Origin of the sequence: Methylobacterium platani, from assembly GCF_001653715.1 — a bacterium.
Lineage (GTDB): Bacteria > Pseudomonadota > Alphaproteobacteria > Rhizobiales > Beijerinckiaceae > Methylobacterium > Methylobacterium platani.
The window spans coordinates 55,055-109,419 of the sequence record NZ_LWHQ01000022.1 but is presented as its reverse complement, the minus strand read 5'-3'; the positions used below and the strand labels follow the sequence as shown (position 1 = coordinate 109,419).

56 protein-coding genes and 1 riboswitch (2 of these 57 running past the window's edge) are annotated in these 54,365 nt (G+C 72.1%); of the genes, 29 read left to right on the top strand and 27 right to left on the bottom strand.

The window, feature by feature from the left end; translation table 11 throughout:
• Window positions 1-799, bottom strand: partial view of a pyruvate, water dikinase regulatory protein gene (locus tag A5481_RS13080; protein WP_048432059.1) — the 5' portion only. Its footprint begins 32 nt before the window's first position; the window shows 799 of its 831 coding nt (coding positions 1-799); the start codon lies at window positions 797-799; its stop codon lies beyond the left edge, outside the window.
• 639 nt (window positions 800-1,438) lie between these two features.
• On the opposite strand from A5481_RS13080, the gene hemE reads away from it, so the two are divergent.
• The 4 genes from hemE (at window position 1,439) to A5481_RS13060 (ending at window position 4,791) form a co-directional block, all read left to right on the top strand.
• Entirely contained in the window at window positions 1,439-2,527 is a 1,089-nt protein-coding gene (hemE, locus tag A5481_RS13075; protein WP_048432060.1) for a uroporphyrinogen decarboxylase, read from the top strand.
• Between the two features lie 133 nt (window positions 2,528-2,660).
• On the top strand, window positions 2,661-3,083 hold the full coding sequence (gene hemJ / locus A5481_RS35210; RefSeq protein ID WP_425339719.1) for a protoporphyrinogen oxidase HemJ: 423 nt from the start codon (window positions 2,661-2,663) through the stop codon (window positions 3,081-3,083).
• A gap of 69 nt (window positions 3,084-3,152) precedes the next feature.
• Entirely contained in the window at window positions 3,153-4,016 is an 864-nt protein-coding gene (locus A5481_RS13065; protein ID WP_048432066.1) for an alpha/beta fold hydrolase, read from the top strand.
• Window positions 4,017-4,020: 4 nt separating this feature from the next.
• Window positions 4,021-4,791 carry an acid phosphatase gene (locus A5481_RS13060; protein WP_048432061.1) on the top strand — a complete coding sequence of 257 codons (771 nt, stop codon included), beginning with the start codon at window positions 4,021-4,023 and terminating at the stop codon, window positions 4,789-4,791.
• Window positions 4,792-4,919: 128 nt separating this feature from the next.
• On the opposite strand, the gene A5481_RS13055 is transcribed toward A5481_RS13060, so the two are convergent.
• Both A5481_RS13055 and A5481_RS13050 read right to left on the bottom strand, forming a co-directional pair.
• On the bottom strand, window positions 4,920-5,660 hold the full coding sequence (locus A5481_RS13055; RefSeq protein WP_048432062.1) for a TerC family protein: 741 nt from the start codon (window positions 5,658-5,660) through the stop codon (window positions 4,920-4,922).
• A gap of 15 nt (window positions 5,661-5,675) precedes the next feature.
• The gene (locus tag A5481_RS13050) at window positions 5,676-6,605 is read right to left on the bottom strand and encodes a lipid kinase (RefSeq protein WP_048432063.1); all 930 of its coding nucleotides are present in this window, start codon (window positions 6,603-6,605) and stop codon (window positions 5,676-5,678) included.
• Between the two features lie 396 nt (window positions 6,606-7,001).
• Between A5481_RS13050 and A5481_RS13045 the strand changes: the two genes are divergently transcribed.
• Window positions 7,002-7,808 (top strand): hypothetical protein, encoded by an 807-nt coding sequence (locus A5481_RS13045; protein WP_064503982.1) that lies wholly within the window; start codon window positions 7,002-7,004, stop codon window positions 7,806-7,808.
• A gap of 149 nt (window positions 7,809-7,957) precedes the next feature.
• Window positions 7,958-9,103: a thermonuclease family protein gene (locus A5481_RS13040; protein ID WP_053082544.1), complete on the top strand. Its 1,146-nt coding sequence runs from the start codon at window positions 7,958-7,960 to the stop codon at window positions 9,101-9,103.
• A gap of 37 nt (window positions 9,104-9,140) precedes the next feature.
• On the opposite strand, the gene A5481_RS13035 is transcribed toward A5481_RS13040, so the two are convergent.
• A complete protein-coding gene (locus tag A5481_RS13035; protein ID WP_048436305.1) occupies window positions 9,141-11,942 on the bottom strand; it encodes a phosphoenolpyruvate carboxylase in 2,802 nt (933 codons plus the stop codon).
• 367 nt (window positions 11,943-12,309) lie between these two features.
• Between A5481_RS13035 and A5481_RS13030 the strand changes: the two genes are divergently transcribed.
• From A5481_RS13030 to A5481_RS13015, 4 genes are all read left to right on the top strand, one after another.
• Window positions 12,310-12,531, top strand: a complete 222-nt coding sequence (locus A5481_RS13030) for a hypothetical protein (RefSeq protein WP_048436306.1) — start codon at window positions 12,310-12,312, stop codon at window positions 12,529-12,531.
• 119 nt (window positions 12,532-12,650) lie between these two features.
• Entirely contained in the window at window positions 12,651-13,007 is a 357-nt protein-coding gene (locus A5481_RS13025; RefSeq protein ID WP_156312043.1) for a hypothetical protein, read from the top strand.
• Complete coding sequence (locus A5481_RS13020) at window positions 13,004-13,681, top strand: hypothetical protein (RefSeq protein ID WP_048436308.1); 678 nt, start codon at window positions 13,004-13,006, stop codon at window positions 13,679-13,681. The genes A5481_RS13025 and A5481_RS13020 overlap by 4 nt, the downstream gene beginning before the upstream one ends.
• An 82-nt stretch (window positions 13,682-13,763) precedes the next feature.
• A complete protein-coding gene (locus A5481_RS13015) occupies window positions 13,764-14,024 on the top strand; it encodes a hypothetical protein (RefSeq protein WP_048436309.1) in 261 nt (86 codons plus the stop codon).
• A gap of 75 nt (window positions 14,025-14,099) precedes the next feature.
• Here the strand turns inward: A5481_RS13015 and A5481_RS13010 are convergent, their stop codons facing one another.
• Both A5481_RS13010 and A5481_RS13005 read right to left on the bottom strand, forming a co-directional pair.
• Window positions 14,100-14,375: a hypothetical protein gene (locus A5481_RS13010; RefSeq protein WP_048436310.1), complete on the bottom strand. Its 276-nt coding sequence runs from the start codon at window positions 14,373-14,375 to the stop codon at window positions 14,100-14,102.
• 6 nt (window positions 14,376-14,381) lie between these two features.
• Window positions 14,382-14,675 carry a hypothetical protein gene (locus A5481_RS13005; RefSeq protein WP_048436311.1) on the bottom strand — a complete coding sequence of 98 codons (294 nt, stop codon included), beginning with the start codon at window positions 14,673-14,675 and terminating at the stop codon, window positions 14,382-14,384.
• A 361-nt stretch (window positions 14,676-15,036) separates the two neighbouring features.
• Between A5481_RS13005 and A5481_RS13000 the strand changes: the two genes are divergently transcribed.
• The 4 genes from A5481_RS13000 (at window position 15,037) to A5481_RS12985 (ending at window position 17,999) form a co-directional block, all read left to right on the top strand.
• Window positions 15,037-15,780 carry a Crp/Fnr family transcriptional regulator gene (locus A5481_RS13000; protein WP_048436312.1) on the top strand — a complete coding sequence of 248 codons (744 nt, stop codon included), beginning with the start codon at window positions 15,037-15,039 and terminating at the stop codon, window positions 15,778-15,780.
• Window positions 15,770-16,777, top strand: coding sequence for a PAS domain-containing protein (locus A5481_RS12995; RefSeq protein WP_082173420.1), 1,008 nt, complete (start codon window positions 15,770-15,772; stop codon window positions 16,775-16,777). Before A5481_RS13000 ends, A5481_RS12995 begins: the two co-directional genes overlap by 11 nt.
• A 188-nt stretch (window positions 16,778-16,965) precedes the next feature.
• Window positions 16,966-17,682 carry an AzlC family ABC transporter permease gene (locus A5481_RS12990; RefSeq protein WP_048436313.1) on the top strand — a complete coding sequence of 239 codons (717 nt, stop codon included), beginning with the start codon at window positions 16,966-16,968 and terminating at the stop codon, window positions 17,680-17,682.
• Complete coding sequence (locus A5481_RS12985) at window positions 17,679-17,999, top strand: AzlD family protein (protein ID WP_053082543.1); 321 nt, start codon at window positions 17,679-17,681, stop codon at window positions 17,997-17,999. Before A5481_RS12990 ends, A5481_RS12985 begins: the two co-directional genes overlap by 4 nt.
• A gap of 14 nt (window positions 18,000-18,013) precedes the next feature.
• Here the strand turns inward: A5481_RS12985 and A5481_RS12980 are convergent, their stop codons facing one another.
• The 4 genes from A5481_RS12980 to A5481_RS12965 all read right to left on the bottom strand — a co-directional run bounded on the left by A5481_RS12980 (window position 18,014) and on the right by A5481_RS12965 (window position 20,940).
• Window positions 18,014-18,457, bottom strand: a complete 444-nt coding sequence (locus A5481_RS12980; RefSeq protein ID WP_048436324.1) for an arsenate-mycothiol transferase ArsC — start codon at window positions 18,455-18,457, stop codon at window positions 18,014-18,016.
• A 106-nt stretch (window positions 18,458-18,563) separates the two neighbouring features.
• On the bottom strand, window positions 18,564-19,052 hold the full coding sequence (locus tag A5481_RS12975; RefSeq protein WP_048436314.1) for a UPF0262 family protein: 489 nt from the start codon (window positions 19,050-19,052) through the stop codon (window positions 18,564-18,566).
• Window positions 19,053-19,147: 95 nt separating this feature from the next.
• Complete coding sequence (hisD, locus tag A5481_RS12970) at window positions 19,148-20,437, bottom strand: histidinol dehydrogenase (RefSeq protein ID WP_048436315.1); 1,290 nt, start codon at window positions 20,435-20,437, stop codon at window positions 19,148-19,150.
• A gap of 53 nt (window positions 20,438-20,490) precedes the next feature.
• Window positions 20,491-20,940 carry a DUF2948 family protein gene (locus tag A5481_RS12965; protein WP_048436325.1) on the bottom strand — a complete coding sequence of 150 codons (450 nt, stop codon included), beginning with the start codon at window positions 20,938-20,940 and terminating at the stop codon, window positions 20,491-20,493.
• Between the two features lie 287 nt (window positions 20,941-21,227).
• Here A5481_RS12965 and A5481_RS12960 point away from each other — a divergent pair, with 287 nt between their 5' ends.
• Window positions 21,228-21,536: a hypothetical protein gene (locus A5481_RS12960; protein WP_156312044.1), complete on the top strand. Its 309-nt coding sequence runs from the start codon at window positions 21,228-21,230 to the stop codon at window positions 21,534-21,536.
• A 60-nt stretch (window positions 21,537-21,596) separates the two neighbouring features.
• On the opposite strand, the gene A5481_RS12955 is transcribed toward A5481_RS12960, so the two are convergent.
• Entirely contained in the window at window positions 21,597-22,448 is an 852-nt protein-coding gene (locus A5481_RS12955) for a LysR substrate-binding domain-containing protein (RefSeq protein ID WP_082173424.1), read from the bottom strand.
• Between the two features lie 143 nt (window positions 22,449-22,591).
• Between A5481_RS12955 and A5481_RS12950 the strand changes: the two genes are divergently transcribed.
• Window positions 22,592-23,626 (top strand): bile acid:sodium symporter family protein, encoded by a 1,035-nt coding sequence (locus A5481_RS12950; protein ID WP_048436316.1) that lies wholly within the window; start codon window positions 22,592-22,594, stop codon window positions 23,624-23,626.
• 246 nt (window positions 23,627-23,872) lie between these two features.
• On the top strand, window positions 23,873-25,108 hold the full coding sequence (locus tag A5481_RS12945) for an O-antigen ligase family protein (protein WP_048436317.1): 1,236 nt from the start codon (window positions 23,873-23,875) through the stop codon (window positions 25,106-25,108).
• A 7-nt stretch (window positions 25,109-25,115) separates the two neighbouring features.
• Here the strand turns inward: A5481_RS12945 and A5481_RS12940 are convergent, their stop codons facing one another.
• A complete protein-coding gene (locus tag A5481_RS12940; RefSeq protein ID WP_048436318.1) occupies window positions 25,116-25,559 on the bottom strand; it encodes a helix-turn-helix domain-containing protein in 444 nt (147 codons plus the stop codon).
• An 11-nt stretch (window positions 25,560-25,570) separates the two neighbouring features.
• Window positions 25,571-25,867, bottom strand: a complete 297-nt coding sequence (locus A5481_RS12935; RefSeq protein WP_048436319.1) for a DUF4258 domain-containing protein — start codon at window positions 25,865-25,867, stop codon at window positions 25,571-25,573.
• A gap of 188 nt (window positions 25,868-26,055) precedes the next feature.
• Here A5481_RS12935 and hisS point away from each other — a divergent pair, with 188 nt between their 5' ends.
• The 6 genes from hisS to A5481_RS12905 all read left to right on the top strand — a co-directional run bounded on the left by hisS (window position 26,056) and on the right by A5481_RS12905 (window position 30,907).
• Window positions 26,056-27,591: a histidine--tRNA ligase gene (hisS, locus tag A5481_RS12930; protein WP_048436320.1), complete on the top strand. Its 1,536-nt coding sequence runs from the start codon at window positions 26,056-26,058 to the stop codon at window positions 27,589-27,591.
• Window positions 27,592-27,829: 238 nt separating this feature from the next.
• Window positions 27,830-28,960: an ATP phosphoribosyltransferase regulatory subunit gene (locus tag A5481_RS12925; RefSeq protein ID WP_048436874.1), complete on the top strand. Its 1,131-nt coding sequence runs from the start codon at window positions 27,830-27,832 to the stop codon at window positions 28,958-28,960.
• An 8-nt stretch (window positions 28,961-28,968) separates the two neighbouring features.
• Window positions 28,969-29,961 carry an ATP phosphoribosyltransferase gene (gene hisG / locus A5481_RS12920; protein WP_048436878.1) on the top strand — a complete coding sequence of 331 codons (993 nt, stop codon included), beginning with the start codon at window positions 28,969-28,971 and terminating at the stop codon, window positions 29,959-29,961.
• A 60-nt stretch (window positions 29,962-30,021) separates the two neighbouring features.
• A complete protein-coding gene (locus A5481_RS12915) occupies window positions 30,022-30,270 on the top strand; it encodes a hypothetical protein (RefSeq protein WP_048436873.1) in 249 nt (82 codons plus the stop codon).
• A gap of 134 nt (window positions 30,271-30,404) precedes the next feature.
• Window positions 30,405-30,629, top strand: a complete 225-nt coding sequence (locus A5481_RS12910) for a hypothetical protein (protein WP_048436872.1) — start codon at window positions 30,405-30,407, stop codon at window positions 30,627-30,629.
• Entirely contained in the window at window positions 30,626-30,907 is a 282-nt protein-coding gene (locus tag A5481_RS12905; RefSeq protein WP_048436871.1) for a type II toxin-antitoxin system RelE/ParE family toxin, read from the top strand. Before A5481_RS12910 ends, A5481_RS12905 begins: the two co-directional genes overlap by 4 nt.
• A gap of 31 nt (window positions 30,908-30,938) precedes the next feature.
• Here the strand turns inward: A5481_RS12905 and hemA are convergent, their stop codons facing one another.
• The gene (gene hemA, locus A5481_RS12900) at window positions 30,939-32,222 is read right to left on the bottom strand and encodes a 5-aminolevulinate synthase (protein ID WP_048436870.1); all 1,284 of its coding nucleotides are present in this window, start codon (window positions 32,220-32,222) and stop codon (window positions 30,939-30,941) included.
• A gap of 541 nt (window positions 32,223-32,763) precedes the next feature.
• Here hemA and murA point away from each other — a divergent pair.
• Together murA and A5481_RS12890 are read left to right on the top strand one after the other, a co-directional pair.
• Window positions 32,764-34,053: a UDP-N-acetylglucosamine 1-carboxyvinyltransferase gene (gene murA / locus A5481_RS12895; RefSeq protein WP_048436869.1), complete on the top strand. Its 1,290-nt coding sequence runs from the start codon at window positions 32,764-32,766 to the stop codon at window positions 34,051-34,053.
• A gap of 193 nt (window positions 34,054-34,246) precedes the next feature.
• Window positions 34,247-35,083: a class I SAM-dependent methyltransferase gene (locus A5481_RS12890; protein ID WP_048436868.1), complete on the top strand. Its 837-nt coding sequence runs from the start codon at window positions 34,247-34,249 to the stop codon at window positions 35,081-35,083.
• A gap of 76 nt (window positions 35,084-35,159) precedes the next feature.
• Here A5481_RS12890 and cyoD read toward each other — a convergent pair whose 3' ends face one another.
• The 7 genes from cyoD to A5481_RS12855 all read right to left on the bottom strand — a co-directional run bounded on the left by cyoD (window position 35,160) and on the right by A5481_RS12855 (window position 44,115).
• Entirely contained in the window at window positions 35,160-35,606 is a 447-nt protein-coding gene (gene cyoD / locus A5481_RS12885) for a cytochrome o ubiquinol oxidase subunit IV (protein WP_064503981.1), read from the bottom strand.
• Window positions 35,603-36,313, bottom strand: a complete 711-nt coding sequence (locus A5481_RS12880; protein WP_082173544.1) for a cytochrome (ubi)quinol oxidase subunit III — start codon at window positions 36,311-36,313, stop codon at window positions 35,603-35,605. The genes cyoD and A5481_RS12880 overlap by 4 nt, the downstream gene beginning before the upstream one ends.
• A complete protein-coding gene (cyoB, locus tag A5481_RS12875; RefSeq protein WP_048436867.1) occupies window positions 36,310-38,313 on the bottom strand; it encodes a cytochrome o ubiquinol oxidase subunit I in 2,004 nt (667 codons plus the stop codon). The genes A5481_RS12880 and cyoB overlap by 4 nt, the downstream gene beginning before the upstream one ends.
• A gap of 2 nt (window positions 38,314-38,315) precedes the next feature.
• Window positions 38,316-39,218 (bottom strand): ubiquinol oxidase subunit II, encoded by a 903-nt coding sequence (gene cyoA / locus A5481_RS12870; protein ID WP_245239161.1) that lies wholly within the window; start codon window positions 39,216-39,218, stop codon window positions 38,316-38,318.
• Between the two features lie 276 nt (window positions 39,219-39,494).
• On the bottom strand, window positions 39,495-42,914 hold the full coding sequence (locus tag A5481_RS12865; RefSeq protein ID WP_048436866.1) for an acyl-[ACP]--phospholipid O-acyltransferase: 3,420 nt from the start codon (window positions 42,912-42,914) through the stop codon (window positions 39,495-39,497).
• A 153-nt stretch (window positions 42,915-43,067) separates the two neighbouring features.
• A complete protein-coding gene (locus A5481_RS12860) occupies window positions 43,068-43,340 on the bottom strand; it encodes a YiaA/YiaB family inner membrane protein (RefSeq protein ID WP_048436865.1) in 273 nt (90 codons plus the stop codon).
• 40 nt (window positions 43,341-43,380) lie between these two features.
• On the bottom strand, window positions 43,381-44,115 hold the full coding sequence (locus A5481_RS12855; protein WP_048436864.1) for a PspA/IM30 family protein: 735 nt from the start codon (window positions 44,113-44,115) through the stop codon (window positions 43,381-43,383).
• A 125-nt stretch (window positions 44,116-44,240) separates the two neighbouring features.
• Between A5481_RS12855 and A5481_RS12850 the strand changes: the two genes are divergently transcribed.
• On the top strand, window positions 44,241-44,864 hold the full coding sequence (locus tag A5481_RS12850; RefSeq protein WP_048436863.1) for a TetR/AcrR family transcriptional regulator: 624 nt from the start codon (window positions 44,241-44,243) through the stop codon (window positions 44,862-44,864).
• Window positions 44,865-44,928: 64 nt separating this feature from the next.
• Here A5481_RS12850 and A5481_RS32405 read toward each other — a convergent pair whose 3' ends face one another.
• The 5 genes from A5481_RS32405 to A5481_RS12835 all read right to left on the bottom strand — a co-directional run bounded on the left by A5481_RS32405 (window position 44,929) and on the right by A5481_RS12835 (window position 50,086).
• On the bottom strand, window positions 44,929-45,369 hold the full coding sequence (locus A5481_RS32405; RefSeq protein WP_082173538.1) for a type II toxin-antitoxin system MqsA family antitoxin: 441 nt from the start codon (window positions 45,367-45,369) through the stop codon (window positions 44,929-44,931).
• Window positions 45,362-45,676 carry a type II toxin-antitoxin system MqsR family toxin gene (locus tag A5481_RS32400; protein ID WP_082173536.1) on the bottom strand — a complete coding sequence of 105 codons (315 nt, stop codon included), beginning with the start codon at window positions 45,674-45,676 and terminating at the stop codon, window positions 45,362-45,364. Before A5481_RS32400 ends, A5481_RS32405 begins: the two co-directional genes overlap by 8 nt.
• 95 nt (window positions 45,677-45,771) lie before the next feature.
• The gene (locus A5481_RS12845) at window positions 45,772-46,458 is read right to left on the bottom strand and encodes an SDR family oxidoreductase (protein WP_048436862.1); all 687 of its coding nucleotides are present in this window, start codon (window positions 46,456-46,458) and stop codon (window positions 45,772-45,774) included.
• 91 nt (window positions 46,459-46,549) lie between these two features.
• Entirely contained in the window at window positions 46,550-49,240 is a 2,691-nt protein-coding gene (locus A5481_RS12840) for an ATP-binding protein (RefSeq protein ID WP_064503980.1), read from the bottom strand.
• 252 nt (window positions 49,241-49,492) lie between these two features.
• A complete protein-coding gene (locus tag A5481_RS12835; RefSeq protein ID WP_048431964.1) occupies window positions 49,493-50,086 on the bottom strand; it encodes a MarR family winged helix-turn-helix transcriptional regulator in 594 nt (197 codons plus the stop codon).
• Window positions 50,087-50,294: 208 nt separating this feature from the next.
• Between A5481_RS12835 and A5481_RS12830 the strand changes: the two genes are divergently transcribed.
• From A5481_RS12830 to A5481_RS12820, 3 genes are all read left to right on the top strand, one after another.
• The gene (locus A5481_RS12830; RefSeq protein ID WP_048431966.1) at window positions 50,295-51,098 is read left to right on the top strand and encodes a creatininase family protein; all 804 of its coding nucleotides are present in this window, start codon (window positions 50,295-50,297) and stop codon (window positions 51,096-51,098) included.
• Window positions 51,099-51,174: 76 nt separating this feature from the next.
• A complete protein-coding gene (locus tag A5481_RS12825; protein ID WP_048431963.1) occupies window positions 51,175-52,137 on the top strand; it encodes a CobW family GTP-binding protein in 963 nt (320 codons plus the stop codon).
• Between the two features lie 108 nt (window positions 52,138-52,245).
• Window positions 52,246-52,350, top strand: a riboswitch (glycine riboswitch).
• A gap of 131 nt (window positions 52,351-52,481) precedes the next feature.
• Window positions 52,482-53,759: a D-amino acid dehydrogenase gene (locus A5481_RS12820; protein WP_048431962.1), complete on the top strand. Its 1,278-nt coding sequence runs from the start codon at window positions 52,482-52,484 to the stop codon at window positions 53,757-53,759.
• Between the two features lie 39 nt (window positions 53,760-53,798).
• Here the strand turns inward: A5481_RS12820 and A5481_RS12815 are convergent, their stop codons facing one another.
• Window positions 53,799-54,365, bottom strand: partial view of a helix-hairpin-helix domain-containing protein gene (locus A5481_RS12815; protein ID WP_064503979.1) — the 3' portion only. 72 nt of this gene lie beyond the right edge of the window; 567 of the gene's 639 nt are visible here — the last part of the coding sequence; the start codon falls outside the window, past its right edge — the gene reads right to left on this strand; it ends in the stop codon at window positions 53,799-53,801.

Below are 54,365 nucleotides of genomic sequence, written 5' to 3'. Positions count from 1 at the left end.
GGTGGAGGTCGACGATCGCCGCCGCCGTCTCCTCGATCGAGCGCCGGGTGACGTCGATCACCGGCCAGCGGTTGCGGGCGAAGAGCCGGCGCGAGGTCGCGATCTCGTTCGCCACCGCATCGCGGTCGACGTAGGAGGAGGAATCGTCGGCCTTGAGGCTGAGCAGGCGGTTCTGGCGGATCTGGACGATCCGCTCCGGCGAGGCGATCAGCCCGACGATGAGCGGCTGGCGCAGGGTCTCCAGCACCGCCGGCGGCGGCACGCCGGGGATCAGCGGGATGTTGGTGGTCTTCAGGCCGCGATTGGCGAGGTAGATCGCCGTCGGCGTCTTCGAGGTGCGGCTCACCCCGAGCAGGATCACGTCCGCCTCGTTGAGGTCCGGCGGCAGGTTGCCGTCGTCGTGGGCGAGCGTGAAGTTCATCGCGTCGATGCGCTTGAAGTACTCCGCGTTCAGCATGTGCTGGGCGCCCGGCCGGGCGGTGGAGTGGGTGCCGAGATAGGATTGCAGCAGCCGGTGCACCGGCTCGAGCACCGAGAGCAGCGGCGAGCCGGTGGCCCGGCAGGCCTCCTCCAGCCGCTCGGTCAGCTCGCGCCCGACCAGGGTATAGAGCACGATGCCGGGGGCCTGCTCGATCTCGTTGATCACCCGTTCGAGCTGGGTGCCCGAGCGCACGAGGGGATAGACGTGCTCGATCGCCGACACCCCCTCGTACTGCGCCGCCGCGGCGCGGCCGACATTGATCAGGGTCTCGCCGGTGGAATCCGACACGAGGTGGAGGTGGAAGTAGCTGCGGACCACGCGGGCTCCCCGGGTTCGCCGCGGGTGCGGCGGACTCTCGCGCATTTTCCGACGCGGCGGAGACCGGTTCGTCGAGGGAAAATGCAGCACGATCAAGGACCTGGAGCTGCACCCGAGGCCAGGGCGATCGGGCGCGTCTCCAGGTCGATTCCGGCGCCCGGTGCGTCGTCCACCGATCGGCCGCGCGGAGTCGATGAGTGTGGATAATGCGCCGCGGAGGCGAGGTCCAGGCGGGAGGCCTGTGGGTTAACGGCTCGACGGCTCAACAGGCCTGCCGTTAACACTCGTGGCGGGCCGCCCGTGGGAGAATCCGGGACGTGGGACGCCTGAGTCGAGGCCGGCAGGGGCCAAGCCCCTCCTGACTCTCGCGATCCTTCGACAATGGAGCAAATCTGTTAAAGGCCTCTTAACGCACCGGCGGTGGGGACGGCCTGTGGACGGGCCTGGGGCCCCGCGATGCCTGCCCCCAATAGAAAAAACAGATTCCTAGAATCTCTCTTTTCTTTTCAGAGGCCTGGCTGGGGATGGGCATCGCCGGGGGTCGCGACGACGCGCCGGGCTGGCGCCGAGGGGCGGTTCTCGGCATAGGGAAACGGGCCGCCGGCGTGGCGGAATCGGGTTTTCGGGGGGGACGAGAGAATGGGCGGGACCGCGGGAGCCGGACGGGGAGCCGCTGAGCGGCCGATCCTGCGGGTGCTGGCCGGCGAGGCGCTGTCGCCGCCGCCGGCCTGGATGATGCGCCAGGCCGGGCGCTACCTCCCGGAATACCGGGCCGTGCGGGCCGAGGCGGGCTCCTTCCTCGACCTCTGCTACAACCCCGACTTCGCCACCGAGGTCACCCTCCAGCCGATCCGCCGCTTCGGCTTCGAGGCGTCGATCCTGTTCTCCGACATCCTGGTCGTGCCCCACGCGCTCGGCCAGGACGTGCGCTTCGTGGAAGGGGAGGGGCCCCGCCTCGACCCGATGGCCGGCCGGCCCGAATTCGACCGGCTGATCGAGGCCGGCGACCCGCGGATCATGCGACACCTGGCGCCCGTGTTCGAGACCGTCGGCCGCCTGCGGGCGGAGCTGCCGGCCGAGACGACGCTGCTCGGCTTCTGCGGCGCGCCCTGGACGGTGGCGAGCTACATGATCGGCGGGCGCGGCACGCCGGATCTTGCGCCGGCCCGCGCCCTCGCCGCCCGCGACCCCGCTCTCCTCGACGCCTTGATCGACCGGCTGGTCGCGGTCTCGATCGAGTACCTGGTGCGCCAGTTCGAGGCCGGCGCCGACGCGGTGCAGATCTTCGAGAGCCATGCCGGCAGCCTGCCGGACGTGCCGGCCGGCGAGACCGGCGACGCGCTGGCGCGCTGGAGCCTCGAACCGATCGCCCGGATGGTGTCGGGCATCCGTGCCCGGGTGCCGGGCGCCAAGATCATCGTCTTCGCCCGCGGCTCCGGGCTCGAGGGACATGCCCGCGTCGCCGCCGAGACCGGTGCCGACGCGGTCGGGGTCGACTGGGCGGTGGATCTGAAGGCGCTCCGCGCCCGCCTGCCGGCCTCGGTGGTCACGCAGGGCAACCTCCACCCCGAGACCCTGATCGCCGGCGGCGCGGCGCTCGACGCCGCCGTGGACGCGATCCTGGAGGCGACCGCCGGCACGCCCCACATCTTCAACCTCGGCCACGGCATCACCCCGCAGACGCCGATCGCGCATGTCGAGCGGATGCTGGCGCGGCTGCGGGGGTGAGGGGAGGGGGCCACCACAACAACCCTCCCCCTCTGCGGGGGAGGGTTCAGGGGCGGTGTCCGTCGCTCCCGCACCGCGCAACCTGCTGTCAGATTTCGAAAAACCTCACATCTCCACGAGGAACCATCCCACCGTGTATCTCTGGATCAAGGCCGCCCACATCATCTCGCTCATCGCCTGGATGGCGGCGATGCTCTACCTGCCGCGGCTGTTCGTCTACCACGCCGCGCTGCCGGCGGGCTCGCTCCAGGGCGAGACCTTCAAGGTGATGGAGCGGCGCCTCGCCAAGGCGATCATGCTGCCGGGCATGATCGCCACCTGGATCTTCGGTATCGCGCTCGTGGTGATGAGCGGCGCCTATACCCAGGGCTGGCTGCACGCCAAGGTCGCCCTGGTGCTGGCGATGAGCGGCATCCACGGCTGGTTGTCGCGGATGGTCAAGGACTTCGCCGCCGACCGGAACACCTGCAGCCCCAAATTCTACCGGGTGCTCAACGAGGTGCCGACGGTGCTGATGATCCTCATCGTGATCCTGGTGGTGGTGAAGCCGTTCTGAGGGACACGGGCCCGCCTCGCGGGACAGTCGGTTCGAGGAAATGGCATGAAACGAGATGGCATGGCCGGCATCGAGACCCAGACCCTCTCCCTCGTCCTGGCCGGGCGTTCCCTGACCCTGCCGGCCGACCGGATCGGCGAAGGCGCGCCGGCCCTGCTGCTGCCGGCCCTGTCCTCGATCTCGACCCGCGAGGAGATGCGGCCCCTGGCGATGCGGCTTTCCGCCCGCCACCGCTGCCTGGTGCCGGACTGGCCGGGCTTCGGCGCGCAACCCCGCGCCCGGGTGCCGCTCGCGCCCGACATGCTCCACGCCTTCCTCGACGCGCTCGTGGCGCGGGAGCCCGGCCCCTACGCGCTCGGGGTCGCGGCGGGCCACGCCGCCGGCTACCTCGTCGCCGCGGCGGCGCGCCACCCCGGCGCCTTCGCCCGGCTGGTCCTGGTGGCGCCGACCTGGCGCGGCCCGCTGCCGACGGCGATGGGCGAGGAGCGCCGGCCGCTCTTCGGGCGCCTGCGCCGCGCGGTCGAGGCGCCAGGCATCGGCACCCTGCTCTACCGGCTGAACGTCAGCACGCCGGTCGTCTCCCGGATGATGCGGGCCCACGTCTATGCCGATCCGGCGCGGGTCACCCCGGCCCTCCTCGCCGACAAGCAGCGGGTGACGCACCAGCCCCGCGCCCGCTTCGGTACCGCCGCCTTCGTCACCGGCGGGCTCGACCCGGTCCGGACCCGCGAGGCGTTCCACGCCCTGTTCGGCCCCGGCCTGCCGCCGGTCACGGTGCTGCGCCCGAAAGGCGCACCGCGCCGCTCCGGCGCCGAGATGACGGCGCTCGCCGAGACCGGCCGGGTCCGGAGCGTCGAGATCCCGGGGGCGCTCGCCGCCCACGAGGAGTACCCCGAGGCGGTCGCGGCCGCGATCCTCGCCGCCGAGGTGTGAGGCGATGCGGGCGCTCCTCGCCGCGGCGCTCGCCCTCTGCGCCTCCGTTTCCTGGGTTGCAGCCGAGGCGGCCCGCCCGGCGCCCCGTCCCTACCTGGCGGACGGCGTCCTCGACGTCCCCGCCCTGCTGCCGCCGCCGCCGATGCCGGGCAGCGCCGCGCACGCGGCCGATGCGGCGAGCTACGCGGCGACCCGGGCGCTCGCCGGCACGCCGCGCTGGCAGCGCGCCGCCGCCGACGTGCCCTCGGGCGTCCCCCGGCTCCTCGACGGCTTCTCCTGCGCCGCCGGCCGGCGCCTCGATCCCGCCCGCCTGCCGGCCCTCGCCGACCTCCTCGCCCGCACCCGCCGCGACGTGGTGGCGGTAGTGCGCGACGCCAAGCTGCGTTTCGCGCGGGCGCGGCCGCATCTCGGCAACGACGCGCCGCTCTGCGTCCCGCGCAGCGAGGCGCTCGACCGGAGCTTCGCCTACCCGTCCGGCCACGCCACAGAGGGCTGGACCTTCGGCCTCGTCCTCGCCGCCCTGCTGCCGGAGCGCGCCGGGCCGATCCTGCGCCGCGCCCGGATCTACGGCGAGAGCCGGATCGTCTGCGGGGTCCACTGGGCGAGCGACGTCGAGGCGGGCCGGCTCACCGGCAGCGCCCTGTTCGCGGCCCTGGTGGGCGATGCCGCGTTCCGGGCCGACCTCGAGCGGGCCCGGGCCGAGATCGCCGGAGCCGCGGAGGCGCCCGATCCGGCGGCCTGTGCGGCGGAGGAGGCGGCAAGCTCCTTGCCGTGACGCCCCTTTCCCGGACGACTGGAGCATCGGCGGACGGAGATCCGGGACCGGGAGAGGATCGTCGAACGAGAACGGCGCCCGACCGCATCGCGATCGGGCGCCGCCTCGAAGCCTCGGGACGACTCCCGTCAGGCCGACTTGCGCTTGGCCTGCCGCGCCCGCCGCCCGAGAATGTTGAGCGCCTCGACGCCGGCCGAGAAGGCCATGGCGGTGTAGACGTAGCCCTTCGGCACGTGGGCCCCGAAGCCCTCCGCGATCAGCGTCATGCCGATCATGATGAGGAAGCCCAGCGCCAGCATCACCACCGTCGGGTTGGCGGCGATGAAGCGCGACAGCGGATCGGCGGCCACCAGCATCACGGTCACCGCGGCGACGACCGCAATCACCATGATCGGCACGTGCTCGGTCATGCCGACCGCCGTGATGATGCTGTCGATCGAGAACACCAGGTCGAGGATCAGGATCTGGCCGATCGCCGCGGCGAAGCCGAGGGAGGCAGCCCCGCCGGTCGTCTCCTGCGGGCCGGGATCGAGGCTGTGGTGGATCTCCTTGGTGGCCTTCCAGAGCAGGAACAGGCCGCCGGCGATCAGGATCATGTCGCGCCAGGACAGCCCCTTGCCGAAGATCTCGAACACCGGCTGGGTCAGGTGGACGATGTAGGCGACGGTGCCGAGCAGCGCGAGGCGCAGGATCAGCGCGAGCCCGATGCCGATGCGCCGGGCGCGCGACTGCTGCCCGGCCGGCAGCTTGTTGGTGATGATCGAGATGAAGATCAGGTTGTCGATGCCGAGCACGACCTCCATCACGACGAGGGTCGCGAGGGCGGCCCAGGCCGTCGGGTCGGCGGCGAGCTGGATGAGCGAATCCACGGCGGGCGGTCCTCTCTACGGGAAGATCGAGGGGCGGCCCGCCGGCGATGCCGGCGCGGGGAGATCGGGGGCGTGGACCTGCACGGCCTGTCGCAGCACCCGGACATGGGCGGGGGTGTAGGTGGTCAATTCGCCGTCGGTGTTGACCGGGCGCGGCTTCTTGGTGCGCAGGATCACCTCGGTGGTCTGGAAGGCGCGCACGTCGGCGGCCTTGCCCTGCGTGCCCCGGCGCAGGGCCGGCAGCAGGGCGAGGAGCCGCCACCAATGGGCGACCTCCAGGCTGTAGAAGTTGAGCAGCCCGTCATCGACGGTGGCGTTCTCCTCCACCGTCATGCCGCCGCCGTAGTGGCGGCCGTTGCCGACCGAGACCTGGATGGTGCGCACCGTCTCCACCGTGCCGTCGTGCTCGATGTAGACCGTGAACGGCCGCGCCCGCCGCAGCAGCCGGAACGCCGCGACGCCGTATCCGATCGTGCCGAGGCGGCGCTTGAGGTCGGCCGTCAGCTCGCCGGCGAGATCGGCCGAGAAGCCGATGCTGGCGACGTTGAAGAAGTAGTGGCCGTTGACGCAGCCGAGGTCGATCGGCCGGGCCGGCACGGTCGCGATCACCTCGGCCGCCTCCAGCGGATCGGCCGGCAGGCCGAGGCTGCGGGCGAGGTCGTTGGCGGTGCCGAGCGGGAGGATGCCGAGCGGCAGCTGCGCCTCGGCGAGCGCCTGGGCCGCGGCGTTGAGGGTGCCGTCGCCGCCGCCCAGGATCACCATGTCGCAGGTGGCCGCGTGGGCGTGGATCAGCGCCTTGCAGTCGCTCTCCTCCGGCGGCGGATCGACCGGCTCGATGCCGCCGCGGCGCAGCACGCCCTTCACGGCCTCGAGATCGAGCCCGCCGTTGCGGGCCTTTTTGTTGACGACGAGCAGGGCTCGCCGCGGGGCGTCAGCGCCGGACATCGGCGCCTCCCGCGACGGGACGGGGATGGATGAGGGGAATGACGCGCAAGGCTGCGGGCCCTCCAGTGCGATCGTGCCGCGTCAGCACAAAGGCAGAGAAGGGGTCCGACATCGCGGTCGACGCCTCGAACCGCCAGAGGGGCCCGGACCCGGGGAGCCCTTGAGGTGGGGTCGCGGCCGCGCTTGGCAAGGGGGCCTTTCCGCAAGGACCCCCTCGTCTTGTCGTCGTCAAGAACGTCCGTGGGTCGCCGGCGCCGGGGATGTGCGGAGCGTGGGTAGCGGGGAGGGCCGGCGCGCCCCGGCGCATCCGCAATGGAACCGTAACCGCAGCGACGAACGTTCACCTCCCTGATCATGATCCTCGCCTGATCGCGCCCTTCCCCCGGTGCCGCCCCCATGTTCTCCTCCCGGCCCTCCTTCTCCCGCATGTCGGCCGCCCTCGTCGGGCTCGGCTTGAGCGCCCTCCTCTCGCCGGCCGCCATCCCGGCCGCCTGGGCGCAGGGCTGGGTCGACCCGCCCGCCCGCGGCGCCGAGGCCCCCGCCGCGCCCAAGGCGGCGCCCAGGGTCGCGCCGACGCCGGCGTTCCGGGCCGAGGCCCCGGCCTCCCCGAAGGCCCAGGGCGGGCTGCGCACGCCGCATCGGGTCGCCGAGGAGACCCGCCGGCCGGCCCGCAGCGGGATCCACGCGGCGACGGAGGCCCGCCGCGCCGCGCGGCTCGCCCGCACCGAGCGGCCGCTGCCGGTCTCGATCCCGGCGCGCCCGCCGGTCGCGGTCTCGGACGGGCAGATGCGCGACTGGGCGGTGGCGTCGCAGCGCCTCGCCCGCGACTACCTGGCATCGATCTCGGGACCGAACGGCGAGACCCTGGCGGCGGCGCCGGGCTTCTACGGCAGCCAGGTCGTGTTCCACGGCCGGACGATGAGCGTCGCCAGCCTGATGTCCGAGAAGCGCCGCTTCGTGCAGCGCTGGCCCGAACGGCGCTACCGGCCGCGGCCGGATTCCCTGCGCACCGCCTGCAGCGCAGGCCTCGCCCTCTGCCGGGTCCAGGCCGTCGTCGACTTCTCCGCCTCCAGCCCCGACCGCGGCGTGCGCTCGCAGGGCACCGTCGACCTGGAACTGGCGGTCAGCCTCGCGGGCGGCCGGCCGGTGATCGTCTCCGAGAACAGCCGGGTGGTGCGCCGCGAGGCGGTGGCGAGCCGCTGAGCCGCCTCGCCGACGAGAGCGGATCCGGACGCGGCGCCCGCGGCGGTGTGACAGGGCGCCGATCGGCCCCTAGATGAGTGGGACGAGGGCTCGCCGCCGGGGCGGGCGGCTCGGGGGCCCCGGCCGGGGCGATGGGATACGATGCGGACATGACCTCGCGTGAGCAGTTGCAGGCGCTGATCCGGGCGGAGATCGACCGGCAGCGCCCCGTCGCGGTGGCCCGTCGCACCCTCGAGCTCCTGGCGGAATCCGCGACCCGCCGCCACGATGCGGCCCCGGGCTACCAGATCGTCGACCGGGACGGGCGCCCGCGCACCCGGACGGTCGCCGGCGAGGCGCAGCCGTTCACCCTGGCCGACCTCGTCGACGAGCTGCGCCGCCAGCACCCGACCCTGTTCCAGCCGCCCGCCGCCCCGAGCCAGGTGCCGGAGACGCCCCGGGACTGGATCGTGGTCAAGCCCGCGGCCGCGCCCGCCGCGCCGCCGCCTCCCGACCGGACCTCGCGCCTGCGGGACGCGCTCGGCGACGTCGCCGCCCGCCTGCGCCGCCCGGAGCGGCGGGCGGAGCCCGAGCCGATCCCTCCGGCCGTCGCGCCGTCCGGGCCGACGGGCGAGGGGCTGAAGCCCGGCCTCGCCCGGCCGCAGCCGGTGGCCGGCCGGAGCGTGCCGCGCCGCCCGCTCTACGCCGCCCTCGGGGCGCTCGTCGTGCTGGGCCTCGGCTACGCCGCCTTGCGCGAGCGCACGCCGACGCGCGAGGCCGCGGTGGTCGCGCAGGCGGCCCCTCCAGAGACCGGCAAGGAGACTGGCAAGCCGGCGGAGACCCGCCCGCCCGAGGCGAGACCCGCCGAGAAGGTACCGGCCGAGGCGAAGGCCGGTGCCGGCGACGCCCGGCCGCCCGCGGCCAGATCCGCGGACGCCAGGCCCGCCGACGCGAAGCGCGAGCCGGGCGAGACCGGGGCCCTGGTGCCGGACGCGGCCGGTCCGCTCGCCGGCGTCGCCGAGGTGCTCGACACCGCGACCCTGCGCCTCGGCGGACGGACCCTGCGCCTCTCCGGGGTCGAATCGGCCCGGGGCGCGCAGGCGAGCGACCTCTCCGGCTACCTCGCCGGCCGCCCGGTGAACTGCCAGCCCAATCCGGGGCGGACCGCCTGGATCTGCACCGTCGACGGCCACGACCTCTCGGAGGTGGTGCTCTACAACGGCGGCGGCCGCGCGACGCCCGAGGCGACGCCGGACCTGGTCGAGGCCGAGCGCCACGCCCGGGCCGGCAAGCTCGGGATCTGGGCCAAGCCTTAGGCTGGTTTCCTCGGCCGCGGTGCCGAAGCCCGCTCGCTCACCCGAACGCCCCGACCTCGTGCTGGATCATGCCGCTGATCTCGCGCACGAGGCCGAACAGGCGGCGGATCGGGGCGAACAGGGTGCGGTGCTCGGCCTCGTAGGTGCCCGCGCCGCGCGGCCCCGCCGGCTCGCCGAAATTGAGGCCGAGCGTCGGGTCGGGCGTCACCGGGAAGATGTCGTCGAGGAGCTTCAGGCAGCTCTCGACGTCGAGGCGCAGCAGGCGCTCGATCAGGGCCTCGCGGGTGATGCCGTTCTGCGGCCGGAAGCCCGGGATGTGCACCGCCAGGAACCAGATCCGGTGGATCAGCGCCAGCCGCAGCGCGTGCAGGAGCGCGAGCCGCGGCGTCATGCCGGGCAGGTCGGGGGCGACCGTCTGCAGCATCAGGTGGTCGCGGGTGAGCCGGCCGAACAGGCGGCGCAGGTGGGGCGCCAGGTTGAGCCGGTCGAGGGCGGCGGCGACCGCGACGATCTCCTCGCGCCGTCCGTCCCGGGTCGCGCGCCGCGCCCGCTCGAGCCAGACCGAGGGGTCGAGGGTGTCGATATAGGCGCGCAGCACGTCGAGGTCGCCGACGGCGGTGGCCTCCTGCACCAGCCGGAAGGCGCGGGCGAAGCGCTCGGAGCGCTCGCGCATCTCGACGAACAGGTCGGGCGCCCGGCCCGCCGCCCGCCCGACCCCGTGCAGGGAGTTCGCCAGGAAGCCGAGCTGCTGCAGGATCGCGTTGTTGGGGATCGCCCGCATCTGGCGCGGATGGGTGATGGCGACCGGGCCGCCGGCATCGGATTGCCGCGCCACCGGTCGCGAGCCGGTGCGGTCGATGAGGTTGGGCCCGAAGGTGCCGAGGAGCGCGGCGTAGCCGGGATCGTCGACCAGGGTCTCCATGTCCTGGCGCACGCCGGTGAAGAACTCGGTGGCGAAGTCGGCTTCCGCGTAGATCGGGTCGGGGGCGGGCTGGAGCCGGCTGTAGACGTGCTCGGCGATGCGCGCCACCGTGGCCTCGGCCAGGGTCGGCGTGCCGAACAGCAGGTAGCCGTCGCTGCCCTGGAAGCTCGATTCGAGGCTGGTGCGGATCCCCGCCTCGCGGTTGCGCCGCCGCGCGTGGTCGGGGGCGAGGTAGGCCAGCCGGTCGGCGAGGCTGGTCGGGTGGGCGCCCCGCCCGATCGACTCGCCGTGGGTGTCGAAGATCACGAGCTCGATGTCGGTGAGGTCGTGAGCGGCCATCAGCTCGGTGAGCCGGAAGCGCAGGCGCTCGATCCAGAAGGTCGCGGCGAGCTGGCCGACATAGCGTCCGGAATCCGAGTAGCCGAACTGCACCACCAGCCGCCCGACCCGCTTGAGGTAGGCGCGCCAGGAGGCTGAGCGCAGCGCGTCCTCGATCACGTGCACGCCCTGCTCGAGGGCGGACGCCGTCTCGAACAGGGGCGTGATCTCGACCCGGTCGCCGATGCCGAAATGCTGCGCCAGCCAGAGCGCGGCGAGCAGCGTGTAGCCGGTCTCGGTCTCGGCGATCAGGAAGCGGACCGGATGGGTGCCGTCGACGTGCTTGAGGATCTGGGCGATCGTCATCATCAGCCGGGCGGCCGAGGCTCGCTCGGCGGCGAGCGCCCCGAAATCCACCGGCACCGCCGCGACGGCGTCGAGGAGCGCGTTGATCGAGGCGAGGTGCGAGCGGCGCTGGGCCGGATCGGTCGGGTCGCCGTCCTGGTCGAGTTCGCGGCGCACCGCGTTGTGGACCTGGCTGGCGTTGAGCCGGAAATGCGGCAGGCCGTTCTGGAGCCCGTGCGCCGCGACGCCGGCCCGCAAGATGCAGAGCGCGAGCCGCGCCTCGTCGTCGGCGGCCTCCGTCACCGCCCGGTCGAGGAGGGCGAGGAGCGGGCCGGCCTCGGTCTGGGCCCGGTCGCGCTCGATGATGAGCGCGAGCGCGAAGCGGTGCACCGCCTCGAGGGCCGGCTGCTCGCCGAGCTTCGGCGCCACCGCGAGCTGGCGCAGGACCGCCGCCCGCGCCTCCGCGGCGAGCCGGCGGGCGGGGTCGGAGGCGGGATCGTCGGGAAGCTGCGCTAGGACCCGGTCGAGCTGGGTGCGCTTCGATTCGAGCCGGTAGCGCAGGGTGTCCCACCAGCCGATATCGGTGCGCCCGTCGGTGTCGCAGCCGACCCAGGAGGCCAGCACCACGGGCTTCGGCACCAGCTCGCTCCAGCGATCGGGCCAGCGCTCGCGGGCGGCGCGCAGCAGGGCCTCGTTCAGCCCGTCGAGGGCGGCGCGGCCGTGCTGGACCGCGTGCCGGGCCTGATCGAACTCGTCGTTGAGGGTGATGACCGGGTCGGCCCGGGCGGAGAGCGCGGCGGCCTCCGCGATCGGCGCCTGCCGCGCCGCCGGATCGGCCTCGGAGGCGGCCCGGGCGAGGAGCCGGGCCACCGCCTTCGGCATGCCGAAGGTCGGATGGGCGGTGAACACCGCGGCGAAGCGCGTGCGCTCGACCCGGGCGCGGGCGGCCTCGAACGGCGTCTCGGCGTCGCCGAGGGCGGACCCGGCGACGGCCGCGGTCGCCTCGCGCGACCCCGCCTCGGTCCCGAGGCCGAGATAGGCCCGGAGCCGCGCCGCCCGGGCCTCCAGCGCCTGGGCGCGCAGGCGCACGAACAGGTCCGCGAGGTCGTCCTCGCCGATCTCGCCGCGGTCGAAGCGGCGGCTGATCGCCAGCGCCACGGTGAGGACGGGGTTGCGGAACGGATCCTGGCTCGCCTGGTGGCGTGCCTCCCCGACCAGCCCGAGCAGGTCCCGCTCGAGCGTGTCGGGACCCATCTGCCGGCCGGGCCCGTCGCGGTCGGGCTCGGGTCGGCCGGGATTCTGCCCGTCGGCACCGTGAGCGCCGGAACCTTGCATCCTGTCCATCGGGTCGCCTCGTCCTGTGCCCGGATCACCGTCCGGATCGCGTGGCGCGCGGGGCCCGCGCCTCGGGTCCCGCGCCTCGGGGTCCGAGAGGCAAGGAGCGTTCCGCGACCCGGCCCCGCTTTACCCTGCGCGACCCCCGGATGGCGAGCCGTCGTTGCGGCTCCCGCGACACAGCCCGGGACGGAGTCGCGACGGCCGGCGCCCGGGCAATGGTTAAGATTTCGTCAACGGGCCAGAGTGCCGGTTCCGAGGACGCCGATTCGAGGAGCCACGCGCCATGATGTCGATCGGAGCCGCCCTGAGCGCGGCCACCACCCGCGTCGGACGCCCCCTGCCCGTCGGGCTCGCCGGAGCGCGCGCGGTCGCGCCGCAAAACGGCGAGGCTCGAGACGTCGCGGCCCGTGACGGCGAGGAGGCTGCCCGCTTCCGGCCGGAGGACGGCGCCCTCCTGGTCGCGATCGAGGCGGGACTGCGCGAGGCGGGCTACCTCGACGCCTGACCTCCCGCCGCACCGGGGCGCCGCGGAAGTCCCGGCGTACCCCGCATGCGGGCCCGTCGCCGCGCGACCGGACACGCCGCCGGAAATGCTCTAAGGCTGGCGTCACGATGGAGATGATCGTGATTCTGGCTGCCGCGGCAGCCCTGGTATTCGCGGGCCTGGTGCTCGCGTTCGGGCACGGCCGTGCCCGCCGCCCGCCCCTGCGGCTCCCGCACGAGCAGGAGCTGGAGGATCGCGGCGACGAGCTGTTTCGCGATTTCGACCAGGACCTCGCCGGCGTGCTCGAGGAGGCGGCCCGCGCGCCCGAGCCGCGCCGCGCCGCGCCCGAGCGGCTGGAGGCGCCCCGCTTCCGGCCGTACGGTCCCATGACCATCGATCACGATCCGGCGGAGCCCGGCCTCCCCGAGCCGATGCGGGACGCGCCCGGGCACCGGGCCGGATCCCCCACCCCCGAGCGCGACGGAGAGTCCCGGTGAAGCGTGCCGCCGTGCTGGCCGCCAGTCTGATCGTTCCCGTCGCCCTGCCCTCGCCGGCCCGCGCCGCGCCCGAGGCGGCGCCCGCCTGCGCGGCGCCGCAGGCGGCCGCGTTCGCCGGGGGGAAGGGCTTCCGCCTCTGGGTCACCCGGCAGGGGACGATGAGCGTGACCAATCCGCTGCGGCCGCTCTCGCCCGAGACGGTGCAGGTGCTGCAGGTCGTGATCCGCAACAAGATCGCGACCGCCTACGGCCCGGACCTGTCCGGCCTGCGCCGCGGCCCCTCGCCGGCGGCCCTCGAGGCACAGAACGCCGCGACGATCCGGTGGGCCGACGGCCCGGAGGGCCTGCCGCCGACCCTGCGCATCCTGGCCGACGATGGCGGCCAGGTTCTGGCAGAGCTGCGGTTCGAGGCCTGCGGCGACGCCCCGAAGGTGGCGGAGCCCAAGGTGGCGGGACCCAGGCCGCCGAAGCCCGTTCCCACCGCCCGCAAGGGCAAGCCGAAGCCGGATGCGGCGGCGCAAGCGACCGATCCGGCGGCGGATCCCGCGGCCGAGCCCGCCGCCACGACGCCGCCGCGTGCGCAGAAGCCGAAGCGCGAGCGGGCCGCCGCGCCCGCCGATGCGCCGTCCCGGACCCCCGGCGGCCTGGTGCTGCCGCAGGGTGCGATTCCCTGATTTTCCTCGAAACACCGCGGCTGCTGCGGCGTTCGCCCGATCGGGCGGCCCGCTCGCGCCCCGATCTCGGAGACGTCTCGCGATGTACGATTCCTGGCTGCGCCTCGGCCTCGACACCGTTCGCCTCGGCATGGAGGCGCAGACGGTCGTCGCCCTGCGGCTGGCCAAGCTCTCGCTCGGCGGCGCCGCGGCCCAGGTCGAGGCGCAGCGCATGGTGACCGAGAAGGTCGAGGCCGCGGCGGAGGCCGTGATGACGCTCGCCACCGGCGGCACGCCCGAGCGCGTGGTGAGCGACTACCGCCGGAAGGTGCGGGCCAATGCCCGGCGCCTCAGCCGCGGCTGAAGGCGGAGGTCCGCCGCCTGCGGGTCGGCCCCGCGGGCCGTGACCGGCGACGGGCGACCGTCACCGGGAGGCGGCTCACTTGCGGGCCGCCATCATGTCGTGGGTCAGCACCGTCAGCTTGCCGATCAGGCTGGTGATGTCGCCGTGGGTGCAGGACCATTGCGTGCCGATCGCCCCGCCGTCGGAGGAGACCGACACCACCGCGACGGAGCGCAGCTTGCCCTCGCGGGCGAGGCGCAGCTGCTCCTGCAGCACCTCGATCATCGAGGCGGTGTTCTCGTCGACGGGGGCGACGGTCACGGCCTGCGGAAAGGCGATCAGGCGGGTGGTTTCGGCGGCGGTTTCGCTCATGGGACTCTACGAACGCTCGAGGATGGCGGAGGTGCGGAAGCGGCGCGCGGCCGCGGTTCCGGGCGTCTGGTCGTGTCGGGGCGTCCGCGACGGACCGGTCGTCGCGGCGCCCGAGGTTCCGGACCGGTCGAGCCGCTCCAGGAGGCCGGCGAGATCCGCCGGCAGCGCCTCGGCCAGGCAGCCGTCGAAGGCCGCCTGAAGGCCCGGCGCCAAGACGGCGGCGAGAGGCTCCGCGCCGTGGACCGACCGGAAGGCCGGCGGCAGGATGGCGGGTGCCGGCCCGCCGGGTCGATCGTGCATCGCCCGTGACATCATCGCAGCCTCAGCGTCTGGAGCGCCCCCACGGCCAAAACTGCCCATCCGGACGCGGATCACAATCCCCGGTCTGTGGCCGAGCTTCCACTTCCAAACCTGATGTTGTTCGACCGCAACACTTCCGGGGACCCCTCGGCCGGTGCGATCCGGCCCGGAAACGACCCGGATCGACGTCGTCGCAACGAGGTTCGACGCACCGCATCCCCGGACGGCCCACGGGTCACCGTTGACATTGCAACGGTAAATTCTCAAAAGTTTACAGGCCACCGATCATAATTAACTTTTGATACTATATTGATGAACACAAATGTGTTATTTCACATGAAGGGTCGTATGGCAGGACGCTTTGGCTGAGTTTCTCATTCGCAAACTCGAGCATTTCACGAGCCTGTCCTCCGAGGATAAGCACGCGCTGGATCAGGCGGCTCGCCAGCGCACGCGCCGCATCCGGTCCCGGGACGACATCGTCCACGAAGGCGACGTGCCCCAGGGCGTGAACCTGATCGTCGACGGCTGGGCCTGCCGCTACAAGACCCTCGAGGACGGCCGGCGCCAGATCATCGCCTACCTGCTGCCCGGCGACCTGTGCGACCACAACGTCTCGGTCCTGCGCGAGATGGATCACTCGATCGGCACCGTGACGGCCGTGACCCTGGCCGAGATCCCCGCCGAGACCATGCGCCAGCTCACTTCCGGGCCCGCCCGCCTGTCGCAGGCCCTGTGCTGGGAATCCATGGTGGCGGCGGCGATCCAGCGCGAATGGACCGTGAATATCGGCCAGCGCACCGCCTTCGAGCGGCTGGGCCACCTGCTGTGCGAGCTCTACGTGCGGCTGCGCACGGTCGGGCTCGTCCAGGGCAATACCTGCGAGCTGCCGCTGACCCAGGCCGAGATCGCCGACACGATCGGGCTGTCGGTGGTGCACGTGAACCGCACGCTCCAGGAGCTGCGCAGCGTCGGCCTCATCTCGCTACGTGGCCGCGAGCTCACCATCCACCGGCTCGACGCGCTGCAGCGGGCCGTCCAGTTCAACCCGAACTACCTGCATCTGGGCCGCGAAGGGCGGCACCTCGACTCCAATGAGGCGTGAGGCCGGCAGGTCGGAGACGGAACGGGGGGAGACCGGAGCGGCGGAGGAGCCCGATTTTCGCCGCATGATCGAGAGCATCCCGCACCTGGTCTGGCAGTCGAACCCGCTCGGCGACTGGATCTGGGCCAGCCGGCAATGGGCCGCCTTCACCGGGCAGGGCCCGGGCCGCAGCCGCGGCTACGGCTGGCTCGACGCCATCCATCCGGAGGACCGCGAGCGCACGCGCGAGGCCTGGCAGCAGGCCGCCCGGCAGGGCCGCCTCTCGATCGAGCACCGCCTGTGCCGGCGCGATGCGGACGGGGAGGCCTACGTCTGGTTCTCGACCCGGGCGGAGCCCCGGCGCGACGGCGACGGCCGGCCGACGGCCTGGTTCGGAACCTCGACCGACATTCATGCCCTGCACGCGATCCGCGAGGAGCAGGCGCGCCTCGTCCATGAATTGCAGCGGCGGACCCGCAACAACCTCGCGGTGATCCGCGGCATCGTGCGCCGCGTCGCCGACGGCGCGAGCGGCGAGGACGTGGCCTCCCACATCGACGACCGGCTGGCCGCCCTGGCCCGCATCCAGGCCAGCATCACCCGCGAGCCCCTGGCCGGCGTCGCCCTGGACGTCCTGATCCGGAACGAGCTCTCCGCCCACGCCCTGCCGGAACCGAGCGAGTTCGCCGGTCCGCCGCTGCGGCTGCCGGCCGAGATGGCCGAGAAGCTCGGGCTCGTCCTGCACGAGCTGGCCCTCGGTGCCGCGCTCGACGGTCACGACCGCATCGCGGTGACCTGGAGCGCGGCGGCGACGCACCTCACCGTGACGTGGCGCGAAGGGGCGCGTCCCGGTGCCCGTCCCGTCATCGACGCAACGCCGCAGGGCGGCATGCAGGGTGGCGCCCTGCGCGGCGAGATGCTGGAGCGGATGCTCGCCTACGACCTGCGCGCGACCACCACCGTCGCCGAGACCGGCCGCGAGCGCCGCATCGTCATCGCGCTGCCGCTGCCCGGATGAGCCGGGGCGAGACGCTGTTTCACGTGGAAACGTGGCACGATTCGTCGGATTGAGACTTCGTCAACCCTGAGCGTGGCCGGAGCGGACCCGGATTTCGCAACCCTGGGTCGGCAGGCCCGCGGATTGACGCCCGCCGGAGAGGGCGGCACCTGACGGATCCCCCGCCGCACCATGCGATTCCCGCCCCCATGTCCCATGCCTCCGCCGCGCCCTTCACCCGTGCCGGCATCCTCACGGGCATCCGGCTCAGCCTGCCGCTCTGGCCCAGCATCGCGGTCTTCGGCGCCGCCTTCGGGGCGGCCGCGGCGCAGCGCGGCCTGACCCTGGCCGAGGCCGCGGGCGCCAGCGCCCTCGTCTATGCCGGATCGGCCCAGATGGTGACCCTCGAGGTCTGGGGCCGGCCCTGGACGGTGAGCGCGCTGCTTGCCGCCATGACGGTGACCGGCCTCATCAACGCCCGCATGATCCTGATGGGCGCGACGATCCAGCCCTGGATGCGCGGCACGCCGCTCTGGCGCACGGCGATGACGCTGTTCGTCCTCGTCGACGCGAGCTGGCTCATCGGCGTGCGCCACCGCTCCGAGGGCGGCCGCGACCTCGGCGTGCTGTTCGGCGCCGGCATCGGCCTGTGGCCGCTCTGGGTCGCCTCGACGATGGCCGGCCACCTCGCCGGCGCCCTGGTGACCCAGCCCCGGGCCTACGCCCTCGACATGATCCTGCCGGTGTTCTTCGCCGCGATGCTGGCGCCGCTCTGGCGCGGGGTACGGCCGGCTCTGCCCTGGCTCGCCTCGGGCCTCGTCGCCCTCCTGGTGCAGCGGCTGGTGCCGGGCTACGCCTTCATCGCGGCGGGTGCCGCGGCGGGCCTCGTCACCGGCCTCCTCGTCGACGACGGGGCGGCGCGGTGATCGACGCACTTCTCGCCGGGCCCGCCGGCCCGTGGATCGCCATCCTGGCGCTCGCCCTCGTCACCTATCTCTGTCGCGCCTCGGGCGTGGTGCTGATGAGCCGAGTCCGCCTCACCCCGCGGGTCGAGCGGGGCCTGCGCGCCCTGCCGGGCTCGATCGTGGTGGCGACCGCGCTCCCCACCGGCCTCTCCGCCGGGCTTCCCGGGCTGATGGGCCTCGCCGCCGCCGCCGCCGTGATGGCGCTGACGCGGTTCGAATTGGCCGCGGTGCTGGCGGGGCTGGGCGTGGTGGCGGCAGGGCGGGCGCTGGGGCTGTAGGCGCCGTCCGCCCGTCACCGCAACCGCTGCCGGATGCGGAACCCCAGCCCGTCGCGCACGTCGCGATAGGCGTCGAGGCGCTGCTCGCGCGAGCCCTGCGACACCGTCGGGTCGGGGGTCGGCCAGTACTCGACCTCGGCCGCCACCGTGCGGGTGAGCTCGAGGGCCGCGTGGTGGGCCTCCGGCGAGAGCGAGACGATCAGGTCGAAGTTCAGGCCCTCCCACTCCTCCAGCTCCTCCAGGGTGCGGGGGCGGTGGCGCGAGGCGTCGATGCCGATCTCGTCGAGGGCCGAGACCATGAACGGGTCGGTGGGCTCGCCGCTGCGCACGCCCGCGGACTGCACGTAGATCGACTTGCCGAAGTAGTGCCGCGCCAGCGCCTCGGCGCAGGCCGAGCGCACGGCGTTGAAGTTGCAGACGAACAGCACCGACTGTACCCGCCGGCCCGGCTTGGACAGGGTCGGCTTGGGCGGGGTCGGTCTCGCCGGGTCCGGCGTCGCGGCATCCGGCCCGGACGGATCGGCCCCGGCGGCACTGTCCGGAAGGGGGCTTCCGGACACCGGCTCAGCCCTTCCAGTGCAGGGCGAAGATGAGGGTGAACAGCCGGCGGGCGGTGTCGTGGTCGATCTCGACCTTGCCCTCCAGGCGCTGGCGCAGCAGCTCGGAGGCCTCGTTGTGGACCCCGCGCCGGCCCATGTCGATCGCCTCGATCTGGCTCGGCGAGGCGGTCCGGATCGCCTTGAAGTAGCTGTCGCAGATCATCTCGTAGTCGCGGATCACGCCGCGGAACGGCGTCAGCGACAGGAGATGGGTCATCACCGGCCGGCCGTCGGCGGTCGAGATGGCGAAGGAGAGCTTGTTCTCGACGAGGCCGAGCGCGAGCGCGTAGGGACCGCCCTCCTGGTTGGCGACGCGAAAGCTGTTCGATTCCAGGATGTCGTAGATCGCGATGGCGCGCTCGTGCTCCTGGTCCGGGTTGCCGCGCCCGATCGATTCCTCGTCGAGCGTCACCGCCGCCAGGCGCTGTCGCGGATCGGGAGCCTCGCTCGCCATCGGGTCACCTCTCGCGGGATTGGAAGGCTTGCACGGGAAGGCTTGCAGCAGAAGGCGAGCGCGGCGTCCCGCGCAAGCCGGACGTTGGGCGGGCGCTAGAGGTTCAGCCGGATCGCCACCGAGCGGGCGTGCCCGTCGAGCCCCTCCGAGCGGCCGAGCGCCACCGCGGCGGGACCGAGCGCCCGGAGCGCATCGGGCGTGCAGGACAGGATCGAGGTCCGCTTCATGAAGTCGAGCACGCCGAGGCCGGAGGAGAACCGGGCCGAGCGGGCGGTCGGCAGGACGTGGTTGGGGCCGCCGACATAGTCGCCGATCGCCTCGGGCGTGTGGGCGCCGAGGAAGATCGCGCCGGCATTGCGCACCCGCGCCGCGAGGGCCTCGGCGTCGTGGGATTCGATCTCGAGGTGCTCGGGCGCCAGCCGGTCGACGAGCGGGATCGCGTCGGCGAGGCGTTCGACCCGCACGATGGCGCCGTAGTCGCGCCAGCTCGCGGTCGCGATCTCCCGGCGCGGCAGGGTCTTCAGCTGGCCCTCGACCGCGAGCGCCACCGCATCCGCGAGCGCGTCGCTGTCGGTGACGAGGATGGCCTGGGCGGCCGCGTCGTGCTCGGCCTGGGCCAGCAGGTCCGCCGCGACCCAGTCCGGGTTGGCAGAGGAATCGGCCAGGATCAGCACCTCGGAGGGGCCGGCGATCATGTCGATGCCGACCTGGCCGAACACCCGGCGCTTGGCCGCCGCCACGTAGGCGTTGCCCGGGCCGACGATCTTGGCGACCGGCCGGATCGTCGCCGTGCCGTAGGCGAGCGCCGCCACTCCTTGCGCACCGCCGACCCGGAACACCTCGTCGACCCCGGCGAGCTTGGCGGCGGCGAGCACCAGCGGGTTGGTGACGCCGTCCGGCGTCGGCACCACCATGGCGAGGCGCGGCACGCCCGCGACCTTGGCCGGCACCGCGTTCATCAGCACCGAGGACGGATAGCTCGCGGTGCCCCCCGGCACGTAGAGGCCGACCGATTCGAGCGCGGTCCAGCGCCAGCCCAGGGTGACGCCGAGCGCGTCGGTCTCGCGGTGGTCGGCCGGCACCTGGGCGCGGTGGTAGGTCTCGATCCGCGCGCGCGCGAGCGCCAGGGCGTCGAGGGCCTCGGCCGGGCAGGCGGCACTCGCGGCGTCGATCTCGTCGCCCGAGACCCGGATGGTCTCCGGCGTGAGGGCGAGCCGGTCGAAGCGCGTCGTGTAGTCGATCAGTGCCGCGTCGCCGCGCTCGACCACGTCGCGGATGATGTCGCGCACCACCGCGTCGACGTCCTCGGACACCTCGCGCTTGACCGAGAGCAGGCGGGTGAACTGCGCCTCGAAGTCGGGGTCGCGGGAATCGAGGCGCTGCATGCGTTGTCCGGTCTCGTCGTCGGCGGGCTGTCGTCCGCCGACTGCCAAAAAATTCAGGCGGCGTCGAGGGGCATGTCGCGGGCGGCATGCCGCGGCGTGCTGTCGGCCTGCCAGACCGGGCCGAGATCCTTCATCGCCGCCTCGATGCATTCGAGCTCGAGCCGGATCGCCGCCCCGCCGGCGAAGACCAGGGTCGCGATGCCGGACGGCGCCTCGCCGGGCTCGAAGGTGACGGCGAGGAGCTCGAGCGGGGTGTCGGGCGCGTCGCGGGAGACGTTGCGGCAGCGCACGGACAGCACCCGGTCGAAGTGCAGGCCGGTCAGCCGCCGCCGGGGCGGGGCGCCGTCCGGGCATTCCCAGTCGAAGCGCCGCGCCACCAGGGCGAAGCGGCGCTCGCGGGGCAGGTAGGCGAGGTCTCCGGTCCGCAGGACCGCATCCTGAAGGTGGGTCGAGATGACCGCGAGATCGTCGGCGTCGAGGGCAGCGAGCTTCAGGAGCTCCATCTCCGCGTCCTTCACTGTCGGCGTCCCTGTGCTTGTGGGCCGGTCGCCGGCAAGCGGCGCGGCCCGTGCTGTCGGAATGATACCGAGGGTAGGTGGCGATGCCCCCCGCCGACGACAACCGCTGCCCGGTCGACGACGGAACCGCGGGATTTTTCGCGCCCGTTGCTGTCGCAACGGCACCGAAACGCCTCAGCCGGCGTTCATGTGCGGATGCCTAGCGTGGCGGGCAGACGGGTCCGGCCCGGCCGGGCCCCCGAAGTCGATCGAAGGAGAGATTCGTGAAGACCGTGATGACCGCGGCCCTGGCCGCCCTGACCCTCGGCCTCGGCGTCGCGCCCGCCTTCGCGCAATACGGCTACGGTTACGAGGATGACCGCCCGCGCCGGCGCTACGAGGAGCGCTACGACTACGACCGCCCGCGCTACCGCGACGAGTACGAGCGTCCGCGCTACCGCGGCGAGTATGGCGGCGGCCGCATCGGCCGGATCTGCGTCACCGCCCGCGGCAACTGCCCGACCCGGCCGGCGCCCATCAACTCGTCCTGCGGCTGCGAGGTCCCGGGCTTCGGCTTCAAGCGCGGCGCCATCGGCTACTGAGGCGAGCCGGGCCGGGCGGCGCCCGGCCTCGATCCCGGCCGGGCCGGGCGGCGCCCGGCCTCAGTCCCAGATGTCGGCGTTCAGGATCTCGTGCGCCAGCGCCCGGCTCGGCTCCCGGTGGAGCCCCGGGCCGGACAGCACGAACTCGACGTCGGCGAGCCGCGGCAGGTCGGGATGGGCCAGTTCCTGCAGGCCCTCCGGGATCAGGCTGCGCGGCTGGGCCATTACGCCGACCCCAGCGAGCGCGGCGGCGCGCAGCCCGCTCAGGCTGGCGCAGGTGCAGGTGACGCGAAAAGGCCGGCCCTCCTGGGCGAGGGCGGCGAGCGCGATCGCCCGGGTGATGCTGGGGGGCGGGAAGCTCGCCAGCGCCACCGGCTCGCCCCGCTCCGGCAGGGCGGTGGGCAACCCGACCCAGACCAGCCGGTCGCGCCGCACCAGCATCCCCTGCGTCTCGCCGACATGGCGCTTGCCGAGCACCAGGTCGAGTTCGCCGCGCGCCAGCGCGTCGTTGAGGAAGCCGGTCAGCGCGACGCTCAGTTCGAGATCGACCGACGGATAGGCCTCGCGGAAATCGCGCAGGACCTCGGACAGCCGGCTCTGCACGAAATCCTCGGACGCGCCGAAGCGCACCTTGCCTCGCACCGGGCCGCCGGCCAGCGCCCGTTCCAGCCGCTCATGCGCGTCGAGCACCGTGCGGGCGAAGCCCAGCACCGTCTCGCCCTCCGGGGTCAGCGCCAGCGAGTGGGTGTCCCGCGCCACCAGCCGCCGCCCGAGCTGCGCCTCCAGGCGCTGGACGTGCTGGCTCACCGTCGACTGGCCGAGGCCCAGCTGCTCGGCCGCCCGGCTGAAGCTGCGGCTGCGCACCACCGCCGCCAGGGTGCGCAGCAGCACGGGATCGATCAGGCGCGTCACTCCGGCTCTCCGCTTCCTGCATGAGCGGAGCGCAGGCTATCGCGTTTCACGATAACTGTAATCCCGGGGCCTTGCGTACCCATCGGCCCGTCGGCCGGCTAGGGAGGAAGCGCCCTTTTGTCCGACGTCTTCCCGGGACCGCCATGCTCGCCCGCCTCCGCCCCGACAACTTCACGCTGATGATCGTCGGCGCCCTGATCCTCGGCAGCGTCCTGCCGGTGCAGGACCGGGCGGCCGAGTGGCTCGGCGTCTTTGCCAACGGCATGATCGCGCTGCTGTTCTTCCTGCACGGCGCGCGCATCGACCGCCAGACGGCGCTCGCCGGGCTGGTGCATTGGCGCCTGCACCTCGTGGTGTTCGCCTCGACCTTCGTGCTGTTCCCGATCCTCGGCCTCGCCGCGGGCCTCCTCAGCCCGACCCTGCTGACCCCGGCGCTCGCCGCCGGCGTGCTGTTCCTGTGCGTGCTGCCCTCGACCGTGCAATCCTCGATCGCCTTCACCTCGGTGGCGGGCGGCAACGTGCCGGCGGCGATCTGCTCGGCCTCGGCCTCGAACATCCTGGGCATGTTCATCACCCCGCTCCTCGTCGCCGTGCTGCTGAATTCGCAGGGCAGCCATCACGAGTTCGACTGGGCGGCGGTGGCCAAGATCATGGCGCAGCTGCTGCTGCCCTTCGCGGTCGGCCAGCTGCTGCAGCCGCGCCTCGGGCCCTGGCTGACCCGGCACAAGCCGCTGACGATGGTGGTCGATCGCGGCTCGATCCTGCTCATCGTCTACATCGCCTTCAGCCACGCGGTGGCGACCGGCCTGTGGTCGCGCACGCCGCTGCCGGCGCTCGCCACCATGCTGGTCGTCGACCTCGTCCTCCTCGCCCTGGTCCTGTCGATCACGACGTGCGCGAGCCGCCTCCTCGGCTTCTCGAAGGAGGACGAGATCACCATCGTGTTCTGCGGCTCGAAGAAGAGCCTGGCCTCCGGCGTGCCGATGGCGAACGTGATCTTCGCCGGCCAGGACGTCGGCGGGATCCTGCTGCCCCTGATGCTGTTCCACCAGGTCCAGCTCATGGCCTGCGCCGCGCTCGCCCGCCGCTACGCCGAGCACACCCAGGCCCGGCTCGCTGCCGAGGAGGGACCGGCCCGGGCCGGCATCGTGCCGGAGCCGAAGCTCGCGGCGCGCTGACCGCCCGGCGTTGACGAAGAATTCACGTCGTCGCCCCATTCTCACGGGGAGCCAAGTTGCGTACCGGCTCGTGTGTGTGTCCGGCCCCGTCGCGCGTCCCGCGGCGGGGCCGCGCCGTTTCGACCAACCGTGAAACGGTTTCGGGGATCTCCGCCGCCTTTCAGATTTCGTTCACCCTGCCGCTTCAGCCGGCGCACACCGTTGCGCCGCTAACCTCCCGGGTGCCGTCACCCGAGGAGGCGCCCGATGGCCACGTTCGTCCTGCCGCGCCGCGACCTCGCGGGCATGCCGGCCCGGCAGTTCCTGCACGGCTTCGGCCTCGTCCTGATGGCGGCGTTCATCTTCTTCGCCTGCTTCGCGTTCTCGGACACCTCGCCCTACGACATCGTGGCGATCCCCACCATCGTGCTCTGGGTCCTGCTCGGGGTGCGGCTGTACCGGGGCGCGGTGCCGCTGGTCGCCGTGCTGCTCGTCTATGTCGGCGCCACGGTGGTGGCCCTGATGCCCTACCTCGACGAGGAGCTGCCGCCGGTCTGGACGGTGCAGCTGTGCTACCTCGCCGTCACCGGCATCTTCTTCACGATGTTCTTCTCCGACGAGTCCGATCGCCGGATCGAGCTGGCGCTGAAGGTCTACACCGCCAGCACGCTGTTCAGCGCCGCCCTCGGCATCGGCGGCTATCTCGAGCTGATCGGCAACGAGGAGCTGTTCAGCAAGTACGGCCGGGCGTCCGGCACCTTCCAGGACCCGAACGTGTTCGGCTCGTTCCTGACGCTCGGCGCCTTCTACCTGCTGCACGACCTCCTGACCGGCCGCGCCCGCCGCCCGCTCCTCTCGGGCCTCGGCCTCGCGATCCTGCTCGCCGGCGTGTTCCTGTCGTTCTCCCGCGGCTCCTGGGGCGGCACCGTGGCGATGGGCGCCCTCATGGTCCTGATGCTCTACCGCACCAGCGCCCCTTACTTGCGCCGCCGCATCGTGATCCTGGCCGCCCTGACGGCGGGATTCGGGGCGGTCGCCATGGTCGGCCTCCTCTCCATCGGCGAGGTCCGCGAGACCTTCGCCAAGCGCGCCGCCGTCACGCAGGATTACGACGAGGGCGAGACCGGGCGCTTCGGCAACCAGCTGCGCGGCATCGGCATGCTGATCGAGGATCCGCTCGGGATGGGCCCGCTGCGCTGGCGCCGCACCTTCAACCTCGAGCCGCACAATTCCTATATCGGCGCCTTCGCCAATGGCGGCTGGATCGCCGGCGTCGCCTTCGTGTTCCTGGTCCTGATGACGGCCCGGGTGGGGTTCCGGCTGATGAGCCAGGACACGCCCTATCGCCGCCACGCCCAGATCGTGGTGCCGGCCCTCCTGATGTTCTTCCTCCAGGCGATGCAGATCGACATGGAGAAGTGGCGCCACGTCTACATGATGCTGGGCATCGTATGGGGGCTGGAGGCGGCGCGGGTGCGGTGGCTCGCTGGCGGGGAGGCGTGAGGGCGTCTCAAGCCGCGAGGGTCCAGCCCTGCCCGGTCTCGCGCAGGCGCAGGTCCGTCCGCGGCCGCGGCTCCAGGCCGGCGAGCCGCTCCACCATCCGGCGCACCGAGCCGTCACCGCCGGCATAATCCGCGTAGAGCGCCCGCAGCAGGTGATCGACCGGGCCCGGCACCGCTTGGCTGCGGGCCTTCTCGTAGCGGCGCAGGGTCTGCTCCGTCGTGCCGAGAAGCCCGGCGAGCGCCCGCTGGCTCAGCTCCATCTCGATGCGCAGGAAGCGCAGCTCGGCGCCGGTCAGCGGCGTGGCCACGTCGATCAGGCAGCGGCCGATGGCGGCGTGCAGGCCGTGCACGTCCTCGATCGACACGGCGGTGCCGTGGATCGTCTCCAGCACGTGGAAGCCGTTCTCCAGATGCACGTTGTCCAGACCGCTCTCGACGTAGTGGTAGGGCATGGTACGCTCCATCAGAACACGGTGACGATCAGCAGTCGCCGCGGCGGATCGAACTCCACCACGCAGGTCATCTCCTCGCCGGCGGCGTGCCGCGAGACGTTGCAGCGCCAAGCCCCGTTCGCGACATGATACGGACCTTCCGAGATCGATCCCTTCAGCAGGCAATCCATGATCTGCTTGAACGAGATCGCCCGCTGACGGCCGCGCTTCCGACCATGCGGCAGGACGAAGACGCGGGCACTATCCTGTGCGATGTCTCGGATCAGCGCTCGGGCGGCCTGGGCGGTGCGTGGCGCTTCCTCATCCATGAACCTATCATTATGATAGGTCGCCGGACGTCGCAAGGCGATCTGCGGCGGCGGGCCGGCGCCTCGGGACTAGAGCCCGGGCGGATATGGGCCTATGTGGGCGAGAGCCCACGAACGCCGTGTCGCCTTCCCTCGTCGTGATGACGGGCCGAGCGGCCGCGCCGACACATTGCCCCCAGCGAGACCCGATGCCCAAGCCCGCGAAGGCCGACAAGGCCGCCACCCTCAAGCCCCGCCTGCCGCGCGGCCTCGTCGACCGCGGGCCGGCCGAGATCGCCGCCACCCACCGGATGCTGGAGAAGATCCGCGAGAGCTTCGAGCTCTACGGCTTCGAGGCGGTCGAGACCCCGTTCATCGAGTATACCGAGGCACTCGGCAAGTTCCTGCCCGACCTCGACCGGCCGAACGAGGGCGTGTTCTCGTTCCAGGACGACGACGAGTCCTGGCTGTCGCTGCGCTACGACCTGACGGCGCCGCTCGCCCGCTACGTCGCCGAGCATTTCGACGCCCTGCCGAAGCCCTATCGCAGCTACCGCGCCGGCTACGTCTTCCGCAACGAGAAGCCGGGCCCCGGCCGCTTCCGCCAGTTCATGCAGTTCGACGCCGACATCGTCGGCGCAGCCACCGTCGCGGCGGATGCCGAGATCTGCATGATGGCCGCCGACACGCTGGAGCGGGTCGGCATCGGCCGCGGCGACTACGTGGTCAAGGTCAACAACCGCAAGGTCCTCGACGGCGTGATGGAGGCGATCGGGCTCGGCGGCGACGACCAGGCCGGCCGGCGCCTCATCGTGCTGCGGGCGATCGACAAGCTCGACCGCCTCGGCCCCGACGGCGTGCGCCTGCTGCTCGGCCCCGGCCGCAAGGACGAGAGCGGCGATTTCACCAAGGGCGCCGGCCTCTCGGACGACGCGATCGAGCGCATCCTGCGCTACGTCTCGTTCCAGGCGAGCCCGACCGAGGGCGGCGACCGCCTCGCCTTCTGGGAGAACTTCTTCGGCGGCTGGGGCGAGGTCGTCGGTTCCTCCGAGACCGGGCGCCAGGGCATCGCCGAATTGCACGCGATCATGAAGCTGTGCGAGGCGGCGGGCTACGGCCACGACCGGGTGCGGGCCGATCCGTCGGTGGTGCGCGGCCTCGAATACTATACCGGCCCGGTCTTCGAGGCCGAGCTGACCTTCCCGGTCGTCAACGAGGACGGCCAGACCGTGCGCTTCGGCTCGGTGGCGGGCGGCGGGCGCTACGACGGCCTCGTCGGCCGCTTCCGCGCCGAGCCGGTGCCGGCGACCGGATTCTCGGTCGGCGTCTCGCGCCTGTTTTCCGCCCTCCAGGTGGTCGGTAGCCCGATCGTCTCGGGCAAGGCCGCTCCCGGCCCGGTGGTGATCCTCGTGCTCGACCGCGAGGAGACCGCCGCCTACCAGGCCCTCGTCTCGGCCCTGCGCCAGGCCGGCATCCGCTCCGAGCTCTATCTCGGCGCCTCCGGCATGAAGGCCCAGATGAAGTACGCCGACCGCCGCGGCTCGCCGTGCGTCGTCATCCAGGGCAGCGACGAGCGGGCGAAGGGCGAGGTCCAGATCAAGGACCTGATCGAGGGCGCGCGTGCCGCCGAGGCCATCGCCAGCAACGCCGAGTGGAAGGCTGCCCGGCCGGCCCAGTTCTCGGTGCCGGTGGACGAGATGGTCGCCCGGGTGCGCGAGGTGCTGGCGCGGCATCACGGGGGGTGAGGGGGTGGTTCCGGAGGGGCCACATCCGGAGATACCCCCTCACCCCCGCCCTTCGGGCTCCCTGAGCCCCTTCGGAGCTCAGGCCTCTCCCCGCCCGCGGGGAGAGGGGCAATCCTGCGCTTCATCCGATGACCGTTGACTACGCCAGCCCTGCGCAGAGTGCCGCTCCGTCCCCACGGTCGCCAAGCCCGCCCGCGGCTGCTACAGGGCCGTCCGAGATTTGCAGGTGTTGTGACCAATGACGGGTAACGGAGCCGCGGCCCCCCGGCCGGCGGCGGCGCACGAGGCGCTTCTGGCGCTGTTCGAGGACCGGGGCTACGCGCGGGTCGAGCCGCCGGTGCTGCAGCCGGTCGAGCCCTTCCTGGAGCTGTCCGGCGAGGACATCCGCCGGCGCATCTTCATCACCCAGGACGGCGCCGGGGCGGAACTCTGCCTGCGGCCCGAATACACGATTCCCGTCGGGCGCCACCACCGCGCCGTGGCCGACGGGCAGGCGGCCGATTACAGCTATCTCGGGCCGGTCTTCCGCCTGCGGGCGGCCGAGCCCGACGAGTTCCACCAGGCCGGCATCGAGTCGATCGGCCGGACCGACGTGCCGGCGGCGGATGCCGAGATCCTCGGGCTCGCCCTCGACGGGCTCGACCGGCTCGGGCGCCGCGACCGTCAGGTCCGCCTCGGCGACATGGGGCTGATCACCGCGCTCCTCGACGCGCTCGCCGTCCAGCCGGCGGCCAAGCGCCGGACGCTGCGGGCGGTGGCCGCCGGCCGCTCCCTCGACGCGATCGCCGCGCCGGTCGCGGTCGACGCCGCGCATGCCGGCCTCCTCGCCGCCATCCAGGGCCAGGACCCGCAAGGGGTGCGCGCCTTCGTCGAGGACGTGCTGGCCATCGCGGGCATCAGCCGGGTCGGCGGACGCACCGCCGGCGAGATCGCCGAGCGCTTCCTCGCCAAGGCGGCGGCCCATGCGGAGGGCGGCGCCGGCCTCGGAGCGAAGGCCCGCGAGGTGCTGGACGCCTATCTGGCGCTGAGCGGCGATCCGGACGCGGCTGCATCGGCCGCCCGCGACCTCGCCCGCCGGGCCGGCCTCGACGATCCCCGGCTCGAGGCGGCGCTCGCCCTGTTCGAGGAACGCAACGGCTTCATCGCCGCCCGCGGCCTGCCGCTCGAGCGCTTCGTGTTCACCGGCAGCTTCGCCCGCAACCTCGACTATTATACCGGCTTCATCTTCGAGGTCGCGGACGGGGAGGGGGGCAAGCCCCTCGTCGGCGGCGGGCGCTACGACGGCCTGCTCCAGCATCTCGGCAGCGCGGACGCCCTGCCCGCCGTGGGCTGCTCGTTCTGGCTCGAACGCCTCGGGGGTGCGCGCTGATGGGCGACATGATGATGGCAAGTCCCGTCGATGGCCCCCTGGTCCTGGCGGTGCCCTCGAAGGGCCGCCTGCAGGAGAACGCCGCCGCCTTCTTCGGCCGCGCCGGCCTGACGCTCGCCCAGACCAGCGGCGCCCGCGACTATCGCGGCCGGCTGAAAGGGGTGGACGGGGTCGAGGTGCGCTTCCTCTCGGCCTCCGAGATCGCCGGCCAGCTCGCCAGCGGCGCGGCCCATCTCGGCATCACCGGCGAGGACCTGATCCGCGAGACCCTGCCGGACGCCGCCGGCCAGGTCGAGCTCCTGACGCCGCTCGGGTTCGGCCAGGCCACCGTGGTGGTGGCGGTGCCCCAGGCCTGGATCGACGTGCGCTCGATGAGCGACCTCGACGAGGTGGCGAGCGACATGCGGGTGCGCCACGGCAGGCGCCTGCGCATCGCCACCAAGTACGTCAACCTGACCCGCCGCTTCTTCGCCGAGCACGGCGTCGCCGATTACCGCATCGTCGAGAGCCTGGGGGCCACCGAGGGTGCGCCGGCCTCCGGCAGCGCCGAGATCATCGTCGACATCACGACGACCGGGGCGACCCTCGCGGCCAACGCGCTCAAGATCCTCGACGACGGCGTGATCCTGCGCTCGGAGGCGAACCTCGTCGCCTCGCTCGCCGCCTCCTGGAGCGAGACCCCGCGCCGCGCCGTGCAGGCGGTGCTCGGCCGCATCAGCGCCGAGGAGCGGGCCCGCACCACCCGCGAGGTCCGGGCCGGGATGCCGGCCTCCGGCGAGATCGATCTTGCGGGCCTCGCCGCCCTGCACGAGGCCGAGCTTCCCTACGGCGCGCCGGAGGGACGCGGTGAGATCGTGCTGCGCTGCCCCGCGGACGCGGTGTTCGGCCTCGCCGAGGCGCTGGTCCAGGCCGGGGCGCAGGCGGTGAGCGTGCGGCGGATCGACTACGCCTTCGCGGCGGAGAACCCGCTGGTGGAGCGGTTGCTGGCGCGAGTGTCGTAAGGGGCTCGGGTGCCTCGCCGTGCTACGATCCGCGGGATCGGAGGCGAAGGGCACCCGGCGATGACGGATCGTTTGCGGCAGGCATTGACGGTGCTGGAAGCGCTGCCGCCCGACATGCGCGATGATTTCGCGCGGGCGCTTCTCGCCTCCGCGCGGGATGACGATTGTGGTGAGGTCGAGCCTGAGGACATTGAACCCGGCCACCTGGCGGCTGTGCTCGACGGCCTGGCTCAGGTGGAGCGGCGCGAGTTCGCGGTCGGCGATGCTTGTGAGGTCGTGATGGCTGCGTTTGCTCGCGCTCGGTCATGAGTTCGCATTCACTCCTGGCTTCACAAGGATAAGCCGAGCGGGGGCTTCGCTCTTCGTGGTGAAGTGTCGGGCGAATTGTGCGATGGTGGTGGCCTGCCGCGAGCCGGATCATCGACCACGAGGGTGCATAAGCAATGACGATGCTTTTGGACAAGGCCGTGGAAGCTCTGCGTCGCCTGCCGCCGAACACCCAGGATACGGTGGCGCAAGCGATCCTCTTGCTTGCCCAGGACGACGCTCTGGCAGACATCGCGCCGGAGCATCTGCCTTACATCTTGGAAGGCTTGGCGGAAATCGAGCGCGGCGAATTCGCGACTGACGAAGAGGCGGAGGCCGCGTTTCGAAGCTTTGAACGGTGAAGTTGCAGATCTCGCGGCGAGCGCGTCGCGATATCGATGCGATCGGCCGTTACATCAAGGCCCGCAATCAGGTCGCTGCCAAGCGCGTGGGAGACGCCATCCGTTCGGCGCTGATGACGCTGACTGTGCATCCGCACGCGGGGTGCGTGGTCGGGAAAGGCCTGCATCGGTCTACTGTACCGCGCCTGCCCTACCTGATCTTCTACAAAGTGGATGTGGTAGCCGATGTCGTGCAGATCGTGACCATCCGCCACGCCGCACGCCGGGAGGAGCACTGACGGGGACCGCCAGTGCTCCCGTCAAAAAGGTCTACTCCGCCGCCTCGACGAACACCGTCCCGGCCCGCGGCAGGTCGAGCGCGTCCCACACCTCCACCAGGGCTTCCCTGAGGGCCGCGATATGCGCCTCGCCGTGGAACGGGGAGGGGGTGATGCGCAGGCGCTCGGTGCCGCGCGGTACGGTCGGATAGTTGATCGGCTGGATGTAGATGCCGTGGCGCTCCAAGAGCCGGTCGGCCGCCGCCTTGCACAGCTCCGCATTGCCGACCATCACCGGCACGATGTGGGTGTCGGTGGCGAGCACCGGCAGGCCGGCCTCGAGCAGGGCGGCCTTGGTGCGGGCGGCCTGGCGCTGATGCGCCTCGCGCTCGATGCCCGACTGCTTCAGGTGGCGGATCGACGCGATGGCGGCGGCGGCGATCGCCGGCGGCAGGGCAGTCGTGAAGATGAAGCCGGCGGCGTGGCTGCGCACCGCGTCGCACAGCGCCGCCGAGCCGGTGATGTAGCCGCCGACGCAGCCGAAGCCCTTGGCGAGCGTGCCCTCGATCACGTCGACCCGGTGCATGACCCGGTCGCGCTCGGCGATGCCGGCGCCGCGCGGGCCGTAGAGGCCGACCGCGTGGACCTCGTCGAGGTAGGTCATGGCGCCGTAGGCTTGCGCGAGGTCGCAGATCTTCCCGATCGGCGCCACGTCGCCGTCCATCGAGTAGACGCTCTCGAAGGCGATCAGCTTCGGCCGGTCGCCGGCCTCGATCAGCAGCTCCTCGAGGTGGGCGAGGTCGTTGTGGCGGAAGATGCGCTTGTCGCAGCCCGACTGGCGCACGCCCTCGATCATCGAGTTGTGGTTGAAGGCGTCCGACAGGATCAGGCAGTTCGGGATCAGCCGGGCGATCGTCGAGATGCCGGCCTGGTTCGAGACGTAGCCGGAGGTAAAGACGAGGCCCGCCTCCTTGCCGTGCAGGTCGGCGAGCTCGCGCTCGAGGTCGACGAGGGGCGAGTTGTTGCCGGCGATGTTGCGGGTGCCGCCGGCGCCGACGCCGCAGCGCTGCGCGGTCTCGGTCAGCGCGCCCACCACCGCCGGGTGCTGGCCCATGCCGAGATAGTCGTTCGAGCACCACACCGTGATCTCGCGGGTGGAGGCGTCGGGGCGGCGCCACTGCGCGGCGGGAAAGCGGCCGTTGATGCGCTCGATGTCGGCGAAGACGCGGTAGCGGCGCTCGCCGTGCAGGCGCTCGAGGGCGCCGCGGAAGAGGGCCTGGTAGTCGGTCGCGCCCTGGATGGTCGCGGGGCGGGTCTCGGGCCGGGTCTCGGGCATCGTGGTCCTTCGCGGTCTGGCCGGACGTGGCGTCCGGGGGCGGGACCGGGCCTGGCCCCGGGACGGAGCCGGTCCGCGCGGCGGAGGGCCGGATCGCCGCTCCACCGCTGGTCGCGCCTTGATCTCGCTCGAATGCGACGGCTTTGTCTTTGGAAGAAGTCGAGGGCGAGGCGGGCGTTCTGACGCCTCCCGCACGGGCACGGAAGCTGGAAATTGGTCATGGCGACGAAGGGTCGCGCGCAATGAGCGGTCAGGATAGCGGGGCGCGGGAGCAGCGGTTGAAGGCCGCCCTGCGGGACAACCTCAAGCGCCGCAAGGCACAGGCGCGGGGGCGCGAGGCGACCGGGGTGGAGGTCGCCGGGGCGGACGCGCCCGGCGACCCACCGCCGGAACGATCCACGGATCGAACCGGCGGTGATCGGCGTTGACGCTCAAGCGTGGCGGTTGCATCGCTGCGGTGCAATAAACGGGTTTTCGGAATCGAGGCGCGCTGTCGACAGCGCGCAGGACGCGCCGCAGAGGCGCGAGGGACGTTGTCACCATGGATCGCATCCACATCGTCGGCGGCAAGCCGCTTCACGGCATCATCCCGATCTCGGGCGCCAAGAACGCGGCCCTGCCGCTGATGATCGCCAGCCTGCTCACCGGCGAGACGCTCGAACTGTCGAACGTGCCGCGGCTCGCCGACGTCGCCTCGCTGCTGCGCATCCTCGGTAACCACGGCGTCGACCACATGGTGGTCGGCAAGCGCCCGGGCCAGACGACCGAGGCCGGCCAGACCATCCGGCTCACCGCCTCGAACGTCATCGACACCACGGCGCCCTACGACCTCGTCTCGACCATGCGGGCGAGCTTCTGGGTGATCGCGCCGCTGCTCGCCCGCTTCGGCGAGGCGCGGGTGTCGCTGCCGGGCGGCTGCGCCATCGGCACCCGCCCGGTCGATCTGCTGCTGATGGCGCTCGAGACGCTCGGCGCCACGATCGAGATCGACGGCGGCTACGCGGTGGCGCGCACGAAGAACGGGTTGCGCGGCGGCGAGATCAAGTTCCCGAAGGTCACGGTCGGCGGCACCCACGTCGCCCTGATGGCGGCGGTGCTGGCCCACGGCACCACGGTGATCGAGAACGCCGCCCGCGAGCCGGAGGTGGTCGATCTCGCCGCCTGCCTGTCGCGGATGGGCGCGCGGATCGAGGGAGCCGGCACGCCGCGGATCGAGATCGAGGGCGTGTCGCGCCTCTCGGGCGCCCGGCACGCCGTGCTGCCCGACCGGATCGAGACCGGCACCTACGCCATGGCGGTGGCGATGACCGGCGGCGACGTGACCCTGGAGCATACCCGGGCCGACCTCCTGCACAGCGCGCTCGACATCCTGGCCACCACCGGCACCGAGGTGACGCCCCTCGACGACGGCATCCGGGTGCGCCGCAACGGCCACGGCATCGCGGCGGTCGACATCACCACCGATCCGTTCCCGGGCTTCCCGACCGACCTCCAGGCCCAGTTCATGGCCCTGATGACCCGGGCCAAGGGCCAGTCGCGCATCCGCGAGACGATCTTCGAGAACCGCTTCATGCACGTGCAGGAGCTGGCCCGCCTCGGCGCGAAGATCCGCCTCGAGGGCGACGTCGCGGTGGTCGAGGGCGTCGAGCGGCTGAAAGGCGCGCCCGTGATGGCGACCGACCTGCGCGCCTCGGTGTCGCTCGTGATCGCGGGGCTGGCCGCCGAGGGCGAGACCCAGATCAACCGGGTCTACCACCTCGACCGCGGCTTCGAGGCGCTGGAGGCCAAGCTCGTACGCTGCGGCGCCGAGATCCGGCGCGAGCGGGTGTAAGTCGACTCGTAGACGATCGGCCGGAAGCGCTTGACGAGACCAGGGTCGAAGAGTCCCGACGGATGACTCCGTCGGGCTCAAGGCTCCGTTAGGCTTGAGCCGCGTCAATCGTTGTCCGGACGGCCGGGTCCCGGCATCGTGCGGCCACTCTCGGTCGAACGCGGGCGAGAGCGGTCCCTACCGGAGCGAACCCGTGCCCTCTCTCTCGACCAAGCTGATCCCGCCCGGGATGCTGAACGTGATCAAGCGTTCGCCGGCCCTCTACGCCGTCGGGCGCAAGGCCCGCTTCGCGCTGGGTTCGCGCCTCGGGGCGCGGCCGGTCGCCGGGATCGGCCGGGCCCACTACAACGACTTCATGCTGACCTCGACCGCCCCCGACCGGGTCGCGAGCTACACGACCGGGGCGCGCCAGTTCGTCGACATCCTGGAGGCGGCGCTCAAGGAGGCCGGGCGCGACTGGGAGTCGATCGGCCGGGCGCTGGAGATCGGCTGCGGCTACGGCCGCATCGTGCGCGAGCTGTCGCGGCGGCTCCCGGGCGACCGCATCGCGGTCTGCGACGTGATCGACGAGGGCGCCCGCTTCACCGCGTCCGAGTTCGGCGCGACGCAGGTGCCGGTGATGGAACGCACTGCCTCCAAGCCGTCGGGCACCTACGACCTGATCTACCTGCTCTCGGTCTACACCCACCTGCCGCGCGACTTCGTGGTCTCGAACCTGCGCGACGTGGCTCGCGCCCTCAAGCCCGGCGGCGTCGCGGTGTTCACCATCCACGGCCAGGGCTCGGCCGAGACGGCGGAGCGCTACGAGCAGTACTGGCTCGACAAGCCGGCGGTGCTCTCGGCCATGGCGCGGGACGGGTACTACTACGCCCGCTACCCCTACTACACCGACGAGTACGGCCTGACCTGGTTCACCAAGGACGCGGTCGAGCGGCTGGTGGCCGAGGCGGCGCCGGAGCTGGAGCCGGTCTCGTACCGGCCGATGCAGCTCGACGCGCACCAGGACGTGTTCGTGTATCGCAAGCGTTGATCCGGACCGCGCATCGTCGTCGACGAAGCGGATTCCGGTTCGCCGAGGACGATGCGGCGCCGACCGGCGATCGCGCTCAATGATGCATGCCGGAGCCCGGGGTCATCGGGGCCGTGGGCATCGTCCCGCCCGTCGGCATCATGTTGGCGTTCATGTGCCCCATGATCCACAGGGTGCCGCCGATCAGGAGCACGACGACCAGGATCCCGAAGGCGAGCGCCAGGGCGTTGTTGATGTGGTCCGGCGCGGTCGTCAGGTGGAGGAAGAACACGAGGTGGACGCCGATCTGCGCGACGGCGAAGACGACCAGCGCGACGTCCACGGCCGGGCCGTAGACGAGGTGCGTGGCGGAGAGCCAGAACGAGCCGGCGGTCAAAAGGGCCGCGAGCAGGAGGCCGACGAGGTAGGTCCGGACCTGGTCCGCGACCCCCGATCGCCCGTGGTCCCCGGGCGCGGCATCGCCGGACGCCGCGCGCGTCGCCTCGTCGGGCCGTCCGATTGCGGCCTGTGGCACCCGGCTCATGCGCTCGCTCCCATCAAGTAGGCCACGGTGAAGACGCCCACCCAGATGATGTCGAGGGCGTGCCAGAACAGGCTCCAGCAGGACGTGCGGCGCACCACGTCGTCCCGGAACCCCTTGGCGGCGACCTGGGCCATCATGGTCAGCGCCCAGAGGAGGCCCGCCGTGACGTGAAGCCCGTGGCAGCCGACCAGGGTGAAGAAGGCGGACAGGAAGGCGGAGCGGGTCGGCCCGGCGCCTTGCGCGACGAGCCCGGCGAATTCCCGGATCTCCAGGGCGAGGAAGGCGGCGCCGAGGATGACGGTCGCCAGCATCGCGACCTGGAACCACATCCGGTTGCGGACCCGCATCGCCACCGTGGCGAGGCCGCAGGTGAAGCTCGACGCGAGCAGGCAGGCCGTCTCGAGGGCGAGGGTGGTGCGATCGAGGAGGGCTGCCCCGGAGGGGCCGCCCGCGGTCGCGTCCCGCAGGACCGCGAAGGCGGCGAACAGCGTCGCGAAGGTGATGACGTCCGCGAGGATGAAGATCCAGAAGCCGTAGCTCACGACGATCGCGGTCGGCGAGGGCCCGCCGCTGCCGTGGCCGGTGGCGGGATCCTCCCCGCCCGGCTTGCGGCCGAGGCGGTAGGGATCGGGGGGACGCGGCGCCTGCGTCCCGGGGGCCGGGAGTCCGGAGGCGTGGGCGGGGAGGGGGGCGGTCGAGGCGCTCAACGGACCATCTCCATCGCGTCGAGGGCCTGGCTCCGCGCGCGGCGGTTCAAGGCGTCGATCCGGGCGACCTCGTCGGCCGGGATCTCCTCCTCCGTGCGGTCGCGCCAGGCGAAGACCACGAAGGTGGCGTAGGCGCCCAAGGCACCGGCGATCGCCAGCCACCAGATGTGCCAGATCATCGAAAAGCCGATCAGGGTGGCGAAGAAGGCGCAGACGAAGCCGGTCGGGCTGTTGCGCGGCACCGCGATCGCCTCGTAGCGCGGCCGGTCGGGCAGCGCGTGCTGCGCCCGGGCCCGCTCCTTGACCGTCCAGTACGGCTCCTCGCCGTGGACGTCCGGCAGCACCGCGAAGTTGAAGGCGGGCGGCGGCGAGGCGGTGGACCATTCGAGGGAGCGCCCGTCCCAGGGGTCGCCGGTCGCGTCGCGCAAGGTCTCGCGGCGCCGGATCGAGACCACGAGCTGCACGATCTGGCAGGCGATGCCGGCGAGGATCGTCACCGCCCCGAGGAGCGCGACGAGGAGCCAGGGCCGCCATTCCGGCACGTCGTAATGCTGAAGGCGGCGCGTCATCCCGTCGAGGCCGGTGACGTAGAGCGGCCCGAAGGCGAGCCAGAAGCCGATCTGCCAGCACCAGAACGCGGCCTTGCCCCAGCCCTCGTGCAGCCGGAAGCCGAAGGCCTTCGGGAACCAGTAGGTGTAGCCGGCGAACGCCCCGAACAGCACGCCGCCGATGATCACGTTGTGGAAATGCGCGATCAGGAAGGTCGAGTTGTGGAGGACGAAGTCGACCGGCGGGATCGCGAGCATCACGCCGGTCATGCCGCCGACCACGAAGGTGAGCATGAAGCCGATCGACCACAGCATCGCGGCGCTGATGCGCACGCGGCCGCCATACATCGTGAACAGCCAGTTGAAGACCTTCACGCCGGTCGGCACCGCGATGATCATCGACATGATGCCGAAGACGCCGTTGACGTCGGCCCCCGCGCCCATGGTGAAGAAGTGGTGCAGCCAGACCATGAAGGCGAGCATGCAGATCGCCATGGTGGCCAGCACCATCGAGCGGTAGCCGAACAGCGGCTTGCCCGAGAAGGTCGAGACCACCTCGGAAAAAATCCCGAAGGCCGGCAGGATCAGGATGTAGACCTCCGGGTGGCCCCAGGCCCAGATCAGCGACATGAACAGCATCGAGTTGCCGCCGGCCGTGTCGGTGAAGAAGTGGAAGCCGAGGTAGCGGTCGAGGATCAGCATCGCGGAGACCGCCGTGAGGATCGGGAAGGCCGCGACGATCAGGAGGTTGGTGGCGAGCGCGGTCCAACAGAACATCGGCATGCGCAGGTAGCTCATGCCGGGTGCGCGCATCTTCAGGATGGTGGTGACGAAGTTGATGCCGGTCATCAAGGTGCCGATACCGGCGATCGACAGGGCCCAGAGCCAGTAATCGACGCCGACCCCGGGCGAGTAGGTGATCTCCGAGAGCGGCGGATACGGCAGCCAGCCGGTGCGCTGGAACTCGCCGACGACGAGGGACAGGTTGACGAGCAGCGCGCCGGTGCAGGTGAGCCAGAACGACACCGAGTTCAGCGTCGGGAAGGCGACGTCGCGCACCCCGAGCTGCAGCGGCAGCACGAAGTTCATCAGCCCGATCATGAACGGCATCGCCACGAAGAAGATCATGATCGTGCCGTGGGCCGAGAAGATCTGGTTGTAGTGCTCGGGCGGCAGGTAGCCGGGCGCGTCGAAGGCGAGCGCCTGCTGCGAGCGCATCATCATCGCGTCGGTGAAGCCGCGCAGCAGCATCACCAGGGCGAAGATCACGTACATGACGCCGATGCGCTTGTGGTCGACGCTCGTGATCCACTCGCGCCAGAGATAGGGCAGGTGCCCGGCGAGCACGATCCAGGCGACGACGCCGAGGAGCACGAGGCCGACGAAGGCGCCGGCAAACAGCGGGATCGGCTGGTCGAGCGGGATCGCCGCGAGGGAGAGCTTGCCGAGCACGGTCAGTGTCCTTGGCGGGGGGAGACGGACGGATCGGGCCGGCCGGCCACCGGCCCGGGTCCCGGCGGGAGCGCCTGCGCGACGATCCGGTCGAACAGGCGGTCGTCGGCGAGCCGGTAGGTCTTCGGCGGATCGTTGCTGCTCTGCCGCGACAGGGCCCGGTAGGCGTCGTCGTCGAGGGTGTCGGTCGACCCTTGCGCGCCGCCGAGCCAGGCGGCGAAGGCGTTCCCCGGCACCGCGCGGGTCTCGAAGGTCATGTCCGAGAAGCCGTCGCCGCTCAGATGCGTCGACAGCCCGCGGAAGGTCCCCTCGCGATCCGCCTCGAGGTTGAGCCGGGTCGCCATCCCGCTCATCGTGTAGATCATCGAGCCGAGCCCGGGCACGAAGAACCCGTTCCACACGCTCGCCGAGGTGAGGCGGAGTTGGACCGGCCGGCCGACCGGGATCACCAGCCGGTTGAGGCTCGCGACCCGCGCCTCGGGATAGAGGAACAGCCACTTCCAATCGAGCGAGACGACCTCGACCTCGAGCGGCTTCTCCTTACTGGGCAAGGGTTTGCCCGGATCGAGGTCGTGGCTGCCGATCCATGCGATGCCGCCGAGGAACAGGATCGCCAGGAGCGGGATCGACCAGGTGACGATCTCGATCCGGCCCGAGAAGCTCCAGTGCGGGCGACGCACGGCCCGGGGGTTGCCCGGCCGGTACCACCAGGCGACGGCGAGCGTCGCCAGCATGGTCGGCACGATGATGACGAGCATGACGATGGTCGCGTTGAGCAGGATCGTCCGCTCCTGCATCCCGACCGGGCCGGTGGGATCGAGCACCCGCAGGGTGCAGCCGGACAGGCCGCAGCCGAGCGTGATCGCCGCGCCCATCCTGGCGAGACGCCGTCCTGTGTCTGACACGGTCGCTCCTCTGCCGTAGCGAAATCCGAACGGGCGATGCCCGGGACCGCGATGGCACGGAAGCTAGAGCGCGAGGAAGTTGCGTAAAGCCCGGAATTTATATCGATGAGAGTGCAACTGGTAATTGATATTACAGAAATTTAATCTTGCGTCTGGGTGGTCGCGGAGCGGTGAAGGTCCGGATGGAACGTCACGGTGCGCCGAGGGCGCGACGTCCTCGAACCCGCGAAGGCGGAGCCCGTCCGTCGCCGGACGAGCCCCGTCGCGCCGAGGCCGTCAGGCCGCCACCTCCGCCGGCCGGACCCGCTCCGCGGCGAGCCGGGTCACGGCGGCGAAGTCGACCTTGCCGGAGCCGAGCTGCGGCAGCTTCTCCACCGTCACGATCTCGGCCGGCACGGCGAGCTCGCTCAGGCCCCGGGCGCGGGCCTCGGCCTGGAAGGCGGCGCGCGTCGCGTCCGCCTTCTCCGTCACCAGGACCAAGCGCTCGCCCTTGCGGGCATCCGGCACCGCGGCGACGGCGCTCGCCGCGTCGGGATAGAGCTCGGCGGCGACCGCCTCGACCGCGGCGAGCGAGATCATCTCGCCCCCGACCTTGGCGAAGCGCTTGGCCCGGCCGCGGATGGTGACGAAGCCGTCGGGATCGATCGTCACGATGTCGCCGGTGTCGTGCCAGCCCTCCGCCGGGGCCTCCAGCACGCCGGGATGCTCGGCCCGCAGGTAGCCCAGCATCACGTTGGGCCCGCGCACGAACAGGCGCCCGCCCTCGGTCACGCCGGGGACCGGCTCCAGCCGCGCCTCCATGCCGGGCATGATCCGCCCGACCGTGCCGAAGCGGTTGAACATCGGGGTGTTCAGCGCCAGCACCGGCGCCGTCTCGGTGACGCCGTAGCCCTCGAGGATCCGCAGGCCGAACTTCTCCGCGTAGGCCTTGCGGGTCGCCGGCTTCACCGGCTCGGCCCCGGCCAGGATGTAGCGCAGCGAGCGGAAATCGTAGGCGTGGGCGGCCCGGGCGTAGCCGGCGAGGAACGTGTCGGTGCCGAACAGGATGGTCGCGTTCGAGCCGTAGACCAGCTCCGGCACCACCCGGTAGTGCAGCGGCGAGGGGTAGAGGTAGACCGGCACGCCGGAGACCAGCGGCAGCACCAGCCCGACCGTGAGGCCGAAGGAGTGGAACACCGGCAGGACGTTGAACACCTTGTCGGTGCGGCCGAAATCGATCCGCGCCTGGGCCTGGGCGGCGTTCGCCAGCATGTTGCGGTGGGAGAGCACCACGCCCTTCGGCGTGCCCTCGCTGCCGGAGGTGAACAGGATCGCCGCGGGTTCGTCCGGGCGGCGCGGGTGGAGCGCCCGGCGCCAGCCGAGGAGGCCGCGCAGCTTGTCGAGCCGGCTGACGCGCGCGCGCACGTCCTCCAGGTAGACGATCTGCAGGCTCCGGCTGAGCGTGTCCAGCAGGCTGTCGAGGCGACCCTTCTGCACGAAGGCCCGGGAGGTGACGATCGTGTCGATCTCCGCCGCCTTGCAGGCGTTGAGGATGTTCGTCGCGCCGGCCGTGAAGTTGATCATCGCCGGGACCCGGCCCGCCGACATGACACCCAGGACCGTGACGGCGGCGGCGTTGGCGTTCGGCAGCATCACGCCGAGCGCCCGGCCCCGCGGCGCCAGCGGCCCGAGCTTGGCCCCCAGCACCCGGGCGCCCATCAGCAGGCGGCGATAGGAGAGCTTGCCCGAGACCGGGTCCTCGACCGCGATCCGGGCCGCGCCCTCGCGCTCGGCCGCGTCGACCACCGCCTCGAACACCGTGCGGTCGATCGGGGCGGTGCGGAAGATCAGGTCCGACATCACGCCGTAGAGCGCGGCGCCCGCGGCCTGGCGGCGGGCCTTGCCCTTCAAGCCGGGATCGACCTCGAGCCGCACCGGCTCCAGCACCGTCACGGTGAATTTCGGCCACCAGCGCCGGCGCACCTGGGCGCGCGACAGGCGCGAGAAGACCGTCTGCTCCGGCCCCTCGATCTTCACCGGCACCACGGGCGCGCCGGACTTGTCGGCGATGAGGCCGGCGCCGTCATAGACCTTCATCAGGCTGCCGGTGACGGTGAGCCGCCCCTCGGGGAAGATGATCAGGGTCTCGCCGGCCCTGACGGCGTTGATGAGTTTTCGCGTCGCCATCGGCTTCGTCGGGTCGAGGGGCAGCGCCCGGGTCAGCCACAGGAAGGGGCGCACCCACCATCTCTGCGCGATGGCGTGGTCGATGGCGAAGGTCGGGTCGCGCTCGGTCAGCGACAGGGCGAGGCCCGCATCCAGGAAGCTGACGTGGTTGAGGGCGATGATGGCGTTCGGCCCCGCCTTCTCGAGGTTCTCGATGCCCCGCACCTCGAGCCGGTAGAAGGCCCGGAACACGATCGACAGAGCATCGCGGAAGGCGCTGGTCGGCAGGACCAGGAGGATGGCGATCCCGGCGAGCAGGTTGGCGATGCCGACGATCAGGAACTGGCCGGCCGAGGACAGGCCCGCCTTCTGCAGAAGCGCGAGACCGACGGCGCCGAGCACGATCAGCGCCGCGGCGAGCACGTTCGAGGCGGCGATGACCCGGGCGCGGCGCTCCTTCGGCGTCCAGGCCTGGAGCGCGGCGAAGGACGGCACGATGAACAGGCCGGCGGCGGCGGCCAGCAGCACGAAGTCGAGGGCGATCCGGGCGCCGCGCCAGGAGGTCAGGAAATCGAGGGCGCCGATCGCGGCGGGGGGCGGCACGCCGGTCGCGGCGACGTGGGCGAGGTCCAGGGAGACGAGGCCCATGATCAGCGCCGCGACCGGCGTCGGCAGCATCACGATCCGCCCGGCGCAGAGCCAGGAGGCGAGGCCGGAGCCGAGCGCGACGCCGACCGAGAACATCGCGAGCAAGGCCGTCACCACGGTCTCGTCGCCGCCGAAGGTGCCCTTCACCAGCGCCGGCAGGAGGGCGAGGACGACCGCGCCGATGAGCCAGAACCAGCTCGTGATGAGCCCGGTCCGCCACAGCCGCGTATCCCCGTAGAGGTCGCGCATCAGGCTGCCCGTCGAGCGCAGCACGTTGCGGTCGATCGGCAGGGAGGGCGCCGCCTCGCCGGTCCTCGGGATCAGCAGGCTCGACAGCCAGCACAGGACGGCGAAGCCCATGACGAGGAGCCCGAAGGCATGCGCCCCGCCATGGGTGACGGCGAGCCCGCCCGCGATGGTGCCGGTGAGGATGGCGAGGAACGTCGCGGCCTCGATGAGCGCGTTGCCGGCCGGCAGCTCGGCCCGTTCGAGGTGATCGGGCAGGATGCCGTACTTGATCGGCCCGAACAGCGCCGCGACGATCCCGAACAGGATCAGGGCCAGGAACAGGATCGGCACCGAGGCGAGCCAGAAGCCCAGCACCGCGACGCCCGCCGCCAGGATCTCCGCCGCCTTGAGGCGCTTGGCGATGAAGGCCTTGTCGTAGCGGTCGGCGAGCTCGCCGCCGAGGCCCGAGAGGAAGAAGAACGGCGCGATGAACGCCGCGCCGGCCAGCGTCACCAGGGCCGCCGAGCCGCCATCCGCGCCGCCGCCGACCCCGCCCGCCCCGAACATGATCAGGAACACCAGGGCGTTCTTGAGGAAGTTGTCGTTGAAGGCGGAGAAGAACTGGCACCAGAACAGGGGCGCGAAGCGCCGGCTGGCCATCAGCTGTCCGGACATGGAGGGCGTTCCTCGCTCGGTGACGGGTCGTGCGGGCGGGCCGGGCGCCGCCGCGGAGGGCTTAGCCGGTAAATCCTAATCGGTTTTCTTGTCGCGATCTCTCGCCGCGATCTGCGGCGATCCGATGTCGGGATACCGCCCCGGCAGGGCCGGTTACTCCTTGCCCATCTCCATCAGCAGGCGCTCGGCCCGGGCATCCTCGATGCGGTTGACGAGGCGCTTGCCCTCGTGGACGTCGCGCACGGTCTTCACCAGGGTGATGCAGGACTGGACCAGCATCGTCACGCCCATGGCGAGGTAGGCCTTGGTCCAGAGGTCGAGGGGCAGGAACAGGATGCCGCCCGCCACCATGGTGGCGGCGCCGATGAAGGAGGCGTAGGTGAACGCCACCCAGGCGGAGGTGTGCTGCGGGGTCTGCGGGGTCATGGCGGTGAATCCTCGAAACGATGGAACGGGAACGGTGCGCTCAGGCGGCGGCCGCGCGAGCCTCGGCCTCGGTCGCCCGGGTCGCGGTTTCCTGGGCCTGGGCCTGGGCGCGCAGGCGCTCCATCACGCTGCCGGCGCTCGGCCGGGTGCGCGGGCCGAAGCCGGCCTCCTCCAGGCGCTCGCAGAGCGAATCGGGTGCCGCCGCCTCGATGATCGCCAGGGCCTCGTCGGAGGCGGCCTCCGCGGCTTGCGCCTCGCGCAGGCGCCGCAGGGTGGCCTGCGCCTCGGCCAGCGCCGCCGGGCTGCCGGCGCCCTGCCCGCGCCGGGCCCGCAGGCGGCGCACCGCCTCCGCCGCGCGGGCCATGCGCTGGCCGCGCTCCAGCTCGGCGATCTGGCGGCTGCCCTGGCGCACCGCCCGGCGCAGCGCCGCGACCTCCGCGCTGCAGGCCGCGCGGGTCGCCTCGAGGGCGCGCGCGTCCTCCTCCATCTCGGCGATCGCCTCGGCGGCCTCCGCCGCCAGGTCCTCGCGCCCGCCGGCCAGCGCCGCGACGGCGCGGGTCTCCAGCTCGACGAGCCGGCCGGCGAGCGCGCCCTGCGCCCGCGCGTCGGCGGCCTCCTGGGCGATCGCCCGCGCCAGGGTGCGGCGGCTGTCGTCGAGGGCCGCGGCCGCATCGCGCAGCTGCTGCTCCAGGATCAGGAAGGCGTGCTGGTCGTGCAGGTCCTCGACGGCGCGGGCGGCGGTGCCCCGGACGAGGGTGGACAGGAGGGTGAGCATGGCGGGCTCCGGGTTCGTGAACGTTGTTCACGAACGCAGGTTTCCACAGCTCTGAACGTTGTTCAAGAGCAAATTTGAACGTCGTTCACGAAAGTGCGGAAACGCACCACGAAGGCGGACACGGCATGCGCACCGACGACAGACGCGAGCGGCTCCGGACGGCCCTCATCGACGCGGCCGAGGCCACCATCGCGGCCGACGGCCTGTCGGCCCTGAAGGCCCGCGACCTCGCCCGGGATGTCGGCTGCGCGCTCGGCGCGATCTACACCGCGTTTCCCGACCTCGACGCCCTGATCCTGACGGTGAACCTGCGCACGCTCGCCCTGTTCGAGCGGGCGATCACGGCGGTGCCCCTCGCGCCGGAGCCGGAGGGCGCGGCGACGCCGGCCGAGCGGGACGCGGCGGTGGAGACCCTGGTGCGGCTGGCGGTGGCCTACCTGCACTTCGCGGCCGGGAATCCGGCGCGCTGGCGCGCCCTGTTCCAGCACCGGGTCACCCACGCGCTGCCCGATTGGTACCTCGTCGAGCAGGTGCGCCTGTTCCAGTACATCGAGGTCCCGCTGCGGGTGCTGCGCCCGGATCTCGGCGGGCGCGAGCGGGCGCTGCTCGCCCGCTCGCTGTTCTCCGCCACCCACGGCCTCGTCAGCCTCGGCCTCGACGAGAAGCTGATGGTGCTGAGCGAGCCGGTGCTGCGCGGGCAGATCGAGATCGTCGTGGGGGCGCTGGGGCGGGGGTTGGCCGAAGGATAAGTGACGTCATGCCTACGACGACGGCCCGCTCGGCCGCGAGCAGGCAATCGATCGCGTTATGTTGCTAATCTCCGGATGACAAAGGCTTGATGCCTGCTGGTATCTCGCGCTCGATCCGGTGGATCTCCTCGGGATGACGTTCCATGATCCGTAGGAGATTCGTCATGGAGCGGCTCGGCATGACCTCCCCACTCTCGTATTTCTGGAATGAACGTGGTCCTCCACCCAGAACCTCGCTGGCTTTTACTTGCGAAAGTCCGAGCTTCTTGCGAACGCGAGCGACTTCGCTCGGCGTCGCAAGACCCTCGACCTCAGCCTTGAGAGCTACCAACGCGCGATCCGACACCTTGAGGTCTTCGCGCGAATGGATGCTTTCCCCACTGGCATCGCAGTACCAGCCCGGAAGGGCGACGTCCTGCTTGCGGCCCTTATAAGAGATAACGAAAGGACGTGTATCCCGCACCATCGGTTCGCCCGTGACAGGACAGACAGGTACCTCAACCATCGCTCTTCTCCTTGAACGACAGCAGTAGAAACTCGGTGACGGTGTCGGATCTGAACTTAATATAGAGTGTGCCGAGATTGCATGGAACGTGGTACACGTCTTGCCACTCGCGCGGATTGCGATGCGATGTCACCGATTTGCTGAAATGTCGTCTCTGCATGGTCTGAATGGTGTCAATCATGTCAGTCGCGCCGAAGCCGAATTCTGCCGCGGTCCGGATAGCCGATCCCGCTACGCGAAATTGGGCGCCACTTGCCCAGGCTCGAAAACTATCCAGGTCGTAAGTCGGCTTCCGCTTCTCTGTCATGGATAATCATACACCATAATGGTGCATCGACCAGGGGTGCCGAGGCAATGTCGGCTCACGCCTTTCGAAATTGCCGGCAAGCGCTGCGGAGAGCCCTACCACGCCACCGTCTCCCCCCGGTAATCCAGGTACGCGCAGCCCCGCTGCCCGAGCCGTCCTTCCACCACCTCGACCATCCCCTCGGCGCTGGTCGCCACGTCGATGTCGGCCTCGGGCCCGCCCATGTCGGTGCGCACCCAGCCCGGATGCATCAGCACCGTGCCGAAGGGCGCGTCGCGGTGGCGGGCGGCGAAGGAGCGGGCGAGCGTATTGAGGGCGGCCTTGCTCGCCCGGTAGCTCTCCCAGGTGCCGCCCTCGTTGAGCGAGACGCTGCCGAGGATCGAGCTCATCAGCACCATCAGGCCGCCGGGGGCGACCGTCCCGGCGAAGGTCTCGGCGAAGCGGACCGGGCTCACCGCGTTGGTCTCGTAGACCTTGAGCGCGCTCGCCCGGTCGCCCTGCGGCAGCGGCACGTGGGCGCCGTCGGCGATCCCTGCGACGACGAACACCGCGTCGAAGCTGCGCCCGGCGAGGGTGTCGCGGAGGCGCGCCACGGCCGCGTCGTCGTCGATGTCGACGCGCAGGATCTCGGGCGCGACCGGGCTCAGGGCGGCGAGCGCCGGCGCCTCGCCCCGGACGGTGGCGGTGACGGCCCAGCCGCGGGCGAGGAAGGCCCGGACCAGCCCCAACCCCAAGCCGCGCGAGGCCCCGACGATCAGGGCGTGACGGTCCTGCTGGGCCATGGCGGTCTCCTTTCGGTCGATTCCTGCCGGGAAATAGCGCCCGCACCGCGGCGGCAAGCGGCGTACCGGCAAGCGGCGTAGGTAAGAGGCGTCAGGCCGCGGCGGCGCGGGCCGCGCTCCAGCGCTCCACCGTCGCCAGCAGCTCGTCGGGCCGGAACGGCTTGCCGACGTGGTCGTCCATCCCGGCAGCGCGGAACTGTGCGACCTGCTGCGGCAGCACGTTGGCGGTGAGCGCGACGATCGGCAGGCGGCCGGCCGGGGCGCCGAGCTCGCGGATGTGGCGCGTCGCCGTCAGGCCGTCCATGCCGGGCATCTGCACGTCCATCAGCACGAGGTCGTGGGCGTTCGTCTGCACGGCCGAGATCGCCTCGGCGCCGTCGCCCACCACCGTCACCCGGTGGCCGCGCCGCTCCAGGATGGCGCGGGCGATGTCCTGGTTGATCGGGCTGTCCTCGACGAGGAGGATCCGGGCCGGCCGCTCGAGCGGAGGCGCCTCGGGGCGCGGCCGCGCCGTCGCCTCGTCGGGGCCGTCCGCCAGGGGCACGGTGAACCAGAAGGTCGAGCCGCGGCCGGGCCGGCTCTCGACCCCGATCTCCCCGCCCATGGTCTCGATCAGGCGGCGGCTGATCGCCAGGCCGAGGCCGGTGCCGCCGAAGCGGCGCTGGATCGAGCCGTCGACCTGGGAGAAGCGCTGGAACAGGCGCCCGAGCCGCTCGGCCGGGATGCCGATCCCGGTATCGCTGACCGCGACCTGCAGGACGTGGCGCCCGCCGGCGAGCGGCGTGCTGGCCAGCCGCAGGCTCACGCCGCCCGCCGGCGTGAACTTGATCGCGTTGTTGAGGAGGTTGAGCAGCACCTGGCGCAGCCGGTCGGGGTCGCCGACGAGCCGGGGCGCCAGGGTCGCCTCGGCCTCGACCGACAGGACCAGGCGCTTGGCGTCGGCCGCCGTCCGGACGATCGACACCGCGGTGTCGGCGAGCGCCGCCGGGGCGAAGGGCTGCGGGTCGAGGTCGATCTGCCCGGCCTCGATCTTCGAGAAGTCGAGGACGTCGTTGACCACCGTCAGCAGGGCCTGGCCCGCCTCCTGGATCCGCCCGGCGCTGCGGCCCTGCGCCGGCGACAGGGTGGCGTCGCGCAGCAGCAGCTCGGCGTAGCCGATCACGCCGTTGAGCGGCGTGCGGATCTCGTGCGACATGGTCGCCAGGAACTCGGTCTTGGCCGCGCTCGCGGCCTCGGCCTGGGCTTGCGCGGCTTCCGCCTGGCACCGCGCCGCCTCGGCGACGCGGTTGGCCTCCAGCACCGCGAGCTCGCGCCGCTTGCGCTCGGTCACGTCCGAGAAGGTGCGGATCGCGCCCCCTTCCGCGAGGCGGACGGTGCGCACCTCGAGCACGGTGCCGTTCGGGCGCGTGCGCTCGTAGACCGGGGGCGCGCCGAGGAGGTCGCCCCGGAGCTTGAGCCAGGTCTCGCGCTCCGGCCGCGCATCGCCGAACTCGCCGCTCGCCCGCTGCCAGGCCACGAGGTCGGCGAGGGTACGCCCGCCCTGCCGGGAGCCGGGCGGCAGGCCGAGGAGGTCGATCGCCCGCTCGTTGCAGAGCCGGACGAGGCCGGCGGCGTCGATCAGCAGTACCCCCTGGTCCATGTTGGCGAGGGTGGCGTCGAGGAGCGCCTTCTTCTCGACGAGCTCGCCCGTGCGCGCGGCGATGCGCGCCTCGAGGTCGGCGTTGCTCTCGCGCAGGGCGTCCGCCTGCCGGTGCAGGGTGGCGGAGGTCTGCGCCAGCACCGCCCCGACCTCGTTCACCTCGCGGATCGGCGTGACCGGGCTCGCCAGCAGGATGCCCCGGCTGAGGTCGTCCGCGGCCTGCGACAGCAGCGCCTTGGCGAGCAGGATCCGCCGGCCGACGAGGAGCGAGGCGACGAGCGCGATCAGCCCGAGGCCGAGGATCACCGGCGCCAGCACCAGGACGGAGGTGACGAAGGGCGCCCGCAGGGCGGCCTGCTCGATGCCGATCGTCACCGTCCAGCCCGAGAGGCCCGACCGGTGATGGGTGCCGAAGACCGGGATGCCGCTCAGGTTGCGGCCCGACCACCGGCCGGTCGTCCCGGTGACCGCGTCGAAGCCCGGCAGCGGCCGGCCGGCCGCGGACTCGGTGTCGACCGAGCGGCCGATGATGGTCCCGGCCCGATCGGTGACCGAGCCGGAATAGGGCGCGGTGACGCCGGCCTGCCGCAGGATCTCGCCGAACAAGGCCGCCGGCAGGCTGGCATTGAGAAGGTAGGCCGGCGCGCCCTCGCGCAGCACCGGCACCGTGACGACGACGAGGGGCTTGCCGGTCGTGGTGCCGGTGAGGAAGTCGGAGATCGCAGGCAGGCCGGTCTCGCGCACCGCCCGGTCGTGGGGGAGGACCGCCCCGGGCAGCGGCGCCCCCCAGGGCAGCCGGGTGTTGACGCGCTGCCGGCCGTCGAGGTCGCGCAGGACGATGTTGGTGCCCTGCAGGTTCAGGAGCTCCCGCGCCTGGCGGTCGAAACGGGCGAAGTCGCCCGCCTCCAGGGCCGGCGAGGTGGCGAGCGCCTGCAGCATCGCGACCTGGCCGCTCAGGAAGCGGTCGATCTGCTCGACCGCGTGGGCGTTGAGCGTCGCGGTCCGCTCCTCCATCCGCGCCTGCTCGGCCTGGACCCAGCGCTGGGCGATCAGCCCGATGATCAGGAGCGCCGGAACCAGCAGGGCGAGGGCCAGCGCCGTGACATGCATCCGGAGCGGACGCGCGCGGAAGCCGGGGGCCATCCCCGCGCCTGCGCTGCTCTGATGGTGATCCGACAACTGTTCCACCGGCCCGACGACCTCGCGCCCGCCGCAGGTCGGTCGACTGTCCGGTACAAGAATGAAAATTCTCGGTCTTGGTAAGGCGATAACGGTTATATGGCGCCCGGCATGTGACTACAGGTCAATGATCAGTCGAACTAGTCCATTCGGCATGGTCGATGCGGGTTCATCCGGGATCATGGCTCATCCATGTCCCCGGCGATCCGGCCCCGCTCAATCCATGTCCCGGCTCGAATCCCCGGCATCGAGCCCGCCGTCCAGATTGATCCCGTCGAGGTCGTCCTCGGCCTCGGAATCGGATTCGTGCGCCTCGAGGCCGGCGGCCTCGGCGAGGTTGCGGGCGGCGCGGCGCAGGAGCTTACGCAGGCGCCGGCGCTCCTTGTTGTCGAAGCCGTCCAGCATCTCGGCCTCGACCTCGTCCCAGATGCCGGCGATCGCCTTCGCCTTGGCGAGGCCGGTCTCGGTCAGGCGCACCCGGACGATGCGGCCGTCCCCGGCCTCGGTCCGGCGCTCGACCACCCCCATGGCGGCGAGCCGGGTGATGGTCTTCGAGGCGGTGGGCGGGCGCACCCGCAGGGTGGCGGCGAGGTCGCCCATGGTCATGGTGCCGGCCTCCGCCAGCGCCTGCACCACCTGCTCCTGGCCGGCGAACAGGTCGAGCTCGGCCAGACGGTCGCCGATGCGGCCGCGATGGAGCCGGGCCGCCTGCATCAGGGCCCAGCCGACGCTCTTGGCGCCGGGGGGGCGGAGACGCTTGGCCGCGCGACGCGGCGTGTCCGCGGCCACTGCCTGCTCGACCGCTGCCATGGCGTCACGCCCCCGTCCTCGAGACAAATCTGCCGCGCAGGCCCTGTGAGTGCAAGGGCGGCGGACCGGGCGCCCGGTGGCGCCCCGAGCGCACATGGCAGCGGGCCTGTGACGCCTGGATGACGGACCTCTGGATGAGGCTTGCCGGTTCCGGTCCCCTCGCCGGCGGCCTATGCTGGCGCGGCGCAACGAGTGCGGAGCGACGCGGATGCCGGCCCGGCCCTGGGGCGACCTGACCACCGAGGAATGCCGCGGCGGCGCCCTGCGCGCCGCCGTGGCGGTGCTGCCGGTCGCGGCCGTGGAGCAGCACGGGCCGCACCTGCCGCTCTCCACCGACGTCGTCATCGCCGAGGGCTACCTCGCCCGGGTCGTGGCGCGCGTCCCCGCCGGGCTCGACGTGCGGATCCTGCCGGTGCAGGCGGTCGGCCTGTCGCCCGAGCACGCGGATTTTCCCGGCACCCTGACACTCTCCCCCGAGACCGCGCTCGCGGCCTGGGGCGGGATCGGCGACGGGGTGGCGCGGGCGGGCTGCTCGCGGCTCGTCATCGTGTCGTCGCACGGCGGCAACAGCGCGCTGATCGACCTCGTCGCCCTGGGGCTGCGGGGCCGGCACGGGATGGTGGCGGTCACCACCGCCTGGAGCCGCTTCGGCACCCCGCCGGGCCTGTTTCCCGACGACGAGGTGCGCCACGGCATCCATGGCGGCGGGATCGAAACCGCCCTGATGCTGGCGCTGCGGCCCGACCTGGTGCGGGATGCGGCGATCCGCGACTTCGTGCCGGCGACGCGCGCGATCGCCCGCACCTACACCCATCTGCGCGCCGGCCGGCCCGCCGCCTTCGCCTGGCACGCCCAGGACCTCAACCCGGCGGGCGCGATCGGCGACGCGCGGCTGGGCACCGCCGAGGCCGGCCGCGCCCTCCTCGACCACGGCGCGGCGGCCTTCGTCGAGCTGCTGCACGACGTCGCCCGCTTCCCCTTGCCGGAACCGGCCTCCCGCCCGGGCGAGTGACACACTATATCACTCTTCGCCGCGCCGCCCCGGCGGCGCCCCCGCGACCGGTTTCGCTGCAAGAAGACGCCCCCGCATGTCCGACAAGATCCCCGTCACGGTGCTCACCGGCTATCTCGGCGCCGGCAAGACCACGCTCCTCAACCGCATCCTCACCGAGCCGCACGGCAAGCGCTACGCCGTGATCGTCAACGAGTTCGGCGAGATCGGCATCGACAACGACCTCGTCGTCGGCGCCGACGAGGAAGTGTTCGAGATGAACAACGGCTGCATCTGCTGCACCGTGCGCGGCGACCTGATCCGCATCATGGACGGGCTGATGAAGCGCAAGGGCAAGTTCGACGCGATCATCGTCGAGACCACCGGCCTCGCCGACCCGGCGCCGGTCGCCCAGACCTTCTTCGTCGACCAGGATGTCGGCGAGGCCGCCCGCCTCGACGCGGTGGTGACGGTGGCCGACGCCAAGTGGCTGTCCGAGCGCCTGAAGGACGCCCCCGAGGCCAAGAACCAGGTCGCCTTCGCGGACGTGATCCTGCTCAACAAGGCCGACCTCGTCGACGAGGCCGGCCTCGACGCGGTCGAGCGCCAGATCCGCGCCATCAACCCGTCGGCCGAGATCCACCGCACCGAGCATTGCGCGGTGCCGCTCGCGACGGTGCTCGACCGCAAGGCCTTCGACCTCGCCCGCATCATCGAGGTCGAGCCCGAGTTCCTCGAGGAGGGACACCACCACCACCATTCCGACGAGATCCAGTCGGTCTCGGCGAGGCTTCCCGGGGCGGTCGATCCCAACAAGTTCATGCCGTGGATCTCCGACCTGACCCAGGTCCAGGGGCCGGACATCCTGCGCTGCAAGGGCATCGTCAGCTTCCCCGACGAGCCGCGCCGCTTCGTCTTCCAGGGCGTCCACATGATCCTCGACGGCGACCTGCAGGACGAGTGGAAGCCCGGCGACCCGCGCGAGTCCCGCGTCGTCTTCATCGGCCGCCACCTCGACCCGGAGGCGATCCGCAAGGGGTTCGAGGCCTGCCGGGCCTGACGGGCCGCGAGCGGTCCCGCGCTTGAGCGGAAGCGACCGATCCTGTCGCTTTCGCGACGGTTTGCGCTTTTGCGCCGCGGACGGCCATGGTACAGGCTTGGCCGTCCGTTGATGGTCGCGGGAGAGACCGGCTTCGCGCCGGCACCGAAGGGGAAAGGTGCGCCAGCCGTGCTGCGCGCCGAAGCTCTCAGGTCAAAGGACCGCGATCGAGAGGACACTCTGGAGAGGGCGCCACGACGCCCGCCGATGGAGCAAGCCGGCCTTCGTGCCGGCGAATCTCTCAGGCCACCCGAACAGAGTTCCAAACCCTGTCGCCCGCCGAACCGGCGGGAAGGATGGAACGCATGTCGGGACAACAGACCTCCTACGATCTCATCGTGCTCGGCGCCGGCGTCGTCGGCACCGCCACCGCCTACTGGGCGGCCAAGGCCGGCCTGTCGGTCTGCGTGGTCGACCGCCAGGGCGGCGCGGGGCTCGAGACCAGCTACGCCAATGGCGGCCAGATCTCGGTCAGCCACGCCGAGCCGTGGGCCAATCCGGGCGCGCCGCTCAAGGTGATGAAGTGGCTGTTCGATGCGCGTGCGCCGCTGCTCTTCACCCCCCGCCTCGACCGGCACCAATGGTCGTGGATCGCCGGCTTCCTGCGCAACTGCACCCCCGAGCGGGCGCGCCGCAACACCGTCGAGATCGTGCGGCTCGGCGCCTACAGCCGCGCCAAGCTGCAGGAGATCCGCGCCGCCGAGAACCTGGCCTATGCCGAGAAGACCCTCGGGATCCTGCATTTCTACCGCGACATCAAGGAGTTCGAGGCCGCCAAGCCGGTCGCCGAGCTGATGCGCCGGCACGGCTGCGAGCGCCGGGTGGTCTCCCGCGACGAGGTGCTGGCGCTCGAGCCGGCCTTCGCCGACGCCATCGACGACGTGGTCGGCGCCACCTACACGGCGGAGGACGAGAGCGGCGACGCCCGCGCCTTCACCCAGGCGCTCGCCGCCCGCACCGCCGCGATGGGGGCGACCTTCCTGTACGGCTCGGAGGCGACGCGGCTGCTGCTCTCCCCCTCGGGCGACCGGGTCGCCGGCGTCGAGGTGATGGTGGCGGGCGGGCACCAGCGGCTCACCGCGCCGAACGTCGTGGTGTCGCTCGGCGCGTGGTCGGCGCCGTTCCTGCGCCGCTACGGCGTCAACCTGGCGATCTACCCGGCCAAGGGCTACTCGGTCTCGATCCCGATCGAGGGCCATAACGGCGCGCCGCAGGTCAGCCTGACCGACGACGAGTACAAGCTGGTCTATTCCAACCTCGGCACCCACCTGCGGGTCGCCGGTACCGCCGAGTTGTCGGGCTATACCCGCCACCTCGACGCCGAGCGGGTCGCGGCGATCCTGGAGAACGCCCGGCGCACCTTCCCGAATGCCGGCAACTTCGCCGCCGCCACCGCCTGGAGCGGGCTGCGCCCGACCACGCCCTCGAACGTGCCCTATCTCGGCCGCACCCGCATCCGCGGCCTCGTGCTCAATACCGGCCACGGCACGCTGGGCTGGACCATGGCGGCCGGCTCCGGCCGCATCGCCGCCGACCTCGTGACCGAGCGCGAGACCGAGATCCCGGCGCCGCTGGCGGCGTGATCCGGACCGGCCCCCGGCGCGAGGCGCCGGGAGGCCCGTTCACCGCACCGTGACCTGGCCCTTGATCTTGTCGTAGGTCGCCCGGCTCAGCACCCGCTTCGACAGCAGTTCGCCCGGCGAGGCGTAGGGACGCCGGGCGACGATCGCCTTGCCGATCATGCCGCCGCCCAGCCCGTTCAGCTCGGCCACGCTGGCGGTGTTGAGGTCGACCGTCCCGGTCGAGGGCGGCGCCTCGGCGGCGGCTTCGGCGGGGTCGGCCGGCAGCGGCGCGGAGGGGGCGGCCGGGGTGAAGACCGGGGGAGGGGAGGGCGCCGGCACGGGCGCCGGAGCCGCGCTCGGGGCAGGAATCGGGGAAGGAATCGGAGCAGAGTTCGGGGCCGGCGTCACCTCCGCCACCGGCGGCTGGCGCGGGGCCGGAGGATCGGCCGCGCGCGGGCCGGGATAGACCGAGCGCACCGGATCCCCGCTCTCGCTCGTCGGCGCGGGCGGCGCCAGGGACGCCCCGCTTCTTCCCGGCTCGGTCTGCCTGCCGGGCTCCGCCCTCCTGGACGACTCCACCTTGGGCGGCTCCGACAGGTGCGTGCCGGTGCGCGGCATCAGGAACTG

What these genes read in the sequence shown, in the direction of transcription:
- A5481_RS13050 (WP_048432063.1), bottom strand. Translation starts at nt 6,605, where the DNA reads ATGTCCGGCGCTGACGCCCCGCGGCGAGCCCTGCTCGTCGTCAACAAA.
- A5481_RS12845 (WP_048436862.1), bottom strand. Translation starts at nt 46,458, where the DNA reads ATGGCCCAGCAGGACCGTCACGCCCTGATCGTCGGGGCCTCGCGCGGC.
- A5481_RS32400 (WP_082173536.1), bottom strand. Translation starts at nt 45,676, where the DNA reads ATGACAGAGAAGCGGAAGCCGACTTACGACCTGGATAGTTTTCGAGCC.
- A5481_RS12820 (WP_048431962.1), top strand. Translation starts at nt 52,482, where the DNA reads ATGTCGGGACAACAGACCTCCTACGATCTCATCGTGCTCGGCGCCGGC.
- A5481_RS12950 (WP_048436316.1), top strand. Translation starts at nt 22,592, where the DNA reads ATGCTCGCCCGCCTCCGCCCCGACAACTTCACGCTGATGATCGTCGGC.
- hisG (WP_048436878.1), top strand. Translation starts at nt 28,969, where the DNA reads ATGATGATGGCAAGTCCCGTCGATGGCCCCCTGGTCCTGGCGGTGCCC.
- cyoD (WP_064503981.1), bottom strand. Translation starts at nt 35,606, where the DNA reads ATGAGCCGGGTGCCACAGGCCGCAATCGGACGGCCCGACGAGGCGACG.
- A5481_RS13015 (WP_048436309.1), top strand. Translation starts at nt 13,764, where the DNA reads ATGTACGATTCCTGGCTGCGCCTCGGCCTCGACACCGTTCGCCTCGGC.
- A5481_RS12865 (WP_048436866.1), bottom strand. Translation starts at nt 42,914, where the DNA reads ATGTCCGGACAGCTGATGGCCAGCCGGCGCTTCGCGCCCCTGTTCTGG.
- A5481_RS32405 (WP_082173538.1), bottom strand. Translation starts at nt 45,369, where the DNA reads ATGGTTGAGGTACCTGTCTGTCCTGTCACGGGCGAACCGATGGTGCGG.
- A5481_RS12995 (WP_082173420.1), top strand. Translation starts at nt 15,770, where the DNA reads ATGAGGCGTGAGGCCGGCAGGTCGGAGACGGAACGGGGGGAGACCGGA.
- hemA (WP_048436870.1), bottom strand. Translation starts at nt 32,222, where the DNA reads ATGCCCGAGACCCGGCCCGAGACCCGCCCCGCGACCATCCAGGGCGCG.
- murA (WP_048436869.1), top strand. Translation starts at nt 32,764, where the DNA reads ATGGATCGCATCCACATCGTCGGCGGCAAGCCGCTTCACGGCATCATC.
- A5481_RS12965 (WP_048436325.1), bottom strand. Translation starts at nt 20,940, where the DNA reads ATGGAGCTCCTGAAGCTCGCTGCCCTCGACGCCGACGATCTCGCGGTC.
- A5481_RS13030 (WP_048436306.1), top strand. Translation starts at nt 12,310, where the DNA reads ATGATGTCGATCGGAGCCGCCCTGAGCGCGGCCACCACCCGCGTCGGA.
- A5481_RS12940 (WP_048436318.1), bottom strand. Translation starts at nt 25,559, where the DNA reads ATGCCCTACCACTACGTCGAGAGCGGTCTGGACAACGTGCATCTGGAG.
- A5481_RS12855 (WP_048436864.1), bottom strand. Translation starts at nt 44,115, where the DNA reads ATGCTCACCCTCCTGTCCACCCTCGTCCGGGGCACCGCCGCCCGCGCC.
- A5481_RS12935 (WP_048436319.1), bottom strand. Translation starts at nt 25,867, where the DNA reads ATGGATGAGGAAGCGCCACGCACCGCCCAGGCCGCCCGAGCGCTGATC.
- A5481_RS12975 (WP_048436314.1), bottom strand. Translation starts at nt 19,052, where the DNA reads ATGGCGAGCGAGGCTCCCGATCCGCGACAGCGCCTGGCGGCGGTGACG.
- A5481_RS12990 (WP_048436313.1), top strand. Translation starts at nt 16,966, where the DNA reads ATGTCCCATGCCTCCGCCGCGCCCTTCACCCGTGCCGGCATCCTCACG.
- A5481_RS13035 (WP_048436305.1), bottom strand. Translation starts at nt 11,942, where the DNA reads ATGGGTCCCGACACGCTCGAGCGGGACCTGCTCGGGCTGGTCGGGGAG.
- A5481_RS12945 (WP_048436317.1), top strand. Translation starts at nt 23,873, where the DNA reads ATGGCCACGTTCGTCCTGCCGCGCCGCGACCTCGCGGGCATGCCGGCC.
- hisD (WP_048436315.1), bottom strand. Translation starts at nt 20,437, where the DNA reads ATGCAGCGCCTCGATTCCCGCGACCCCGACTTCGAGGCGCAGTTCACC.
- hisS (WP_048436320.1), top strand. Translation starts at nt 26,056, where the DNA reads ATGCCCAAGCCCGCGAAGGCCGACAAGGCCGCCACCCTCAAGCCCCGC.
- A5481_RS13045 (WP_064503982.1), top strand. Translation starts at nt 7,002, where the DNA reads ATGTTCTCCTCCCGGCCCTCCTTCTCCCGCATGTCGGCCGCCCTCGTC.
- A5481_RS12925 (WP_048436874.1), top strand. Translation starts at nt 27,830, where the DNA reads ATGACGGGTAACGGAGCCGCGGCCCCCCGGCCGGCGGCGGCGCACGAG.
- A5481_RS13060 (WP_048432061.1), top strand. Translation starts at nt 4,021, where the DNA reads ATGCGGGCGCTCCTCGCCGCGGCGCTCGCCCTCTGCGCCTCCGTTTCC.
- A5481_RS12830 (WP_048431966.1), top strand. Translation starts at nt 50,295, where the DNA reads ATGCCGGCCCGGCCCTGGGGCGACCTGACCACCGAGGAATGCCGCGGC.
- A5481_RS12850 (WP_048436863.1), top strand. Translation starts at nt 44,241, where the DNA reads ATGCGCACCGACGACAGACGCGAGCGGCTCCGGACGGCCCTCATCGAC.
- A5481_RS12835 (WP_048431964.1), bottom strand. Translation starts at nt 50,086, where the DNA reads ATGGCAGCGGTCGAGCAGGCAGTGGCCGCGGACACGCCGCGTCGCGCG.
- A5481_RS12825 (WP_048431963.1), top strand. Translation starts at nt 51,175, where the DNA reads ATGTCCGACAAGATCCCCGTCACGGTGCTCACCGGCTATCTCGGCGCC.
- A5481_RS12860 (WP_048436865.1), bottom strand. Translation starts at nt 43,340, where the DNA reads ATGACCCCGCAGACCCCGCAGCACACCTCCGCCTGGGTGGCGTTCACC.
- A5481_RS12840 (WP_064503980.1), bottom strand. Translation starts at nt 49,240, where the DNA reads ATGGCCCCCGGCTTCCGCGCGCGTCCGCTCCGGATGCATGTCACGGCG.
- hemE (WP_048432060.1), top strand. Translation starts at nt 1,439, where the DNA reads ATGGGCGGGACCGCGGGAGCCGGACGGGGAGCCGCTGAGCGGCCGATC.
- A5481_RS12915 (WP_048436873.1), top strand. Translation starts at nt 30,022, where the DNA reads ATGACGGATCGTTTGCGGCAGGCATTGACGGTGCTGGAAGCGCTGCCG.
- A5481_RS13005 (WP_048436311.1), bottom strand. Translation starts at nt 14,675, where the DNA reads ATGCACGATCGACCCGGCGGGCCGGCACCCGCCATCCTGCCGCCGGCC.
- A5481_RS13010 (WP_048436310.1), bottom strand. Translation starts at nt 14,375, where the DNA reads ATGAGCGAAACCGCCGCCGAAACCACCCGCCTGATCGCCTTTCCGCAG.
- A5481_RS12910 (WP_048436872.1), top strand. Translation starts at nt 30,405, where the DNA reads ATGACGATGCTTTTGGACAAGGCCGTGGAAGCTCTGCGTCGCCTGCCG.
- A5481_RS13040 (WP_053082544.1), top strand. Translation starts at nt 7,958, where the DNA reads ATGACCTCGCGTGAGCAGTTGCAGGCGCTGATCCGGGCGGAGATCGAC.